At 34.5% G+C, this 57,671-nt stretch carries 62 protein-coding genes (2 of these 62 only partly in view); 5 read left to right on the top strand and 57 right to left on the bottom strand.

The genetic code is table 11. The features are described from left to right. The 47 genes from M0M57_RS10095 to rpsL all read right to left on the bottom strand — a co-directional run. Positions 1–325 carry the 5' portion of a hypothetical protein gene (locus tag M0M57_RS10095; protein ID WP_248432915.1) on the bottom strand. 449 nt of this gene lie to the left of the window's left edge, so 325 of the gene's 774 nt are visible here — the first part of the coding sequence; its start codon is at positions 323–325; its stop codon lies off the left edge, out of view. 186 nt (positions 326–511) lie between these two features. Beyond that, positions 512–3,142 carry a T9SS type A sorting domain-containing protein gene (locus M0M57_RS10090; RefSeq protein ID WP_248432914.1) on the bottom strand — a complete coding sequence of 877 codons (2,631 nt, stop codon included), beginning with the start codon at positions 3,140–3,142 and terminating at the stop codon, positions 512–514. Between the two features lie 14 nt (positions 3,143–3,156). Continuing rightward, complete coding sequence (locus M0M57_RS10085) at positions 3,157–5,847, bottom strand: DUF7619 domain-containing protein (protein WP_248432913.1); 2,691 nt, start codon at positions 5,845–5,847, stop codon at positions 3,157–3,159. 111 nt (positions 5,848–5,958) lie between these two features. Then, complete coding sequence (locus M0M57_RS10080) at positions 5,959–6,720, bottom strand: LytR/AlgR family response regulator transcription factor (protein ID WP_248432912.1); 762 nt, start codon at positions 6,718–6,720, stop codon at positions 5,959–5,961. A 57-nt stretch (positions 6,721–6,777) separates the two neighbouring features. Continuing rightward, positions 6,778–8,745: a tetratricopeptide repeat-containing sensor histidine kinase gene (locus M0M57_RS10075; RefSeq protein ID WP_248432911.1), complete on the bottom strand. Its 1,968-nt coding sequence runs from the start codon at positions 8,743–8,745 to the stop codon at positions 6,778–6,780. Positions 8,746–8,992: 247 nt separating this feature from the next. Next, entirely contained in the window at positions 8,993–9,346 is a 354-nt protein-coding gene (locus M0M57_RS10070) for a hypothetical protein (protein ID WP_248432910.1), read from the bottom strand. Positions 9,347–9,619: 273 nt separating this feature from the next. Further along, positions 9,620–12,868, bottom strand: coding sequence for a T9SS sorting signal type C domain-containing protein (locus tag M0M57_RS10065; protein ID WP_248432909.1), 3,249 nt, complete (start codon positions 12,866–12,868; stop codon positions 9,620–9,622). Between the two features lie 218 nt (positions 12,869–13,086). Further along, complete coding sequence (locus tag M0M57_RS10060; RefSeq protein ID WP_248432908.1) at positions 13,087–17,370, bottom strand: beta strand repeat-containing protein; 4,284 nt, start codon at positions 17,368–17,370, stop codon at positions 13,087–13,089. A gap of 193 nt (positions 17,371–17,563) precedes the next feature. Continuing rightward, the gene (locus M0M57_RS10055) at positions 17,564–20,281 is read right to left on the bottom strand and encodes a T9SS sorting signal type C domain-containing protein (RefSeq protein WP_248432907.1); all 2,718 of its coding nucleotides are present in this window, start codon (positions 20,279–20,281) and stop codon (positions 17,564–17,566) included. A gap of 283 nt (positions 20,282–20,564) precedes the next feature. Beyond that, positions 20,565–21,857 (bottom strand): phosphopyruvate hydratase, encoded by a 1,293-nt coding sequence (gene eno / locus M0M57_RS10050; RefSeq protein ID WP_248432906.1) that lies wholly within the window; start codon positions 21,855–21,857, stop codon positions 20,565–20,567. Between the two features lie 223 nt (positions 21,858–22,080). Beyond that, entirely contained in the window at positions 22,081–23,298 is a 1,218-nt protein-coding gene (locus M0M57_RS10045) for an ABC transporter permease (protein ID WP_248432905.1), read from the bottom strand. A gap of 2 nt (positions 23,299–23,300) precedes the next feature. Next, a complete protein-coding gene (locus tag M0M57_RS10040; protein WP_248432904.1) occupies positions 23,301–24,257 on the bottom strand; it encodes an HlyD family secretion protein in 957 nt (318 codons plus the stop codon). 2 nt (positions 24,258–24,259) lie between these two features. Then, positions 24,260–25,636, bottom strand: a complete 1,377-nt coding sequence (locus tag M0M57_RS10035) for a TolC family protein (protein WP_248432903.1) — start codon at positions 25,634–25,636, stop codon at positions 24,260–24,262. Beyond that, positions 25,633–26,088, bottom strand: coding sequence for a MarR family winged helix-turn-helix transcriptional regulator (locus M0M57_RS10030; RefSeq protein WP_248432902.1), 456 nt, complete (start codon positions 26,086–26,088; stop codon positions 25,633–25,635). Before M0M57_RS10030 ends, M0M57_RS10035 begins: the two co-directional genes overlap by 4 nt. Positions 26,089–26,238: 150 nt before the next feature. Next, on the bottom strand, positions 26,239–27,345 hold the full coding sequence (gene carA, locus M0M57_RS10025) for a glutamine-hydrolyzing carbamoyl-phosphate synthase small subunit (RefSeq protein ID WP_248432901.1): 1,107 nt from the start codon (positions 27,343–27,345) through the stop codon (positions 26,239–26,241). Between the two features lie 419 nt (positions 27,346–27,764). Further along, entirely contained in the window at positions 27,765–28,271 is a 507-nt protein-coding gene (rplQ, locus tag M0M57_RS10020; protein ID WP_248432900.1) for a 50S ribosomal protein L17, read from the bottom strand. Positions 28,272–28,333: 62 nt separating this feature from the next. Further along, a complete protein-coding gene (locus M0M57_RS10015) occupies positions 28,334–29,326 on the bottom strand; it encodes a DNA-directed RNA polymerase subunit alpha (RefSeq protein WP_248432899.1) in 993 nt (330 codons plus the stop codon). Positions 29,327–29,347: 21 nt separating this feature from the next. Continuing rightward, positions 29,348–29,953 carry a 30S ribosomal protein S4 gene (gene rpsD / locus M0M57_RS10010; RefSeq protein WP_248432898.1) on the bottom strand — a complete coding sequence of 202 codons (606 nt, stop codon included), beginning with the start codon at positions 29,951–29,953 and terminating at the stop codon, positions 29,348–29,350. Between the two features lie 116 nt (positions 29,954–30,069). After that, the gene (gene rpsK, locus M0M57_RS10005; RefSeq protein ID WP_112086712.1) at positions 30,070–30,453 is read right to left on the bottom strand and encodes a 30S ribosomal protein S11; all 384 of its coding nucleotides are present in this window, start codon (positions 30,451–30,453) and stop codon (positions 30,070–30,072) included. 8 nt (positions 30,454–30,461) lie between these two features. After that, positions 30,462–30,836: a 30S ribosomal protein S13 gene (gene rpsM, locus M0M57_RS10000; RefSeq protein WP_248432897.1), complete on the bottom strand. Its 375-nt coding sequence runs from the start codon at positions 30,834–30,836 to the stop codon at positions 30,462–30,464. 2 nt (positions 30,837–30,838) lie between these two features. Continuing rightward, the gene (ykgO, locus tag M0M57_RS09995) at positions 30,839–30,955 is read right to left on the bottom strand and encodes a type B 50S ribosomal protein L36 (RefSeq protein ID WP_084139925.1); all 117 of its coding nucleotides are present in this window, start codon (positions 30,953–30,955) and stop codon (positions 30,839–30,841) included. A 12-nt stretch (positions 30,956–30,967) separates the two neighbouring features. Further along, entirely contained in the window at positions 30,968–31,183 is a 216-nt protein-coding gene (gene infA / locus M0M57_RS09990; protein WP_112086714.1) for a translation initiation factor IF-1, read from the bottom strand. 5 nt (positions 31,184–31,188) lie between these two features. Beyond that, the gene (gene secY, locus M0M57_RS09985) at positions 31,189–32,535 is read right to left on the bottom strand and encodes a preprotein translocase subunit SecY (protein WP_248432896.1); all 1,347 of its coding nucleotides are present in this window, start codon (positions 32,533–32,535) and stop codon (positions 31,189–31,191) included. A 12-nt stretch (positions 32,536–32,547) separates the two neighbouring features. Then, entirely contained in the window at positions 32,548–33,000 is a 453-nt protein-coding gene (gene rplO / locus M0M57_RS09980) for a 50S ribosomal protein L15 (protein ID WP_112086716.1), read from the bottom strand. An 11-nt stretch (positions 33,001–33,011) separates the two neighbouring features. Next, positions 33,012–33,194 (bottom strand): 50S ribosomal protein L30, encoded by a 183-nt coding sequence (gene rpmD, locus M0M57_RS09975; RefSeq protein WP_112086717.1) that lies wholly within the window; start codon positions 33,192–33,194, stop codon positions 33,012–33,014. A gap of 14 nt (positions 33,195–33,208) precedes the next feature. After that, positions 33,209–33,733, bottom strand: coding sequence for a 30S ribosomal protein S5 (gene rpsE / locus M0M57_RS09970; RefSeq protein WP_112086718.1), 525 nt, complete (start codon positions 33,731–33,733; stop codon positions 33,209–33,211). Positions 33,734–33,739: 6 nt separating this feature from the next. After that, the gene (gene rplR, locus M0M57_RS09965; protein ID WP_248432895.1) at positions 33,740–34,093 is read right to left on the bottom strand and encodes a 50S ribosomal protein L18; all 354 of its coding nucleotides are present in this window, start codon (positions 34,091–34,093) and stop codon (positions 33,740–33,742) included. A gap of 12 nt (positions 34,094–34,105) precedes the next feature. After that, positions 34,106–34,648 (bottom strand): 50S ribosomal protein L6, encoded by a 543-nt coding sequence (gene rplF / locus M0M57_RS09960; protein WP_248432894.1) that lies wholly within the window; start codon positions 34,646–34,648, stop codon positions 34,106–34,108. 16 nt (positions 34,649–34,664) lie between these two features. After that, positions 34,665–35,063 carry a 30S ribosomal protein S8 gene (gene rpsH, locus M0M57_RS09955; protein ID WP_112086721.1) on the bottom strand — a complete coding sequence of 133 codons (399 nt, stop codon included), beginning with the start codon at positions 35,061–35,063 and terminating at the stop codon, positions 34,665–34,667. A 139-nt stretch (positions 35,064–35,202) separates the two neighbouring features. Next, positions 35,203–35,472 (bottom strand): 30S ribosomal protein S14, encoded by a 270-nt coding sequence (gene rpsN, locus M0M57_RS09950; RefSeq protein WP_248432893.1) that lies wholly within the window; start codon positions 35,470–35,472, stop codon positions 35,203–35,205. A gap of 3 nt (positions 35,473–35,475) precedes the next feature. After that, entirely contained in the window at positions 35,476–36,027 is a 552-nt protein-coding gene (rplE, locus tag M0M57_RS09945) for a 50S ribosomal protein L5 (RefSeq protein ID WP_112086723.1), read from the bottom strand. Between the two features lie 2 nt (positions 36,028–36,029). Then, entirely contained in the window at positions 36,030–36,344 is a 315-nt protein-coding gene (gene rplX / locus M0M57_RS09940) for a 50S ribosomal protein L24 (RefSeq protein WP_112086796.1), read from the bottom strand. Positions 36,345–36,355: 11 nt separating this feature from the next. Next, complete coding sequence (rplN, locus tag M0M57_RS09935; protein WP_007803649.1) at positions 36,356–36,724, bottom strand: 50S ribosomal protein L14; 369 nt, start codon at positions 36,722–36,724, stop codon at positions 36,356–36,358. 2 nt (positions 36,725–36,726) lie between these two features. Further along, a complete protein-coding gene (rpsQ, locus tag M0M57_RS09930) occupies positions 36,727–36,987 on the bottom strand; it encodes a 30S ribosomal protein S17 (RefSeq protein ID WP_112086724.1) in 261 nt (86 codons plus the stop codon). Between the two features lie 17 nt (positions 36,988–37,004). After that, positions 37,005–37,196 (bottom strand): 50S ribosomal protein L29, encoded by a 192-nt coding sequence (gene rpmC, locus M0M57_RS09925; RefSeq protein ID WP_248432892.1) that lies wholly within the window; start codon positions 37,194–37,196, stop codon positions 37,005–37,007. A 13-nt stretch (positions 37,197–37,209) separates the two neighbouring features. Next, on the bottom strand, positions 37,210–37,629 hold the full coding sequence (rplP, locus tag M0M57_RS09920; protein ID WP_112086726.1) for a 50S ribosomal protein L16: 420 nt from the start codon (positions 37,627–37,629) through the stop codon (positions 37,210–37,212). 19 nt (positions 37,630–37,648) lie between these two features. Further along, positions 37,649–38,398, bottom strand: coding sequence for a 30S ribosomal protein S3 (gene rpsC, locus M0M57_RS09915; RefSeq protein ID WP_112086727.1), 750 nt, complete (start codon positions 38,396–38,398; stop codon positions 37,649–37,651). Positions 38,399–38,406: 8 nt separating this feature from the next. Continuing rightward, positions 38,407–38,817: a 50S ribosomal protein L22 gene (gene rplV / locus M0M57_RS09910; protein ID WP_112086728.1), complete on the bottom strand. Its 411-nt coding sequence runs from the start codon at positions 38,815–38,817 to the stop codon at positions 38,407–38,409. A gap of 6 nt (positions 38,818–38,823) precedes the next feature. Next, on the bottom strand, positions 38,824–39,102 hold the full coding sequence (rpsS, locus tag M0M57_RS09905; RefSeq protein ID WP_129463117.1) for a 30S ribosomal protein S19: 279 nt from the start codon (positions 39,100–39,102) through the stop codon (positions 38,824–38,826). Between the two features lie 10 nt (positions 39,103–39,112). Next, positions 39,113–39,937, bottom strand: coding sequence for a 50S ribosomal protein L2 (gene rplB / locus M0M57_RS09900; protein ID WP_248432891.1), 825 nt, complete (start codon positions 39,935–39,937; stop codon positions 39,113–39,115). Positions 39,938–39,943: 6 nt separating this feature from the next. Further along, positions 39,944–40,234: a 50S ribosomal protein L23 gene (gene rplW, locus M0M57_RS09895; RefSeq protein WP_248432890.1), complete on the bottom strand. Its 291-nt coding sequence runs from the start codon at positions 40,232–40,234 to the stop codon at positions 39,944–39,946. 6 nt (positions 40,235–40,240) lie between these two features. Beyond that, positions 40,241–40,870: a 50S ribosomal protein L4 gene (gene rplD, locus M0M57_RS09890; protein WP_112086732.1), complete on the bottom strand. Its 630-nt coding sequence runs from the start codon at positions 40,868–40,870 to the stop codon at positions 40,241–40,243. Next, positions 40,870–41,487 carry a 50S ribosomal protein L3 gene (gene rplC / locus M0M57_RS09885; RefSeq protein ID WP_248432889.1) on the bottom strand — a complete coding sequence of 206 codons (618 nt, stop codon included), beginning with the start codon at positions 41,485–41,487 and terminating at the stop codon, positions 40,870–40,872. Before rplC ends, rplD begins: the two co-directional genes overlap by 1 nt. Positions 41,488–41,600: 113 nt before the next feature. After that, on the bottom strand, positions 41,601–41,906 hold the full coding sequence (gene rpsJ / locus M0M57_RS09880) for a 30S ribosomal protein S10 (RefSeq protein ID WP_026710316.1): 306 nt from the start codon (positions 41,904–41,906) through the stop codon (positions 41,601–41,603). An 11-nt stretch (positions 41,907–41,917) separates the two neighbouring features. Beyond that, positions 41,918–44,074 carry an elongation factor G gene (fusA, locus tag M0M57_RS09875; RefSeq protein ID WP_248432888.1) on the bottom strand — a complete coding sequence of 719 codons (2,157 nt, stop codon included), beginning with the start codon at positions 44,072–44,074 and terminating at the stop codon, positions 41,918–41,920. Between the two features lie 10 nt (positions 44,075–44,084). After that, positions 44,085–44,561, bottom strand: coding sequence for a 30S ribosomal protein S7 (rpsG, locus tag M0M57_RS09870; RefSeq protein ID WP_112086735.1), 477 nt, complete (start codon positions 44,559–44,561; stop codon positions 44,085–44,087). A gap of 23 nt (positions 44,562–44,584) precedes the next feature. Then, positions 44,585–44,989 (bottom strand): 30S ribosomal protein S12, encoded by a 405-nt coding sequence (rpsL, locus tag M0M57_RS09865; RefSeq protein ID WP_248432887.1) that lies wholly within the window; start codon positions 44,987–44,989, stop codon positions 44,585–44,587. A gap of 104 nt (positions 44,990–45,093) precedes the next feature. Between rpsL and M0M57_RS09860 the strand changes: the two genes are divergently transcribed. From M0M57_RS09860 to rlmB, 3 genes are all read left to right on the top strand, one after another. After that, the gene (locus M0M57_RS09860) at positions 45,094–45,243 is read left to right on the top strand and encodes a hypothetical protein (RefSeq protein WP_248432886.1); all 150 of its coding nucleotides are present in this window, start codon (positions 45,094–45,096) and stop codon (positions 45,241–45,243) included. Positions 45,244–45,486: 243 nt separating this feature from the next. Then, positions 45,487–47,160, top strand: a complete 1,674-nt coding sequence (locus M0M57_RS09855) for a BamA/TamA family outer membrane protein (RefSeq protein WP_248432885.1) — start codon at positions 45,487–45,489, stop codon at positions 47,158–47,160. Between the two features lie 29 nt (positions 47,161–47,189). After that, entirely contained in the window at positions 47,190–47,924 is a 735-nt protein-coding gene (rlmB, locus tag M0M57_RS09850) for a 23S rRNA (guanosine(2251)-2'-O)-methyltransferase RlmB (protein WP_248432884.1), read from the top strand. 69 nt (positions 47,925–47,993) lie between these two features. Here rlmB and M0M57_RS09845 read toward each other — a convergent pair whose 3' ends face one another. Then, positions 47,994–48,749 carry a rhomboid family intramembrane serine protease gene (locus tag M0M57_RS09845; RefSeq protein WP_248432883.1) on the bottom strand — a complete coding sequence of 252 codons (756 nt, stop codon included), beginning with the start codon at positions 48,747–48,749 and terminating at the stop codon, positions 47,994–47,996. Between the two features lie 74 nt (positions 48,750–48,823). Between M0M57_RS09845 and M0M57_RS09840 the strand changes: the two genes are divergently transcribed. After that, on the top strand, positions 48,824–50,101 hold the full coding sequence (locus M0M57_RS09840) for a replication-associated recombination protein A (protein ID WP_248432882.1): 1,278 nt from the start codon (positions 48,824–48,826) through the stop codon (positions 50,099–50,101). Here M0M57_RS09840 and M0M57_RS09835 read toward each other — a convergent pair. The 7 genes from M0M57_RS09835 to radC form a co-directional block, all read right to left on the bottom strand. Further along, complete coding sequence (locus tag M0M57_RS09835; protein ID WP_248432881.1) at positions 50,098–50,856, bottom strand: hypothetical protein; 759 nt, start codon at positions 50,854–50,856, stop codon at positions 50,098–50,100. The genes M0M57_RS09840 and M0M57_RS09835 overlap by 4 nt on opposite strands. Before the next feature lie 17 nt (positions 50,857–50,873). Continuing rightward, entirely contained in the window at positions 50,874–51,566 is a 693-nt protein-coding gene (locus tag M0M57_RS09830) for a YjjG family noncanonical pyrimidine nucleotidase (protein WP_248432880.1), read from the bottom strand. Positions 51,567–51,689: 123 nt separating this feature from the next. Beyond that, the gene (locus M0M57_RS09825) at positions 51,690–52,262 is read right to left on the bottom strand and encodes a hypothetical protein (RefSeq protein ID WP_248432879.1); all 573 of its coding nucleotides are present in this window, start codon (positions 52,260–52,262) and stop codon (positions 51,690–51,692) included. Next, on the bottom strand, positions 52,255–53,640 hold the full coding sequence (locus M0M57_RS09820) for an ABC transporter permease (RefSeq protein WP_248432878.1): 1,386 nt from the start codon (positions 53,638–53,640) through the stop codon (positions 52,255–52,257). Before M0M57_RS09820 ends, M0M57_RS09825 begins: the two co-directional genes overlap by 8 nt. Then, positions 53,641–54,270, bottom strand: coding sequence for an ABC transporter ATP-binding protein (locus M0M57_RS09815; RefSeq protein WP_248432877.1), 630 nt, complete (start codon positions 54,268–54,270; stop codon positions 53,641–53,643). Positions 54,271–54,388: 118 nt separating this feature from the next. Beyond that, entirely contained in the window at positions 54,389–55,216 is an 828-nt protein-coding gene (locus tag M0M57_RS09810) for a carboxypeptidase-like regulatory domain-containing protein (RefSeq protein WP_248432876.1), read from the bottom strand. Between the two features lie 29 nt (positions 55,217–55,245). Then, positions 55,246–55,941 carry a RadC family protein gene (radC, locus tag M0M57_RS09805; protein WP_248432875.1) on the bottom strand — a complete coding sequence of 232 codons (696 nt, stop codon included), beginning with the start codon at positions 55,939–55,941 and terminating at the stop codon, positions 55,246–55,248. Between the two features lie 98 nt (positions 55,942–56,039). Here radC and M0M57_RS09800 point away from each other — a divergent pair, with 98 nt between their 5' ends. Beyond that, positions 56,040–56,630 carry a DUF1287 domain-containing protein gene (locus tag M0M57_RS09800; protein ID WP_248432874.1) on the top strand — a complete coding sequence of 197 codons (591 nt, stop codon included), beginning with the start codon at positions 56,040–56,042 and terminating at the stop codon, positions 56,628–56,630. A gap of 305 nt (positions 56,631–56,935) precedes the next feature. On the opposite strand, the gene M0M57_RS09795 is transcribed toward M0M57_RS09800, so the two are convergent. Continuing rightward, positions 56,936–57,247 carry a GIY-YIG nuclease family protein gene (locus tag M0M57_RS09795; RefSeq protein WP_248432873.1) on the bottom strand — a complete coding sequence of 104 codons (312 nt, stop codon included), beginning with the start codon at positions 57,245–57,247 and terminating at the stop codon, positions 56,936–56,938. A 238-nt stretch (positions 57,248–57,485) separates the two neighbouring features. Next, positions 57,486–57,671, bottom strand: partial view of a UDP-N-acetylmuramate--L-alanine ligase gene (locus tag M0M57_RS09790; protein WP_248432872.1) — the 3' portion only. The gene runs 1,170 nt beyond the window's last position; the window shows 186 of its 1,356 coding nt (coding positions 1,171–1,356); the start codon falls outside the window, past its right edge; the stop codon is at positions 57,486–57,488.

The following is a 57,671-nucleotide window of genomic DNA, read 5'->3' as shown; positions in this document are numbered from 1 at the left end:
ACTTATGTTCAACTAATCTACCTTGTGAGTCATAAGAAAACAAATCTTGCTCTTCAACATCTCCTTCAAAAACATATTCAATTTTGGTGATTAAGTCTCCATTGTAATAATATTTTTCAATTGTTCCATCATCATATACTCCTTGAAGCAATTTATTACCATTATAGGTATAAGTGATTTCTTCATTAAAACTATCTTCACCCTGATAAATGACTTTTTTAACTAAAATATCCGAAGTTGGATTTGGCGTAGAATCATCATCGCTTGAACATGATGTAAAACCTACAAGTAAAATTGTGCTTAAAAAAAAGATTGTTTTTTTCATTTTTGTATTTATTTGGTTATTGAATTTGTATTCTGTTTCCAGAATTGAGTTAGTGTTGCAATGTAAGAATTTTTATCGAATTTTCAACTAATTAGTGTTGGCTTTTTAATTAAAAACACAATTTTTGAAAAAAAAACTCACGCATCAAAACACGTGAGTTTTCTAACTAAAACTAATTTAAACCACTTATTCTTTAATCAGTTTTTCTACTTTACTTCCTTTTTCGGTATTTATTTTTATAAAATACATTCCGTTTGCTCTTGATGATAAATTCAATTCTGAAGTAATATTGTTTACTACTTGTGTTTGCAATAATCTTCCTTGAATATCATACAATTCAATGGTTTTGATGCTTGAATTATCTTTGATAGTAATATTAACGATATCTTTTACAGGATTTGGATAGATAGAAATTAAATTATCTAAAATTGGATTAACAACACTCAAGGCTTGGAATAACGTTTCTGCTTCGTTGGTTTGGATTGGGAAATTGTAATCGAAATAGATATTGGCTTTTTTTCCCACAATATCACCCACTTCTAAAACTTCGTTTGAACGCATTTTAAATAAAATATTACCATGACCGCCTGAATCAAGTTGAATATCTTGGAAAATGAATTCAATTTTATTTCCGGCCATTCGAATGTTTGCATTATGTGATGTAGATAACATTTGTAGCGAGTTAATATCAAATTGAGCAGGATCGATTTCTGTTTTTACCACCACATTTTCAGCGGGTGCATTTCCGGTATTTTCAAAACGGATTAAATAATGCAGAAATTCACCTATTTGATCCGGTGAAACCACATCGCCTTGCAAACAAGTTATATCGTTTGGGTCGTATGAACCTACCACGGTTTGATTTAAAACAAATTCGTTATCATCCCAATTTTCATCAATATTAACGTCTATAAAAGCATTAAAATTCAAGACATCTCCAATGTTTACAGCAGGATTTTCGGTTGGGGAGTTCACATTAAAAACAACTTCTATACTTCCACTTTCAAAAGGTTTAATATCTGAGATTATCCAAGTGAAATGGCCTGGATAAGTTAAATCACTCTCCGACTCTAGAGAAGTAGAAACAACACTTAGAACGGTTTCATCATAATTAAAATTTACATAACCAACTTCTGTTTGATTTCCTTTGTTTCTATAAACCAGCTTATAAACGGCATCAAACCCCGGGCGTGCCGGTGTAATCGATGCGATAACCACTTCTAAATCAGAATAAACACCATTTGCGGTAATACAGAAATCTAATATTGTCGTTGAATTATTAATTTCCTCAATAACAGTAATTCCCGGATTCGGAGAAACTGAAAAGTAAGAAGGGTTTTCTAAAACCGGAATTAAAGTATATTCTCCTTGTGTAGCAGTATAAATATTATACACACCATTACTATTAGTAAAAACAGAAGAATTGGTAGTATCATTATCTAAATCTACAGCAAACCTAGAATAAGGAATAGAAAAATCGGATTCATCACAACCGTTGTTGTTGGTGTCGTAATGAACGGTGCCGTTGATGGTGTTGTAGTCTCCTCCTGGAGTGAAAGAGCAGTAAGAATTAACATTAACACTTGGAAAATTTGATTGAAAATAATTAGTAAAAATTTGAAAATCCCATTCATTTACGCAAACATATTCTAATTCAGGAAGATTAGAATAACTAAAAACTAAATCTGTATTATCAAAACCATTTTTTAGATTAATATACTTTAAAACAGTGTTGCTATTTAAAACCAAATTTTCTTGATAAAAAAAATCTAAGTCGATGTTATTAAATTTCACCTGAGACAAGTCCAACAATTCAACTTCTATACCTGCTATATATAAATGATAAAAATGACAATTTTCAAATACAATTTCTGATATAGGACTATCAAAAATATTAATTGGACTATCATTTGGTGCATTGATGTTAAAAAAATTTACATTAGAAAGTGAAGAATTATTAACAATCTGTATCTCACCTCCCAAAGCAAAATTTAAATTATTTAAAGTAAGATTGAGTAGAGAAAAATTATTAGATACATCTACATACTGCATCTCCAGTTCATTAGAACTTATAGTTACATCTGTTAATAAAGGATTATCTCTTACAAATACATCTGAAAGATAACTTGCTGAAATATCAATTGAAATTAATAAAGGATTATTCAGTATAAGTATATCAGCTATTGCATTTGAATCTATGCTTATACTTTCAAGTAATGTATTAGAAATAGTAATTGTGTATCTGCCATTTGCAGAATTGTCTAAATTTTGTATAATCAGAGTTTCTATGGGATTATCACTTAGATTTATTTCAATAGGTGCGTTATTTATACTATTTGATTGATGAAATAAATCTAAATTAAAAGATGAAATTAAATTGTTTTTTAAATCTAAATTAAGTAGTGAACTTTGATTATTTGTTAGCAAAAATGAAATGTTTCCTTGACTTGTAAATTGATTATTATTTAATTGTACCCTTCTCAACTGCATAGAACCCTCAAAAATTACATTTGATAAATTATTATTATTTGCGTTTATCTCTCTTAAATTTTGAAAATTATTTATCCCCTCTATACTAGAAATATTGGAATTACTCACATTTAAATAACTAACTAATAGTGCCTCACTTTCTTGAATTTCACCATCATCATTGATATCTATCTTGATATTTTGTGGCGGAAAAGCTGAGTTTTGTGCAATTGAATTAGATGGACTAGCCTCCAACAACTTCGCTTTAAAATTCGCATCCGGAATGTCCACAATCTGAGCATTGCTTGCAAATGATGACAACAACAAAAGAAAGAGAATCTTCTTCATAACAATTTTTTATTTTATTTCTTAACTAATTTTTCTAATTTACTTCCTAAATCTGTATTTATTTTTATAAAATACATTCCGTTTGCTCTATCTGCTAAATTTAATTCAGAAGTTACATTATTCACAATTTGCGTTTGCAATAACCTTCCTTGAATATCATACAATTCAATGGTTTTGATGGTTGAATTATCTTTGATACTGATGTTGACAATATCTTTAGTCGGATTTGGATAAATTGAAATGATGTTGTCTAAAACAGGATTTACAACACTCAATGCTTCAAATAAAGTTTCGGCTTCGTTGGTTATAATCGGATAGTTGTAATCAAAATAAATATCCGCTTTGCTTTTTACAAAATCACCGGTTGTTAACGAGTTTTTAGAATTCATAACCAATAAGATATTTCCATGTCCTCCTGAATCTAAATAAATATTACTAAAAATAAACTCGGCTTTATTTCCTCTTACTTGTGCTCGCATATCGTGTGAACTATTTAATACTTTCAAACTGGAAACATCATATTTTGTAGGATCAATATCCATGACAACCACTACATTTTCGGCATAAAAGTTTCCGGTGTTTTCAAAACGGATGATATAATGCAATTCTTCTCCGATATAATCAGGACTCACCACATCGCCTTCGATACAGGTAATGTCATTTGGGTCATAAGCACCAACTACTACTTGATTAAATATAAAAGTATTATCAACCACATTTTCATCTCCTGCTTGAGGAGTAATTATCGAAGTAAAAGTTAACACATCATCTATATTTACCGGATTTTCAATATCGGTAGGAGTATTAATTAACATCGTTACAATAATACTTCTACTTTCAAAAGGTAACAAATTTTCGTAACTCCAATTTAAGGTTCCTTCAATTTGAGTATCGGGATTAACCGTTGCAGAAACATAGGTCATTAAGTGTTGGTTGTAGAAAAAGCTTAAACCATAATCTTGTGACAATACTGTGTTACCTTTATTTCTATAAACAATTTCATAGGTTGCGTTAAACCCCGGACGAGCTGGCAAAAGCGGAGCAATAACTACTTCTAAATCAGGATTAATTCCATTTGGCGAAATACAGAAATCTAACGTTTCTACATTATTATTATTGTCCGGAAAAATAACAGCGTTAATGGGTGGCGTTAAAGTAAAGAAGCTTGGGTTTTCTATAACAGGTAAAATGATTTGTGTTCCCGCTTGTGTGAAAAAAGTATATTCTCCATTTTGGTCTGTAAATGTTGCTCCTTCTACTATTCCGTCATAAATTGTTACTTTAGTGTAAATTGTTCTTTCATCTTCATCACAATTCCATAGGACAGAACCTTTAATAGTATTATAATCTCCTCCGGGAGTAAAAGTACAATAGGAACTTGCGTGAAAATCACCATTACCTTCACCTAAATCATACACATTATTGAGATCATTATCATTTACACATACAAATAGTAAATTGGGGTTGTTTGAGAAACTGATTCCGTTAGTGGTAAAATCATTACCGTTTTTAACGTTCACATAAGTTAACTGTTCACTATCAAAACAAGAAAAACTAGTTAAAGAGGATAAATAGGAAACATCAATTTCTTCCATTTCAGATATAATAATCACTAACGATTTAAGGTTTTGAAGATTTTCAATGTTGGTCGGCAATTGTGTTAGTTCATAAGCAGAAAGACTCTCTAAATTAACTTGATTACCAACATCAATAGTTGCCAATTCTTGATTTCCGTATAATAAATGTTCCAAATTTGTTTGAGAAGTTAACGTTAATGTGGTTAACGGATTATAGTGGCACGACAAATATTTAAGATTATTCAATCCTGTTAAATCAATACTGGTTAACTGATTATCATTAATCTGTAGTTTTTCTAAGTTAGCCAACGCAGCCACATTCAAAGAAGGTATTTCGTTGTCATGAGCTACAAGTTCAATTAAATTAGGAGAAGAACTTACATTTAAAGAAGTAAGTCCGTTCTGAGAACAAGTAAGATATTCCAAATCTACCAATGCTGTTAAGTCGATGGTATTGATAGTATTAGCACTAAAATCTAAATTTATCAGATTGACTAAAGTGCTTACATTTAGAGATGAAAGTGAGTTTGATTTACAATGTAAAACATTTAAATTAACCTGATTGGTTACATCTAAATTGGATAACAAATTGGCATTACAACGTAAAACCTCCAAATTGGTCAATGCGTTTACATTAAGTGTACCCAAAGGATTGTGACTGCTATCCAAAAGGATTAAGCTATCGTTAAAATTTAAAGACGTAATCGAATTATTATTACATCGCAGTTGACTCAAAGTGGCTATACTACTGACATCCAAAGCAGTAAACTGGTTGTACTCACACGTTAATCCAGTTAAATTTGGCAAAGATGTTACTCCTGCTAAGGAAGTAAGCTGATTAAAACCGCAATTCAAAGTAAGAAGACTTGTAAAATACTCAATTCCTGTTAAATCCGCTATGTTTGCTTGTATAATTCGTAGATTATAAACTTGCAAAGCCTCACTTAACTGAATTTCACCGTCTCCATTTGTATCGATAGTAATCGTAAAATTATTCATATCGGTTGCAATACTGTTGGAAGGAGAAGCGTTAAGCAACATTCCTTTAAAATTTGAGTCGGGTATATTTATAATTTGAGCATTAGCCCAATTCGTTATAAATAATAGTATGAGTAGGATTTTTTTCATGTTGATTTTGGTTATATTGTAAATCGTTTTCTATTTATTTTGTAAATATAAAATGGATAATTCTTTTAATTTATAGTAATTGAGTATTCATGTGTTTCAAATTAGAATTCGCTACATCGTCTTCAATAATTCCTGTAATCGTTCTTTTTTTCGTTGTGAAATCGGCAAATTACTATTATCTGCCATCACCACATAACCACCGTCTTTTTTGATATATGATTTCAAATAAGCCAAATTGATTAAATGCGATTGATGGATGCGTTCAAAACCATGTTCGGTCAACAACTCTTCATATTCTTTCAACGTTTTGGAAATCAAAATCGGCTTGCTGTTTTTGATGTAAAACTTGGTGTAATTATCTTCGCTTTCGCATCTGATAATATCGCTAACTTCAAACAAATGAATTCCGTCTGAAGTAGAAAGAGCAATTCGTTTGAAATTATCTACTTTTCTTCGTATGTTCTCCAACAACAAATCGATGTGAGCATAATTATCACTTTGTGATAAAACTTGATTAATCTTCCCAATCACTTTTTGCAATTCTTCCGGATCTACGGGTTTTAACAAAAAATCCAATGCACTAAATCGAAACGCCTTAATAGCATATTGTTCATGAGCGGTGATAAAAACCACTTGCGAAGTGATTTTTCCGTTAAGTTCCGCCAATTGTTCCAACACATCAAAACCGGTTCCGTCTGTTAATTGAATATCTAAAAACAAAACTTGAGGTTTCAATCGGTGGATGGTTTCCACACCGGATTGCACACTGTCTGCTTCTCCAATAATGGAAATATCAGGAGCATACCGAGAAAGCATTTGTCGCATTCCGGCTCTCAGGTTGGCATCGTCGTCTATTAATATGGCTGTTGTCATTTTTTTGTTGCGGGTTTCGGGTTGCGAGTTTTTGTTGGGGTCGCAAACCGTTTATTGTTATTTTATATATTGGATTGGTAAATTCAGTACGACTTTTGTGCCTTGAATTTCTCCTAAATCATTTCTTATTTCTTTAATTTCCACTTTGGCTTTTTGAGCGGTAGAGGCTTCCATCATTTCTAATCTTTTTTTGGTAATATCCAATGCCATCGATTTGTGAATGGCCACTAAATTTTCTTTGATTTCTTTGGATTTGTCAAACCCAATTCCATCATCTAAAATGGTGCAAACCAGATTATCTTTTTCAATCGAAAAATCAACTGAAATAGTTCCGTTTTCTTTTTTAGGAATTAAGCCATGGATAATTGCATTTTCCACAAAGGGTTGTAATAATAAAGGTGGCAACGCCATATCATCTTCTATTTCCAGACTTTTGGTTATTTTGAATTCAAAAACATTATTGAAACGAAGTTGTTCGAGTTCTAAATAATTTTGTAAACTTTCAATTTCTTTGTCAATCGGAATTAGCGATTCTTTAGAATATTCTAACGTTAATCGCATCAATTTTGAAAATTTTGATAAGTATTTGATGGCCGAATCTGTTCCGTTTTGCACAATAAAACTCGAAATTGATCCCAAACAATTAAACACGAAATGCGGATTCATTTGCAAATGCAACGCTTTCTGCTCGTATTCTGCGAGTTCTTTTTGAAGGGTTAAATTTTTCTTTAACTGAATTCGGTTGTAAATCAAAAAAGCAATTCCCAACAAAAGCAACACAAACAAGGCAATAAAAATAGTTTGTAAGGTTTGTCTTTTCGATTTTTCGGCTAAAAGCAATGTTTTCTTTTCCTCTTCTTTTTTCTTGATGGCTTCTTTCTTTTCAAATTCATAATTCATTTCAGCTTGCACGCTTTTTCTAATATTTTCATGATTTATCAAGCTGTCTTGTGCTGTTTTGTATAATTTGAAATGTTTGAATGCTTCGGAAGGTTGATTGAGTTTTTCATAAATGGAACTCAATAATTTTTCTGCCAAAGCAGTGCCTTCTAAAACATTAAGTTGTTTGGATAACTCGGCTGCTTTTTGAGCATATTTTAAAGCTTCACTCCCATTGTTTTGCTCATAAAAATACTCACCCATGAACAAATAGGTGTCGGATTTTCCGAATTTATCATCAATTAAATCGAATGATTGCAAGGCTAAATTCCAACTTTCTAACGCTTTTTCTGAAGTTGAATTCTTCTTGTGAAGTAATCCGAAGTTATTATGCAATTCCCCCAAACCACGCGGATTAGGGAATTTTTCAAAATAGTATTTTGCTTTCGTATAATAGTCTTCTGCTTCTTTGAAGTTGTTTTGTTTTAAATGAAGATTTCCGATGTTGGTAATTGTGATACCAACCGTTCTGTCACCAATTTTCTCTTGAATTTTTTGAGCTTTACTAAAATAATCCAAGGCTTTGAAATCTTCGTTTTGGGCTCGGTAAACAATTCCAATATTATTATAAACGCGTGCTAATTTATCTTCTTCTTTTGTTTCTTCATAAATGGAAACCGCTTTTAGGTGATGTTGAAGTGCTTTTGCATAATTGCTTTGTTCAGAAAAAACAATTCCCATGCTTCCATACACTCTGGCTAATCCGTTTTTAAGCTTCAGATTGTCTTTTGAATTAACAGCCAATTCGTTTTCATACACCAATTTGGCTTGCGAGAAAAAGTCTAATGCTTCGGGATAATTTCCTGTAATTATTTTAGCAATTCCCAAATTAAGCAAGGCTGTTCCTTCTTCGGTTTGATAGTTGATTTTTTTTGCTAAGGCTAATGCTTTTGTAGCATACTCATTCATCAAAACAGGATTACTACTTTTATAATAATCGGCAATTTCATTGAGAAGTTGCACTTTTTCAATGTCGTTTTTTGTTTGATTGAGCACATTCTTTAAACTGTCTGCCGTTTTATTTTGTGCAAAAACAACGATAAAACTACAGCAATACAAAAAGAATAAAAGGTATAACTTCTTCATAAACATCATTTGAAAAACAAATATAAGTCATCCTTTTAGAAGTTAATCGGTAAATGAGTATTTGTGGGTTTTGAATGAGAATCTGATGATAACTGTAAATTAAACAAGGATATCTAAAGGAAACAACTGAACTTTGCTTTGCAAAAAACAGAAATTACCAAAACCTATATAAAATCAAAAACCCCTCTAAAAGAAGGGTTATGAAGGGTTTTAGTAACTGATTGTTTAGTTTCTTTTTGACGTAAAACTAAACCGTTGCGTTTACATAACTGTTTGCTTTTTTCATAATCGAACGAATCAAAAGTGTTTTGTTAGACATTCCTGATTTTAAATATTGTTCTTTTTTTGAAACTAAAGCAGAACGGTTGATGGTAGTTGATTCTTCTTTTGTAACAGAAACTTTCGTTTCTTGTTTTGCACCGGAAAACCAATTTGATATTTCAATTGAACTCATTTCAACAGTACTTTCTTGAATCATCTCTTGTGCTTGTTCTTCTGAAACTATTTCGTTAGTCACTGTAGTTTGAGCAGAAACTTCAGTAATAGCAGAAAAAATAACTAAGATTAAAGTGATTAAGAATTTAGTGTTGATTGCTTTCATATACATTTTAAAAATCGTTTTGTTTTTATTTCTGATGTAAAAGTATCCCGATTGTATGCCGCTACCCTATTTTTTCGATAACGTGTTGATAAACTCGATAAAAGGATAACGAAATGAAAGTGAATGGTTAAAATATGCATTTCGTCGATAATTGCTTACATAACGCCACTTTCCATAGGTCGTTGAAATGTGTCGTTTGACTGACTTATAGATTTTGAGCATAAAAAAAACCTTCGATTGCTCGAAGGTTTTGCATTTTATAATTATTATTTTTTAGTGAGCTACTTTTTTAGAAGTAGTTTGTCCATCTGTAGAAGTAATCTGAACAATTAGCACTTGGTTTTCAACTTGAGTTAAAGGAATAGAAACCGTTGAGGCATTTACATCGTTTTGCTCAGCCAATAATCTTCCTCTCAAATCAAATACTTTTACATTAGTTAAAGTAGTTAAACCTGAATTAATTTGGATTGTTTTATCTTTTGAAAAAACAACAACCGAATGTTGAAGAACTGGGTTTTCTACCGACAATGTACTTTGGTAAATAATTTCAAAACGATTTGCAAAAGTTCCGGCATCTGAAACAAAACTATAACTTTCATTTTTCAAGTTATGTTCAATTGAAAGTAAATTATCTTTTAAGAAAATTTGTTGCTCCTCATTTAAAAACAAACCATCTACTGTATTGATTGCAATTTCATAACTTCCAGCATTATTTGTTTTAAAACTCAATGGCACCACATCTGCTGAAACAAATTCGGCACGATGCTGAACAGAAAGTTCTGTTTGGGCAACAATCGAATTCAAAGCTAATGAACTATCATTAATATATTCTCCATCTAAATTTGAATCAATTTCATTTGTAGCGTCTGCTCTATAACCAATTGCCATGTTGCCCACAATTGAATTATTGTTTTTTAAGTGTAACCAGATTCTGGATGTTTCAGCAATTTGTTCATTTCGATAAAAAACACCACTAGTCAACTCTCTTTGTAAATTATTGAATTGTAAATTTCCTGCATTATTGGCTTTTACAAAAAATCCTTGTCCAGGTTGGATATTGTCAAATGAATGAGGACCATCACTAAAAGCTCCACCGCTAAAAGTTACATAAGCACTTCCGAGAGTGTTATTCGTTTTTCTCCAGAAATAAAGATCTCCGCTTATCAAACTACTATTATCATCTAAAAATTTTTCAATACTAATAGGTGAAGGATACGGATTTCCAACTGCATTGTAACCGCCACCAGCAGTTGACAAAGCAATCGATAAATCACCACTGTTGGGTTTTCCAACAAAGCTTCCTTGCCAAGCGGTTGGCGAAGTTGGATGGTTATCCGGCATTCTAATTAAATAGCCTTTCCCTGTACTGAAGTTATTAGCACCGGGAGCAATTGTAGAATAACTGTCTGAAGATGAATTATACGTGTAAAAACGATTGGTAACGGTTAGTGGAGAAAAGCTCAATAAATTTTGATTTTCAACCGGCGAAGACCAAAGAACATAATCTAAACGCATTAAATCTTGTGTTAGTTTTTCAACTGTAATAGCACCGTTGTTTAAATTGGTTGTTCCGCTTTGCATAAGATAAGCATCGTTTTCTAATGTGAAAGCACTTCCTGTATTTACTGTTAATCCTCCTGAAAGTGTAACAGTATCTCCTGTGGAAATAACAACTTCTGCATTGTTTGTTACAGTTATTGAACAAGCATTAATATCTGTGGAAGACGTAAAATCACCTTCAAACAAGGCTGCTTTAGTACTTGTTGGTTCGCCATTACTCCATGCGGCTCCATTCCAAATAGTAGATGCAACAGTTACAACTACCTCATCGGTAACTGTACAACCATTTCTTGTTACAGCTAAAGTGTATGTGGTTGTAACAGTTGGATTAACAGTAGGATCTTGAATAGAAGATGTAAATCCTGGAGGAACAGATGTCCAAGAATAAGTTGCTGGCAATGGAGCTGTTCCTGTAATCGTTATATCATCAATGAACCAAAAATCGATATTGTATATATTTCCATCAAACAAAAATCTATAATAAAATGATGTATTATCCACAGAGGATAAATTTACAGTAACAGTGTTTGCGGCAACATTAGCTGTGGCGTTTAAATTCCATTGGGTCGTCCAAGTTGTACCATCCGTTGAAGTCTGTAAAAACAAAGGGACTGTTCCGGAAAACCAATCTACATTATGTTTAAATGTCATAGACAAATCTGTGTAATCTGTTGCATCCAACAAAGGCGATTGTGCCCATGCAAAAATAGGTGTAGGGTTACTCCCGGAAAAATATTGCATTTGTAACTCAGCGGCACTACCTCCTGCATTAGATGTGTTAGATATTCCCCATCTATCCAAGTCGTTTGTGGTCATCGTAGTAAAACCAACTTCATTGTTAATAGAAGACAGCGTTTGCGTACCAGTAACAATAGCCACATTCCCGTCTAAAACAACAGAGGATGAAGCACATATTGCAACATCACTACCTGCAGAAACTCCGGTTGGAGATAGCAATAAACCAGTAACCGAAATGTTTCTTGTCGTTGCTCCCGTACTAGCAATGGTAATATTACCGGAAGTTGGGTTGGTAGCCAAAGATTTCATTCGTGCATAAATGGTGGTTGTGGCAACGTTCCCTCCTGATTGAGTTAAGGTTCTTGTATCAAAAAAGTTAACATTATCGGTTGAAACTTCAAATCCGGTCGGGGCTGTAATTACAATATTTGCAGTTAATGAAACACCTGATACCAGAAAAGTTTGACTGTTGGAAACTGTCAAATTACATGCACTAAAGGTTGATAAACTTGCAGCAGATGACGTAATAACCGGAACCGATGGCGGATCAAATCTAAAAACTTGATTGCTTGCTGGTTTGGCGTTAATAGTAGTAGTAAATGTTGTTGAACTAGCACTTGGAGATGATCCGGAACCATTTAATGTTAAATAAGTGTCGTTAGCATCATAAATTCCTATTGTGGCACTAGGGTTATTAACTGGATCAGAACTTTGTTGGTATCGATATTCTATTCTATTAGAGGTTTCATATAACCAAACTTGAAATTTGATTGCATCAGCACCGGAATCATAATTCCACTCATTTCCTCTAAATTCAATTTTCATGATTCGGCTTGGAGAAGTGCCTTCTAATCGGTATCTAACTCGAGTTGTGCTTTGCAAATCATCCCATAGAGGCATTAATATAGGTTTGCTTGTGCCCGCATTTGCTATTGTATTATCAAAAAAAGCATCAGTTGAAGAAACATTGAACGTAATAAAACCATTACTACTCACTTTAAACTGCGTGTAATTTGTTCCTGCAAAATTAAAGGTAAATCCAATACTTACCGCATTAGACAAATCATCATCTGAAGAATTGTTTAATCCTGTAATATTATTGGGGCTTGATAAATTGGAATAAGTTGCAGTTGTTGCGGTAAAAGTGTAAGATGAAGCACTTTGAGCAAGAACTCCGTTTCCAGACACTACAAAAAGTAATGCAAGAAGTAAAAATTTGTTCATAAAGATTTTTTAGTTGAATTAAGCGACCGAAAGTAGTTTCGATAACTCAAATAAAAAAAAAATATCGTCAAACAGACAAAACAACCGACAAATGTTAAAAAAATCAAAAATAAAAAAGAATTTATGTTAAATTAACTAAGGAAAACACTACAATAGTAAAAAGTGGAAAACAAAAAAACCTCCGAAATTCGGAGGTTTAAATGAGAAAGTAGGTTGTACTACTTTATTATTTTCTTTGTTGTACTAATTCCATTATCAGCAAATACTTTTACCAATAAAACGCCATTGCTAATTTGTTCTAGTGACGCAGAATAAGAAGTTGAATTAATATCTTTAACATCCAAAACAAGTCTGCCTTGCACATCAAACACTTGAATTCCTTTGATGATAGAAGAACCGCTTTGAACATTCAAATTATTATCTTTTGCAAAAACAATGGTTTGATTGGCAAATTCAGGAATTGTTACTCCTAATGTTGATTGATAAACCACTTCAAAACGATCGGCAAAAACACCTGAATCAGAAGTAAATTGATAGGCAGAGTTTCTTAAATCGTGTTCGATATTCAAAAGATTATCTTTCAAAAAGATAGTTTGAGCTTCATTTGTAAACAAACCGTCAACGTCATTAATAGCAATAGTATACGAGCCGGCTGCGTTTGTTTTAAAACGCAAAGGCACTACATCAATAGCTTCAAAAGATGCACGGTGCTGAACAGCTAATTCAGTATTGGCTACAAATGAATTTAAGGCAACTGCATTATCATTAATATAAGCAGCATCAGAAGCATCTATATCATTACTTGCTGTGGCGTTATAACCAATGGCCATTTGACCTACCACAGCATTGTTGGTAGATACATTTAACCAAATTCTTGAATTTCCTTCCGATTGAGTTGCGTTTGCATTTCTGTAGAAATCACCATTATCGGCTTGACGTTGTGTGTTGGTAAAAGTTAAATCAGCTCCACTTACAGCGGCTACAATAAAACCTTGACCAGGCTGAATGTTATTATATTCATGCGGTCCATCACTAAATGTTCCACCCGAATAAGTAATATAAGCACTTCCGGTAGCTCCATTTGTTTTTCTCCAGAAATATAAATTTCCACCAATCACACCGGTATTTTCTGAAAGTAACGTACTAATACTGATTGGTGACGGATAAGGATTTCCTACTAAATTGAAACCTTGACCAGCGGCAGATAAACCAACTGTTACATCGCCGCTATTTGGCAAACCAATAAATTGACCTGACCATGACGTTGCTGAAGTAGGGTGATTATCTGGTGTACGAATAAGGTATCCTTGACCTACTGCAAAATTATTCGTGTTTGCAATGGTAGCATACACATCTGTAGCAGTGTTATATGTATAAAAACGATTAGTCATTGTGAAAGGTGAAAACCCTCCTAAATTTTGAGCAGCAACCGGAGAAGACCACATGGTATAATCAAGACGCATTAAATCTTGCGAATTTCTCAACACGGTAATATTACCCGAATTGGTATTGGTTGTTCCTTCTTGAATTAAACTACCATCACTATTAATAACTACTGCAGCAGCAGTTAATTCATTGTTTAATTCATTAGCTACAGTTACACTTGTACCGGCACCGATTGTTAATGAACCTCCTGTAGAAACAGTTAAGTTTTTTGCTGTAAAACCGGCGTTTGCTGTTGTGTTATAAGGACCTACAAGTATTGCATCGATTGTTTCATCCGGACCGGCGATGTTTGACCATGCTGTACCGCTCCAGGTAACAACTGATGGTTTAGTTTCTACTTCAATTTCATTTGAGTTAACCGTTTCTACTGAACCATTTATAGCACGAACCACATAATAATAAGTAGTTTGTGAATCCAATCCTGTTACGGGAAGTGTTGTATTTGATGTTGTGAAAGGTGAACCTGACACCGGAGTAATAACTTCAGAGCCAACTACCACATTTATATCATCAATAAAGAATCTAGCATTACTTGCTTGAAATGCTCTAAATGTAAGTTGTGTTAATACAGTAGCACCTGTAATAGTGACATTATAATTTGAAAAAGCTCCTTTTACCATCTCTACAGAAGAAACACTTAAAGTTCCACCACCTGTTATTTCTAACAACAAAGTAGTTTGTTCTGAACCACCATCCCAAGCTCCTGCTCTAAAAGTAACAACAGCATCTCCCGCTTCTCCAAATACAGGAGTTGTTATTGATCCCTGTGTACTTCCTGCTCCCATTTTAGCACAATTATCTCCTTTATAACCTGCAATATCTGTCCAATTAGATATATCAAATGTGATTGATGCAATTGAGCCATTCCATCCACCGGAATTTCCTCCTGTGCCATTAGCGGTTGAATAATCTGCCCAAGTAAATGTTTGATCAATTACCTCTACAGACCCACCAACTTTAGTATAAACGTCCACTTCATAACTACTTGCACCCGCAACTGCATCCCAATTGGCATTAAATTGCGTTTGTGTAATATCAGTAGCATCATTTGCTATAGGTGTTCCCAAACCTTCAATTGTTAAAACACCATTATCATCATTCCAATTGCCATTTGTTCCTCCATAAACATAGGTAGAACTTCCTGTTTTTAGAAATCGTGAAGCATAATAATAAGTTCCTGGAGTTAACCCAGTTGCGATATTAGCTACATATTCATCATTGTTTCCAACTTGCACATTAAATGCTGCTGAAACCCAAGTCCAATCATTTCCATTAGGGTTAGAATCCGATGAACTATATCCAATCCATGCTGAAATTCCTGCTCCTTGTCCGGCAGCTTCTGTAACACCAAGCTCATAAACTTGAGCATATACATCAAAGTTCGTTGTTCCTTCTGTTATCGTTCCTGACGTTGGAGATTGAATATTAGCAAAATCAACTACATCGGCATTAATATTTAAGGTAACATTATCATTATTCCAAACACCTCCTGAACCTGCATAAACATAAGGTCCGGTTCCAATTTGAAAACGACCCGCATAATAATAAGTTCCAATTGCTAAACCACTTAAGGTAGCTACATATTCATCATCATTGCCAATTTCTACATTAAAAGTGGCAGGCACCCATGTCCATCCAGCATTAGAAGGATCATCATTCGTTGAACTATATCCAACCCAACCAAAAAGGTTACTTTGCTCACCTGACAAAGTGGTTAATCCTGGTTCGTAAGCTTTAATATAAACCGTTAAACTTCCACCTTCTAAAACGTTTTGTGTAGTAGTTGGAGATTGTATAACTGCATAATCAACAGTTTGAGCAGCTAATGTTGTTTCTGAAGCCGGAGAACCAAAACCCGTTTCAACAGCAGCACCGTTTCTGGCTTTAGCACTAAAAGTGTAGCTTGTAGAAAAATTTAAACCGGTTACAGTAGTTGTAGCCCACACCGAAGCAGTTTGCCAAACAGCAGTTGCTCCAAGAGAACCATTTGCTTGCACATATTGTCCGCCTGTTTCTTGAATAGCATATTCGGTTACAGAAGGATTTGAATTTTCAGTAGTAGCATTTACGGTTACATCCAAAGTAGTTTGCATTGGATTTGATACAGCCAAAACACCAGGTGTTGCCGCTAATGTATAAAAAGTTAAATCATTACCATTGTAAGCTGTTAAACTTTCTGTTCCAACAGCTCTGTAATGATATTGTGTATTTAAAGCTAATGAACCAATGGTAGCCGAAATTGAAGTGGCTGTTGTTCCTGTTGCTGTTGAAGGTGTTGCCGTAGCCGAAAATCCATAAGCAACTGTAGTTCCATATTCAAAACTGGCATCGGTGGTTGTACCGTTTGCGTTGATTGAACCATTTAAATCGGCACCTGTTGTGCTAATTTCTGTGGCTGCTGTGGTGGTTACGGTTGGACCGGATGGAGTAGTAAATGAAGTTACAGATAAATTTACATCATCAATTCGCCAATTTGCTGTATTAACTCCTGGTGACCCAGTTCCTCCGGAGCCATAAATTCTTAATGTTACAGAACTATCGGAGACACCAATTAAATTAGTTCCAGTAAAAGTAACATTTGTTAATGCCCAAGCACTGTTTGCCGAAACCGAAGCACTACCAATTGCTGTTGTATATCCATCAATACTAGAATAAAAAGTTAGAACTGTAGGTCCAGTTCCAGTACCCCTAGACCCAAGTGAAATTGAATTTAGTTGAATTTTATAATTTGTTGATGGCGTAACAACTAAAGAGAAATAAGTACTAGAACTAGTTGATAAAGCTCCTATTTTACAGGCTGCTCCAAAATTAGAAGTTCCAGATGCTCCAGCATAACCTGAGGAAGCGGTGGCTGTTGTTATTAAAGTAGTCGTTCCATTATTATTACCTTGAGTTGAATTAAAGGATGCAGATGTAATGTTTGGATTTATACCTGAATTAGAAGTGGTTGAAGAACCATTCCAAACATAAACTGTTTGTGCATTTGCACAAAAGCCAATACACACAAAGGTAATAAACAAAACTCTTGATAAAGTCTTAAGTAAAGATAAATTCATATAAAAAATTTTAGTTTTTGGACACTTCAAGAATGTGGCATCTTTGAAGCGAGGGCAAATATAACGTTAAAATGTTACACTTAATCGATTAACTAAAATTTTGCGTTACGAAATGATTATTTATTTGTATGTAAAAAATCATAAAAACAAAAACCTCCTGAATTTACAGAAGGTTTTAGTCTTTAAGTTATTTTTAGTAAATTACTTTTTTTGTTAAATTAATTCCTTTTTGCGTAATTACTTGTAGTAAAAGTACTTGTGTTTGCGTTGTCCCTAAAGGAATAACTACATTGGTAGAAGAATTGTTTTGAGAAGAAGCAATTAATCTTCCGCTTAAATCGAATACATTAACTGTTGCAATTTCTTCTTGTGCAGAACGTACGGTTAAACCATTATTTTCTTTTAAAACGATAAAACTATTTGCATTAACCAACGCTTCATCTACAGACAAAGCTTCTTGATACACTAACTCAAAACGTTCAGAGAATGTGCCTGCTTCACTCACAAACTCATACGGTGCAGTAGTGATGTTATGCCAAATTCCTAATGCATTATCTTTGATAAAGATTTCAGAATTATCAGTAAAAACTCCATCTTTTTGATTCAACACAATAGAGAAAGTTCCGGCGGTGGTGGTTTTAAAACCTAAACTAACTACATCTGTATTTTCAAATGGTAACGCTCTTGCTTGAATAACAAATGGCTCTTGGTTTAAGATAGTAAAAAATGCATTCGGACTATCATTGAGATAACGACCATCTAAAGTGGCATCAAAATCGTTGGTTGCTTCCGAACGGTAATTCACTAACACTTGGCTGTAAAATCCATTAGCACCGGTTACTGTTAATCGAATACGGTTGTTTTCAATTTCGGAAGAATTTCTTAAAAATTGGTTATTATTATCGGCAATTCGCATCGTATTATCAAAATTAATTGAAGTGGAAGTTGACTTCACAATAAATCCTTGACCCACTTGAATTACGCCATTAGGAACTAATCCTAACGGGTCACCCTCACTTGCTTCGGGACCTGTTTCTCCGGCTAACGTGAAAGTTGCATACGAAGAGGTTGTGGCATTATTGGTTTTTCTCCAAAAATAAATAGCTTCAGTCAAACTATTTGTATTAATAAAATCTTCTGCATCAATCGTTGATGGATATGGATTTCCCACTGCATTATACGTGTCATTTGCAACAGTTACAGTTACATCGCCATTGTTTGGAACACCATTAAATTCTCCATTCCAAACAGTTGGAGTAGCCGGATGATCATCGGGCATACGAATTAAATAACCTGTTCCAACTTCAAAATCATTGGTTGAAGGAGCGATAGTATTATATTGATTTGTTGAAGGATTATAAACATAAAATCGATTCGTAAAAGTGTTTGGCGAAAAATCCAACAAATTTTGATTTGCTACCGGAGACGACCATAACGTATAATCTAATCGCATTATCGAAGCAGAATTTCTTTTTACAGAAATCGCTCCCGAATTAGTATTTATAGTTCCTTCTTGAATTAAATTGGCGTTGTTTTCTATAGTTACATTATCATTCGCAATTAAATCTTCTACAACGGTTAGATTTTGTCCTGAATTTACAGTTAATTGACAACCGCTGCTCACTGTCAAATCTTTTGTAATAGTTGTATCGTTTGCTAATGTTTTTAATCCACTTCCTGAAAGTACTAAATTGGCATAAGAATGAGTTGTTATGTTTTGATTGCCCAATGCATTGTAATCAATAATTGAATTTGCTCCTAAAGTTAGATTCAAATTGTTACTACGAATTGTAAAATCATTGGTTCCAAATAAACCATTTGAACGCGTTGTTCTTAAAGTTCCATTCACGGTAAAACTTCCTGTTCCGCTATTAGAACTCATTTGCACCGTGTTAGCAATTAAAATTGCACTGTTGTTTATAGTAAAATTTCTAAAATCAATAAAATTTCCGGAAGAAAACAATTCTACTGCCCCTGACACAACTAAACTCATTGTATTTCCGCTAAACTCACCAAACATTGTTCCTCCACTATTTCTGATAGAACCATTGCTTCCACTCATAGTTATTGTTCTATTACCTCCAGTTGCCCGAAAACGTGAAAAAGGAGAAGCAATATCTAAACGGTTTCCAATCTCAACGTTTCGCTCTATTAGTAAATCTTCTGTGCCAGATGGAGCATTGATTGTCATATCCCAAACCGTTGCAGGTTGACTTGCACTAAACGTGTAAGCAGCTCTTGTTTCAAACGAAATTTGATTTGCACCAAACGGATTTGTTGTTCCTGAATTTGTTGTATTAACAATTGAATAATAACCATGAAATCTCGGACTAGCTACTGTACCACTTGGGTTAAGAGCAGCATCAGGCACTTGATGATAGATAAAAGCCGTTCCTGAACCTGGACGACTATTACAATAGCCAAGCCAATTTAATGCTGAAGGTCTTCCTGAACCAGTTAACGCAGACCAAGGAATTCTACATTCTTTGTTTCCACCGGCGTTAGTTCTTTCTGAAACTCCCACAGCAACCGCTGTATTCCAACCACCGGATCCATTAGCGGTTTGATATTGTAAATAGGAATCTTCCCAATAGATATTAAAATCTGCTCTAAAAGGAAGTATAGGTGTAATTCCCCAATGCGTTATTCCTGCTAAATTTCCGTTAGAATTATTACCGCCGGAAACTGGAACAATTGGATTAACATCTAAATAAATAACAACAGGTTCATTTCCGGTAGTTGATTTGCGGAGATACAAATAGGTATCATCCCAGCCCATAGCCCAACCATTAGTGCCGATTCCGTAGCCTGAATCAATTGTACCATCTATAGAAGGCGGTGAAGAAAAAAACTGTCCATAAGATAAAATAGAAGACAAGGTAATTACTAACGAGTAAAGTTTTAATCGCATGTTAAGTAGTTTTTGGTTAATTTGTTTGTGTGGTATTAAATTTGGAAATAAACTTTTATAAAAATATAAAAAAATAATTCATTAACAAAAAATTAACGTCAACTACAACGTTTTCGTGTTAACAAATCATCATTTTGTAACTATTTTTATTATAAATAAATAATAAGTTTAATAAATTAACTTTTAGACTAAAAACAATAACTATCAGCTTACTTAGCTCAAAGAGTAAAAAAAAACGTCCGAAAATTATTTCGGACGTTAGAATATCAAAACTTAAAAAGCTTTATTTTTGTTTGAAAGCGTTCTTTCCGGGAAAATAAGCCACTTCACCTAATTCTTCTTCGATGCGAAGTAATTGATTGTATTTTGCCATACGATCTGAACGCGAAGCAGATCCGGTTTTAATTTGACCACAGTTTAAAGCCACGGCTAAATCAGCAATCGTGTTATCTTCTGTTTCTCCCGAACGGTGTGACATTACAGATGTATAACCTGCATTGTGAGCCATATTTACCGCTGCTATTGTTTCAGTTAATGTTCCAATTTGGTTTACTTTTACTAAAATTGAATTGGCAATTCCTTTTTGAATTCCGGTGGATAAACGTTGTACATTGGTTACAAATAAATCGTCACCTACTAATTGTACTTTATCTCCAATTAAATCAGTTAAATATTTCCATCCGTCCCAATCGTTTTCGTCCATTCCGTCTTCGATGGAGATGATTGGGTATTTTGAAGCTAATTCAGCTAAATATTCTGCTTGTTCTGCAGAAGTTCTGATTTTTCCTGTTTCACCTTCAAATTTTTTGTAATCGTAATTTCCGTTTACATAAAATTCGGCTGCAGCACAATCTAATGCAATCATAATATCTTCACCAAATGTATAACCTGCATTTTCAACAGCCAATTTGATAGAATCTAACGCATCCTCTGTTCCGCCCGGTAAGTTAGGTGCAAAACCACCTTCGTCGCCTACTGCTGTTGACAAATGACGGTCGTGTAATACTTTTTTAAGGTTATGAAAAATCTCCGTTCCCATTTGCATTGCGTGAGTGAAACTGGTAGCTTTTACAGGCATTATCATGAATTCCTGAAATGCAATCGGAGCATCAGAATGTGAACCACCGTTGATGATGTTCATCATTGGAACCGGCAACGTGTTAGCAGAAACACCACCCACATAGCGATATAAAGGCATTCCTAATTCGTTAGCAGCAGCTTTTGCTACTGCTAATGAAACGCCTAAAATTGCATTAGCTCCTAAATTTGATTTATTTGGTGTACCATCCAATTCAATCATCGTTTTGTCGATTTGATTTTGTTCAAAAACGGACATTCCAACAATTTCTTCTGCGATGGTTGTATTTACGTTATCTACCGCTTTCAATACACCTTTTCCCATGTATGATTTTCCACCGTCACGTAGCTCTACTGCTTCGTGTTCTCCGGTTGAAGCTCCTGATGGAACGGCTGCTCTTCCTAAAATTCCGTTTTCTGTAATGACATCCACTTCTACAGTTGGATTTCCACGCGAATCTAAAATTTGTCTTGCGTGAACTTTAATTATAATGCTCATATATTTTATTGTGTTGTTAATTTTACTGATACAAATGTAGTTAATTTGAATTTAAAAAAAAAGAAGTTAGAAAACTAGAGATGTCTAACAGTGAGTTAAATTATTTGCAACCTCATTCTTTCGTTGTATCTTAAGATTAACTAAAGTTAAATTAGTACATCCAGTATCCAATAATGAACATTTTTAAAAAAGTTATACACTATTTGGGTATTTTTTTATAAAATTATAAACTATTTCTTACCTCTTCATCGTCAGCCTCTTGAGTCGCTATTTCGCAATTAACAATCAACTCTTTAAGCACATTTTTCTTTTTAATATGTAACGCAATAAAACTTAATACAAAACCAATTACTGCGATTATTATCATGTTTAATATGTATGGATAAGTTAAATCGAAACTACCATTTTCAATTATTAAAATTCTAAATGCAGGCAAAAAATGAGTTAACGGAATAACCTGTGCAATTGCTTGGATAAATGTTGGCATTTGACTTAATGGCCATGTAAAGCCCGAAATCATAAAACTTGGTGTTGCTACTACCATTAAAACTTCAGTTGCTTTTAATTGGTTTGGTATTAAAATACTAACTAAAATACCTACAAAACTAACCGACATAACAAAAATACCTGCTACAAAAGTTAACGCACCTAAATTCTCGAAAAACGGAATTCTAAACCAAAACGTAAACATCCAATACATTAACCAAACAGCAAAACTCATGATTAAATATGGCAAAACTTTTACCATTATTAATGAAAATGTTGAATTTGTTTGCAGTACTAAACTTTTAAAACTACCCGATTCAAACTCTGAAGCAAATGATAAAGCTAAACCTAAAAGTAAAACTTGTTGTAAAACTGTAGCTAAAACACCGGGCCATAAAAAATACATATAGTTTGTAGCTCGATTATTTTTTTTTATAAAAGTAGTTTTAAAAGGTTCGTACTGGCTCATTAATAAATTTTCGGGTGTACCCTGTTTACGTAAGGTTTCTAATTGCACTCCTGCTTTTAAAGTTCCTAGAACAAGCTGCAAAGCTCCAGATGCATAGTTAGCTGTCAATACATTAGAGGCATTAACAATTGTTGTAACTTCGGGATATTGCTTTGTTAACACATCTTTCTCAAAACCATTTGGAATAATCACTACGCAAGCTGCTGTTTTTTCAATCATCAATCTATCTATATTGTCCGTATTAAATTGTACAGTTGCAATATTCAGTACTTCGTTATCTTGTATCATATCAATTGTTTTAGCACTCATTGATGATCGATCTTGATCAACCACAATAATTGGTAAATCGGTAACTTTGCCTTTACTATAAACATAGCCAATTAAAATACCATAAAGCAACGGAGCTCCGAAAAATAATAATCTTAAAATTTTATTGTTCCAAAAAAGTTTAAACTCACGTTTTAATAAATTTAAAAAAACTTTCATAGCTATTTTTTTATAGTTACCATACTTTTTGATAATATCTCGTTAGCATCGGCAATATTTGCAGGACGAACAATCATTTCGTATAAGGGATCTTGAACATCATAATCAGGATAAGCAGTTGCAATATTTGCATAAACGCCAATTTGTTTGATGTTTTGAATCTTTCCTTTAATTTCTTTATTTAGGTAAGGTGCGTTTACAGAAATTTCATTTCCTATTTGATAGTTTTTAAGCTGACTTTCGGCAATAGTAAATCTAAAAAACGTTGTTTCTTTTAATGTACCTTTAAACAAAGTGTAACCTGGCAGTGCTAATTCGCCTAACTTTAACGTAATTAAATCAACTTGCATATCTTGTGGTGCAATAATATATCTTTCGTTTTCGGCAATTTCAACCTCTTGTAATGCTCCTAAAGCACGATCTTGCTGACCTAAAGCCATTATTTGTTGCTCAATTCGTACCCCGTTTTTAACATCTGCAATTTCTGCATCAACAGCTGTTAATTGTGCTTTTGCTCCTTGATATTTAGCAAAAACTTCATCGTACTGTTGTTGAGGAATTAGAGAATCTTTCACCATTACTTCTAACCTTTGTAACGATTTTTTTGCAAATTGATATTGCTCTGTCAATGCTGATTTTTTTGCATTTAATTGTTGTAGCTGATTTTTAGTTGCACCATGAACCGACATATCATATTGTGCTTCAGCTGATTTTACGGCTCCTTGAGCCTGTGCTCTTTTAGCCTCGACTTCTGGAATATTCAAGATTGCCAAGGTATCTCCTTTTTTAACATAATCACCTTCTTGTACTAAAATTTTTTCAATTCTTCCGGCTATTTTTCCAACAACTGCAATTTCTTCTCTATCTACTTTACCTTGTATAATATTTGTCATTTCTGCTTTATTACTACAAGCTGTAATACTCAATAAAACCCCTGTTAATAAAAATATTTTTTTCATAATTATTTTGAAATTATATATGTTGATAATGACCCTGCTGATTGAAACGTTTCAATTGCAATTTGTCTTTGTTTTATGATTGTTTCGATTTTGTTTAGTGCTTCTTTATAGACATCATTTTCTGCCGAAATACGTTCGGTTACCCCAATTAAACCAGCTTTATATTGTTTTTCGGCTAAACTATTATTGTTTTTAGCTATAACTTCACGCTGTTTTGCTATATCAATTTGTAGTAAAGCTGTTTCGTAGTCAAGCTTGTTTTTTTGCAATTGTAACGCTGTTTTTTCTTTAGCATCATTTAGATTATTTTGCATTTGTTTATCACTGATGGTTGCTTCTTCTATTTTATGTATACGCTCAAACCCCGAAAACAACTCCCATTTCATGGCTACACCAACCATCCACGTAGGATTTAACGTTAAATGATTTACTTTTAAATCAATGTGTTTTTGAGTAATGGGTGTATTTGTACTAAATTCGGTATTAAATAATGAAGTATAACTGTAACCCCCAAATGCACCTAATGTAGGTAATAACGAACCTTTTTCTTTTTTAATTACAAATTCAGTTGCTTGATGATAAGCTTCTAAAGCTTTTATTTCTTTTCGATTTTCGTTAGATAAATCTTCTAATATAACTATTGATGACACATTATGTTTAGCACTTACTATTTCATCAATTGATAATCCAGTAGCTTGATTTATTTTTAATGTTAGTAATTGTTTTTTATGCTCTACCTCAATACGTTTAGTTTCTAATTCAAGTATAGCAAGTTTAATTTTATCACGATCATACGGAATTGCTAAACCAAGTGAAATAGCTTTTTCTACTCTTTCAGATTCTTTTTTTAATCGTTTTTCACTTTCATCTATAAGTTTTTCAGCAGCATTTAATAACTGTAACTGATCATAACTTAAAATAATATCTTTAATAACTTCATCGGACTTAACATCAATCATCAATGCATTTCCTTTATTTTTGTATGCTAAAGCTTTTGCACCATTATAAATTTGACCACCACTAAAGAGTACAGCTTTAGCCACTACACCTCCATTAAAAGCCTGCCCTTTTGTACTAAAATCAGTTGAGCCTTGAAACAAATTAAATCCAGCAATTGGCAAACTTATAGTTGGTATATCTAAATTACCATTACTGTTTATATATCCATATAATGCATTAGCTTCAACTTTTGGAATGTATTTACTTAAAATGCTTTTACGTTCTATATCCAATTTCTTAACATCTAATCTTTGGTTTTCTAACTCCACATCTTTGTGTAACGCTAAATTTACAGCCTTGTAAACATCATCACTTAAATAAATTTGCGATGATGCAGAAACGGAAAGTAATCCCAAACAAACCATTAACCATTTTTTCATTTTACAAAAACTTTAATATTATCATAAACAATTTGAAATGCAACACGTACGGCAACAATTTGGTCGTTCGTTAAATCTTTAGTCGCTTTATTTATAGTATCGTCCACAACTTCCATAACTTCTTTCTCAATATTTTTACCTTTTTCGGTCAAGAAAATCAAATTAAGTCGGCGATCGTTTTCGTCATTCTTTCTTAAAACATATCCTTCTTTAACCAAATTATCAATTAATCTGGTTACGCTCGGTTTATCTCTATTTGTATCATCGGCAATTACTTGCTGTGCACATCCATCATTTTTCCATAAAACCGCTAAAACCGACCATTGCTCACGAGTTAAACTCAACCCTTTTTTCTTAAATTGTTGTGATAAGAATTTATTTAACAATAAAGATAGCCTACCCGATAACAAATTGTACTTATTTTCACTTGTAACCAATTCTAAATTTTTCATAATTACACTATAGTTGTTTAAACAACTACAAAGTTACAAAAACAATAGTTAACTAAACAACTATTTTTAGATAAAAATAAATATAACCAAAATAGTGTCTAAAATTTTGGGATCAGTCAAGTAGTCAAGAGTTTTTTTGTATGAAAATCACTATTTATTGTTTACCATATGTGCTACAAATTGGTCAAATAAATAGCTTGAATCATGAGGCCCTGGACTAGCCTCTGGATGGTATTGCACTGAGAAACAATTCTTCGATTTCATTCGCATTCCGGCTACGGTTCCGTCGTTCAGGTGTTCGTGAGTGATTTCTAAATCGGGATGTTTTTCAAGTTCTTCGCGAACAACTGCGAATCCGTGGTTTTGAGAAGTAATTTCTCCTTTTCCGGTGATTAGATTTTTTACGGGATGATTGATTCCGCGATGTCCGTTGAACATTTTATAGGTTGAAATGCCGTTGGCCAAACCAATGATTTGATGACCAAGACAGATTCCGAATAAAGGTTTATTTTCGGCTATGATTTGTTTTGCCACTTCGATTACGCCGGTCAATGGTTCCGGATCGCCGGGACCGTTGGACAAAAAGTAACCATCAGGATTGAAACTTTGTAAATCGGCATACGATGCGTTGTATGGAAATACTTTGATGTAACAATCTCTTTTGGCTAAATTGCGAAGGATGTTGGTTTTAATACCTAAATCTAACGCAGAAATTTTATAAGTTGCCTTTTCGTCTCCGAAGAAATAAGGTTCTTTAGTTGAAACGGTGGATGCCAATTCCAAGCCTTTCATATCGGGAACGTTGGCTAATTGTGTTTTTAAATCTTCGATGAAAGTTCCGTCGGTGCAGATTACAGCATTTTGTGCTCCGTGGTCACGGATGTAGCTTACCAAAGCTCTTGTGTCAACATCAGAAATGGCGATTAGGTTTTGTTTTTCGAAATAGTCGTATAAACTTCCGGCAGCATCGGGTCGGGAATAGTTGAAGCTGAAATTCTTGCAAACTAATCCGGAGATTTTGATAGAATCGGATTCTACTTCTTGGTCGTTTACGCCATAATTTCCAATGTGTGCATTGGTGGCCACCATAATTTGACCGAAATAAGACGGATCGGTAAAGATTTCCTGATAGCCTGTCATTCCGGTGTTGAAGCAGACTTCGCCGAAGGTTTTTCCGCTTATTCCGATTGATTTTCCGTGAAAAATGGTGCCATCTGCTAGTAAAAGAATGGCGGGTTGTCGTGTGGTGTAGTTCATTGTTGTGTGTTGTTTTGCAAATTTAGTTTAATTTCTGAATTTGGGAAAGTTTTTTTTCCTCCCCCCGACCCCCTCCGAAGGAGGGGGAGACGAGATGGATAATTGTGTCTTTAAATTTTTTTTAGTATTTGAACTTTTTATGGTTTTTATCCTCCCCCCGACCCCTCCGAGAGAGGGGGAGACGAGATGGATAATTGGTGGTCTATAATTTTTATTGCTCAGTTTTTATGGTTTACTTTTTAGCCCCGATTGTAGTGGAAATCTTTTTGTTGGCGAGCTTTGCTCGTGAACAAAAAATTGGAACGGAAAGCGGGAAAATGGTTTCCTGAAAAAGCCCAAGCCAATCGCTTCTGAAAAAATCAAAAAAAAAGGACAAACTCGAAAGTTTATCCTTTATTTTTATTGAATGAATGGTTTCATTATTCAGCAGCTTCGGTTGTTGGAGTTGAATCAGCAGCTGGAGCTTCCGGTGCTTTTGCTTCTGGAGCAGCGGCTTCGGTTTTCTTAGCTTTTCCACCACGACGGCTTTTTGCTTTTTTCTCTTCTTTTTTACCTCCGTTGTATAGTTCGTTGAAATCTACTAGTTCGATCATCGCCATATCAGCGTTATCTCCCAAACGATTTCCTAACTTGATGATACGTGTGTAACCACCTGGACGGTCGCCCACTTTTGCTGCTACTTCTCTAAAAAGTTCGGTAACACCATATTTGTTTCTCAAGTAAGCAAATACGATACGTCTGTTGTGCGTAGTATCTTCTTTTGATTTTGTGATCAATGGCTCAACGAATTGTTTCAAAGCTTTTGCTTTAGCAACTGTTGTATTGATTCTTTTGTGCTCAATTAATGAACAAGCCATGTTAGCCAACATTAATCTTCTGTGACCTTGTTGTCTGCTTAAATGGTTGAATTTTTTTCCGTGTCTCATGACGTGTTTTTTAAAACTTCATCTTGCATCTATCCGCTTTGGAGAGCAAAATATGAAGTAATTTATTCTTTATCTAGTTTATATTTTGACAAATCCATTCCGAAATGTAAGTTTTTAATTGCTACAAGCTCATCAAGCTCGGTCAATGATTTCTTACCGAAGTTACGGAATTTCATCAAGTCGTTTTTATTGAATGATACTAAGTCACCTAATGTATCAACTTCTGCCGCTTTCAAACAATTTAGTGCTCTTACAGAAAGATCCATATCAACAAGCTTAGTTTTAAGCAATTGTCTCATGTGCAATGATTCCTCATCGTATGATTCTGTTTGTGCAATTTCGTCAGCTTCAAGTGTAATTCTTTCGTCTGAGAACAACATAAAGTGGTGAATTAAAACTTTAGCGGCTTCTGTTAAAGCATCTTTTGGATTGATTGAACCATCGGTTTTGATTTCGAAAACCAATTTTTCATAATCTGTTTTTTGCTCAACACGGAAGTTTTCGATTGCATATTTTACATTCTTGATAGGTGTAAAAATAGAATCAGTGAAAATTGTTCCGATTGCTGCGTTTTGTTTTTTGTTTTCTTCTGCAGGAACGTATCCTCTACCTTTTTCGATAGTTAACTCCATATTGATGTTAACTTTAGAATCTAGGTTACAGATTACTAGTTCAGGGTTTAACACTTGAAAACCTGAAATAAATTTTTGAAAATCACCAGCAGTAATTTGTTCTTTTCCGGAAAGAGAGATGGTAACGGTTTCATTGTCAACATCTTCGATTTGACGTTTGAAACGAACTTGTTTTAAGTTCAAAATAATTTCGGTTACATCTTCTACTACACCGGAGATGGTAGAAAACTCGTGATCTACACCTTCAATACGAACAGATGTAATAGCATATCCTTCAAGAGCGGAAAGCAAAACTCTTCTAAGTGCGTTACCAACGGTCAATCCGTAACCAGGTTCTAAAGGTCTGAATTCAAACTTACCTTCAAAATCGGTTGAATCGATCATGATAACTTTATCGGGCTTCTGAAAATTAAATATTGCCATAATTACGACTTCTGTCAATTATTATTTGTTGTATAACTCAACGATTAGTTGTTCTTTGATGTTTTCCGGGATTTGTAAACGTTGTGGAACAGTTACAAATGTACCTTCTTTGGTATCATTGTTCCAAGTAATCCACTCGTAAACTTTGCTAGCATTAGCTAACGAATTGTTGATAGCTTCTACTGATTTAGATTTTTCACGAACAGCAACTTTATCGCCTGGTTTTAGGTGGTATGAAGGAACGTTCACGATTTCACCGTTTACAGTGATGTGTCTGTGTCCAACGATTTGACGAGCTGCTCTTCTTGATGGAGCTACACCCATTCTGTAAACCACGTTGTCTAAACGAGCTTCGCAAAGTTGTAAAAGGATTTCACCTGTTACACCTTTAGATGCTGCTGCTTTTTCAAATAAGTTTCTGAATTGTTTTTCAAGAATTCCGTAAGTGTACTTCGCTTTTTGCTTTTCCATTAACTGAACTGCATATTCAGATTTTTTACCTCTTCTCTTAGCTAAACCATGTTGCCCTGGAGGGTAATTTCTTTTTTCGAAGGCTTTGTCTTCTCCGAATATAGCTTCGCCAAATTTACGAGCTATTTTAGTTTTTGGACCAGTATATCTTGCCATTTTAAATTGTTTTAAGGTAGTGATTATGAATTCAGGTCAAATCCTTCGATAATCGATCTCTACCTTGTGTTATACTTAATAAAAATTATAAAGAACTGAAATAAATCAGTTAATCATTAAACTCTTCTTCTTTTTGGAGGTCTACATCCGTTGTGTGGCATTGGAGTTACGTCGATAATTTCTGTAACTTCGATTCCACCGTTATGGATAGAACGGATAGCAGACTCACGTCCGTTTCCTGGTCCTTTCACATACACTTTCACTTTCTTTAAACCTGCCTCAAGTGCTACTTTTGAACAATCTTCTGCAGCCATTTGAGCGGCATAAGGAGTGTTCTTTTTAGATCCTCTAAAACCCATTTTACCGGCAGAAGACCAAGAAATTACTTCACCTTTTTTGTTGGTAAGTGAAATAATAATGTTGTTAAAAGTTGCATTAATATGAGCTTCACCCGTTGATTCAACGATAACTTTACGTTTTTTTGCTGTTGCTTTAGCCATATTACTTATTATTTAGTTGCTTTTTTCTTGTTAGCAACAGTTTTTCGTTTACCTTTTCTTGTTCTGGAATTGTTTTTAGTTCTTTGTCCTCTTAATGGAAGACCAGATCTGTGACGGATTCCTCTATAACATCCAATGTCCATAAGACGTTTGATGTGTAGTGATACTTCTGAACGCAATTCACCTTCAATTTTGAAATAAGAAACGGCTTCACGGATTCCTCCGATTTCGTCATCATTCCAATCTTGAACTTTCTTGTCTTGACTAACTTGAGCTTTTTCTAAAATCTCAATAGCTCTGCTTCTTCCGATACCGAAAATATAGGTTAAAGCAATAACTCCTCTTTTGTTTTTAGGTATATCTACCCCTGCGATTCTTGCCATAATTATCCTTGTCTTTGTTTAAATCTAGGATTCTTTTTGTTAATAACGTACAATCTGCCTTTTCTGCGAACGATTACGCATTCGGCACTTCTTTTCTTTACTGATGCTCTTACTTTCATTGTGAAATAGCTTTAATATCTATAAGTAATTCTTGCTTTTGTCAGGTCGTAAGGGCTCATTTCCAATTTCACTTTATCACCAGGTAATAATTTGATGTAATGCATACGCATTTTACCGGAAATATGAGCAATCACTACGTGACCATTTTCTAATTCTACACGGAACATTGCATTTGATAATGCTTCAATGATTGATCCGTCTTGTTCTATTGCTGATTGTTTTGCCATAAAAATTAAGCTACTGCTTTTCTATTTTTACCTGATTTCATTAAACCATCATAATGTCTATTCAACAAGTATGAATTCACTTGTTGCATAGTATCAATTGCAACTCCAACCATAATTAATAAGGATGTACCTCCAAAAAACATTCCCCAGTTCTGTTGAACTCCCATTAGGTTAACAACTACTGCAGGAAATACTGCAATAAGAGCTAAGAAAATAGAACCCGGTAATGTGATTAAAGACATCACTTTGTCTAAAAAGTCAGATGTTTCCAATCCTGGTCTGATACCCGGTATAAAACCACCACTTCTTTTTAAATCATCAGCCATTTTGTTTGTAGGTACTGTGATTGCTGTATAAAAGTATGTAAATACAATAATTAATAAAGCAAAAACAATGTTGTACCATAAACCGAACATATCACTGAAAGCTCCTGTAACGGATTGAGCTGTTTCAGAATCAGATAAACCGGCTACTGCTGCTGGGATGAACATGATAGCTTGTGCAAAAATGATTGGCATAACTCCTGAAGCATTAAGCTTTAACGGAATAAACTGTCTGTTTGCACCCATCATATCTTGTTCAAAATCACCACCTGCAGTTCTTCTGGCGTATTGTACTGGTATCTTTCTAACTGCCATAACCAATAGGACGCTGGCAACGATGATCAATAACCAAAGTATAATTTCGAAAACTAAAAGTACAGGACCACCTTGATCTTTAGTTACAGTTGAAACGAATTCTTGTATGAATGCTTCCGGTAAACGGGCAATAATACCAACCATAATTAATAAAGAGATTCCATTTCCAATACCTTTATCAGTAATTTTTTCTCCTAACCACATGGCAAAAATTGTACCTGTAACAAGGATAAGAACTGCTGAGAATAAGAACGAGAAGGAATTAAATCCTAATAAAAATGCATCACCAGGTAAAGTTCTGTATAGGTTATAGATATAACCCGGACCTTGTACCAACGTGATTGCAATTGTTAACCAACGTGTAATTTGATTAATTTTCTTTCTTCCACTCTCACCGTCCTTTTGCAGTTTTTGTAAATATGGAACTGCAATTCCCATTAATTGCACCACAATAGATGCAGAAATGTAAGGCATAATTCCCAAAGCAAAAACGGATGCTTGAGAGAATGCCCCACCGGTAAACATATTAAGAATTGATCCAATTCCTTGATCTGTTTGAGCAGACAAACCTTCTAATTTAGTGGCGTCTATACCGGGTAAAGTAACCTGTGCTCCAAAACGGTAAACTAAAAGTAACCCAAGAGTGATAAGAATTCTATTCTTAAGTTCTTCGATCTTCCATACGTTTGCGAGTGTTTCAAAAAATTTCTTCATACAGTCAGTAAATTATAATGTTACAGCTTCTCCACCTGCAGCTTCGATAGCGGCTTTGGCAGTTGCTGTAAATTTGTGAGCGGTTACTTTTAATTTCGCTTTTAATTCACCTCGACCTAATACTTTTACCAATTCGTTTTTAGTAGCCAAACGGTTTTCGATGATTACAGAGAAATCTACTGTATCAGTTACTGTACCATTATCCACTAAAGCTTGTAAAGTATCAAGGTTAATTCCTTGATAATCTACTCTATTGATATTTTTAAATCCGAACTTAGGCACACGTCTTTGAAGTGGCATTTGACCACCTTCAAAACCAATCTTTTTAGAATAACCAGAACGAGATTTTGCTCCTTTGTGACCACGTGACGCAGTACCACCTTTTCCAGAACCTTCTCCTCTACCTAATCTTTTATTTTGATTGTGTGTTGAACCTTCAGCTGGTTGTAAGTTACTTAAATTCATTTTGAATAGTGTTATTTAGTTTCTTCTACAGAAACTAAGTGTTTAACTTTATTTACCATACCAAGGATAGCAGATGAATTTTCATGCTCTACTACTTGTCCTAATCTTTTAAGACCCAAAGAAACCAATGTTCTCTTTTGAGTTAGAGGACAGTTGATTTGACTTTTTACTTGTTTTACTAAAATCTTTGACATAATTTCCTTGTATATTAACCTTTAAATACTTTCTCTAAAGAAATTCCTCTTTGCTTAGACACTGTGTAAGCACTTCTCATTTGAAGTAAAGCATCAAAAGTTGCTTTTACTACGTTGTGAGGGTTTGAAGATCCTTGAGATTTTGATAATACATCGTGAATTCCTACTGATTCAAGTACCGAACGAACAGCACCACCAGCAATAACTCCTGTACCGTGAGATGCAGGCATTAAGAATACACGAGCTCCACCAAATTTTCCTTTTTGTTCGTGAGGAACTGATTGTCCACTTAGAGGAATTTTTACTAAATTTTTCTTAGCATCTTCCACAGCCTTAGCGATTGCTTCTGATACGTCTTTAGATTTTCCTAATCCGTGTCCAACTACTCCGTTTTCATCACCTACCACAACAATAGCAGAAAAACCAAATGCTCTACCACCTTTTGTTACTTTGGTAACACGATTTACACTTACCAAACGATCTTTTAATTCAAGACCACTAGGTTTTACTAACTCTACATTTTTGTATTTGTTATACATAATTTCTTAGAATTTAAGTCCGGCAGCTCTCGCTCCTTCTGCTAATGATTTAATACGACCGTGGTATAAGTATCCTCCTCTGTCGAAAGTTACTGTATCTATACCAGCTTTCAATGCTTTTTCAGCAACTAGTTTTCCTACTGCGTTAGCTACTTCAACGTTTGTTCCTTTTGAATCTACTCCTTTATCTCTAGAGGAAGCGGCCAAAATAGTTACTCCGTTTAAGTCGTCTACTAATTGTGCGTAGATTTCTTTGTTGCTTCTGAATACAGAAAGTCTTGGTTTAGTAGCAGTTCCGCTTACAATCTTTCTAATTCTGAACTTAATTCTCTGTCTTCTATCAGATTTTGTTAATGACATAATCTTACTTTTTTAAGCTGATTTACCTGCTTTTCTTCTTAATACTTCACCTACGAATTTAACTCCTTTTCCTTTGTAAGGTTCTGGACGACGGAAACCTCTAATTTTAGCGGCAACCTGACCTAAAAGTTGTTTATCGTGAGAGGTTAGTTTAACGATTGGGTTCTTACCTTTTTCTGAAACTGTTTCCAATTTTACTTCTGGAGCAATTTCTAAAATGATATTGTGAGAAAATCCTAATGCAAGATCTAATTTTTGACCTTGATTAGAAGCTCTGTACCCTACCCCTACTAACTCTAATTCTTTTGTAAAACCGTTTGATACACCGTTAATCATGTTACTGATTAATGATCTGTATAAACCATGTTTAGCTCTATGATCTTTGTGGTCAGATGATCTTTCCACCAATACTTGACCGTCTTCAACTTTTACAGTTACGTCCGAAAACTCCTGTGTTAGTTGACCTAATTTTCCTTTTACTGTAATTACACCTTCGTTAACTTCTAACGTAACGCCTGATGGAATTTCAACTGGATTTTTACCTATTCTTGACATCGTTCAGTCTTGTTTATTAGTATACGTAACAAATTACTTCTCCACCAACATTCAATTGTTTCGCTTGTTTTCCGGTCATAAGACCTTTTGAAGTTGAAACAATAGCAATTCCTAATCCGTTAAGGATTCTAGGTAGGTTAGAAGAACCTGCGTACTTACGTAAACCTGGTTTACTAATTCTTTGGATATCTCTAATTACCGGCTCTTTAGTAACTTTGTCGTACTTAAGTGCGATTTTGATTGTTCCTTGAACAGAACTGTCATCAAACTTGTAACTTAGGATATAACCTTGATCGAATAAAATCTTTGTGATTTCTTTTTTAAGGTTAGAAGCAGGAATTTCAACCACTTTGTGATTAGCCATTACTGCGTTTCTAACTCTTGTTAGATAATCTGCAATAGGATCTGTATACATATTTATAAAATTTTGGCAACGGTTTTCAGAGGAACTATTCCGCTGAACCTGAAACCATTAAACTCATTTTTAAAGAAGATAATTGTACGTTACCTGCTAAAAGCTGGCAAATGTACAATTATCTGCTGAAATAAACTAACTACCAGCTAGCTTTCTTTACTCCTGGAATTAATCCTTGGTTAGCCATTTCACGAAATGTTACACGTGAAAGACCGAATTGTCTCATATACCCTCTTGGTCTTCCTGTTAATTTACAACGATTGTGTAAACGAACCGGAGAAGCATTTCTCGGTAATTTTTGTAAGCCTTCATAATCACCAGCTTCTAATAAAGCTTTTCTTTTTTCAGCATACTTGTCTACCGCTTTTTGTCTTTTTACCTCGCGGGCTTTCATTGATTCTTTAGCCATATCTTAATTCTTTTTAAAAGGTAATCCTAATTCTGCTAATAATGATTTTGCTTCTTTGTCGGTTTTAGCCGTTGTTACAAAAGTAATATCCATTCCTGAAATTTTGTTTACTTTGTCAATATCAATTTCCGGGAAAATGATTTGCTCTAAAACACCAAGATTGTAATTACCTCTTCCGTCAAAACCAGTTGCTTTGATTCCACCAAAATCTCTTACACGAGGTAATGAAGATGTAATCAATCTATCTAAGAATTCATACATTCTTTCACCACGTAAAGTTACTTTAGCTCCAATTGGCATACCTTTTCTTAATTTAAAGGCAGCAACGTCTTTCTTAGAAATAGTAGCTAAAGCTTTTTGACCTGTGATTTTTGTCAACTCGTCTACTGCATAATCAACCAATTTCTTGTCTGATACAGCAGCTCCGACACCACGGCTTAAAACGATTTTTTCAAGTTTTGGAACTTGCATTACGTTTTTGTAACCGAACTCTTCTTTCAAAGCAGGAATAACTCTGCTTCTATATTCTTCTTTTAGTCTAGGGATATAAGCCATTACTATAATACTTGATTAGATTTTTTTGAAAATCTTACTTTCTTATCTCCTTCTACTTTATATCCAACTTTTGTTGCTTTTTTTGACTTTGGATCAATTAAAGACAAGTTTGATATTTGAATAGGAGCTTCTTTCTTTACGATTCCACCTTGAGGGTTTTTTGCACTTGGTTTAGTGTGAACTGAAACCATGTTTGTACCTTCAACAATCGCTTTATTTGCATCTACAAAAACACGTAAAACTTTACCTTCAGTACCCTTATGGTCACCTGCGATAACTTTTACAATGTCTCCTGATTTAATTTTTAATTTTGTCATCATCAATCGAATTAAAGCACTTCAGGTGCTAATGATACAATTTTCATGAATTGTTTTTCACGAAGTTCTCTTGCAACCGGACCAAAAACACGAGTACCTCTCATTTCACCTGCCGCGTTTAACAATACACATGCGTTATCGTCAAAACGGATATAAGATCCATCAGCTCTTCTCACTTCTTTTTTGGTTCGTACAACAACTGCAGTAGATACAGCACCTTTTTTTACGTTTCCGTTTGGTGTTGCGTCTTTTATTGACACTACAATTTTATCTCCAACAGAGGCATAACGACGTTTCGTTCCTCCTAAAACACGGATAGTCAAAACTTCTTTTGCTCCAGTGTTATCTGCTACTTTTAATCTAGATTCCTGTTGTACCATAATTACTTCGCTCTTTCAATGATTTCAACTAATCTCCAACATTTTAACTTACTTAAAGGACGCGTTTCGCTAATTCTTACAGTGTCTCCAATGTTACAGTCGTTTGTTTCGTCGTGTGCAACGTATTTCTTTGTTTTTAACACGAACTTACCGTATAATGGGTGTTTTACTTTTCTTGTTTCAGAAACAACGATAGATTTCTCCATTTTGTTGCTAGTAACTACACCAATTCTCTCTTTTCTTAAATTTCTTTTTTCTTCCATCTTTCAGCAGAATACAATTATTGTAACTCTCTTTTACTTAGCTCAGTAACTAATCTCGCAATTGTTCTTCTCATCGCTCTAATTTGAAGCGGATTTTGAATTGGAGATATAGTATGAGTCGTTTTTAGGTCGGCATACGTTTTTCTTGACTGACTAAGTTGTTCTTGTAACTCAGCTACAGATAGACTTATAATTTCTGATTGTTTCATAATGTATATAAGATTATGCTTCGAAATCTCTAGCAACTACAAACTTAGTTTTTACAGGAAGCTTTTGGGCTGCTAAGCGTAACGCTTCTTTTGCAACTGCCAAAGGTACTCCTCCTACTTCAAACATAATTCTTCCGGGTTTAACAACGGCAGCCCAATATTCAACTGCACCTTTACCTTTACCCATACGTACTTCAAGAGGCTTCTTAGTGATTGGTTTATCCGGGAAAATTTTGATCCATAATTGTCCCTCTCTTTTCATAAAACGAGTAGCTGCAATACGAGCTGCTTCGATTTGACGTGAAGTTAAGAACGAAGAATCCATTGATTTTATTCCGAACATCCCATTTGAAAGCTCGTGACCTCTTTGAGAATCACCTTTCATTCTACCTTTTTGTACCTTACGGTATTTTGTTCTTTTAGGCTGTAACATTTTTCTTTAATTTAAAAAATTACTTTCTTTTACGTGGGTTTGATTTTCCGTTTGGTTTTCCTCCTCTTGGAGCATCACCACCTTTGTTACCACCACCACCGGCTTGTTTTTTGTCCATGCCTACTAATGGAGAAAGATCTCTCTTTCCGTAAACTTCACCTTTCATGATCCATACTTTGATACCCATTCTACCATACGTAGTGTGAGCTTCAGCCAAAGCATAATCAATGTCGGCTCTGAAAGTTGATAGAGGAATTCTACCTTCTTTGAAACCTTCTGAACGAGCCATTTCAGCACCATTCAAACGACCGGAAATCAAAACTTTAATACCTTCTGCATTCATACGCATTGCTGCTGCGATAGCCATTTTAATAGCTCTTCTGTATGAAATACGGCTTTCGATTTGACGAGCGATACTTGTTGCAACTAAATAAGCATCTAACTCAGGTCTTTTAATTTCAAAGATGTTAATTTGAACCTCTTTGTCAGTAATTTTCTTAAGTTCTTCTTTCAACTTGTCTACCTCTTGTCCACCTTTTCCGATAATAATACCAGGTCTGGCTGTAGTGATAGTAACGGTTACAAGTTTTAAAGTTCTCTCGATGATTACTTTTGATACACTAGCTTTTGATAAACGAGCATGGATGTACTTTCTGATTTTATAATCTTCGGCAATTTTATCACCGTAATCATTTCCACCATACCAGTTTGAATCCCATCCTCTGATGATCCCAAGTCTGTTTCCTATTGGATTTGTCTTTTGTCCCATCTTATTTATTAATTGCTTTGTGTGTTATTACTAGCTCCAAGCACGATTGTAACGTGATTTGAACGTTTTCTGATTCTGTGTGCACGACCTTGAGGAGCCGGACGAAGTCTTTTTAACATCATTCCACCGTCAACTCTGATCTCTTTTATAAATAAAGCTGCTTCTTCAATACTAGCTTCTGCGTTTTTAGCTTGCCAGTTGGCGATAGCTGATAACAACAATTTCTCTAGTTTTCTTGAAGCTTCTTTTTGACTAAATCGTAATAAATTTAGTGCTCTTTCCACTTTCTGACCTCTTACCAAGTCTGCAACCAAGCGCATTTTTCTAGGTGAAGTAGGGCAGTTATTCAATTTCGCGAAAGCTATAGACTTATTAGCCTCTTTTCTCGCATCTGCTGTTTCTCTTTTACGAACTCCCATTGCTTCTTATTTTTTACCTTTATTTTTAGCACCGGCATGACCTCTAAATGATCTTGTTGGTGAAAATTCTCCTAACTTGTGTCCTACCATGTTTTCAGTTACATAAACTGGAACAAACTGACGACCATTGTGTACTGCGATAGTTTGTCCTACGAAGTCCGGTGTAATCATTGAAGCTCTTGACCAAGTTTTGATCACTGCTTTGTTTGATTTCTCGATATTCTCTAGAACTTTTTTATCTAATTTGTAATGTACAAATGGTCCTTTTTTTAATGAACGTGCCATGTCTATCTAATTATTTCTTTCTGCGTTCAACAATATACTTATTACTTGGGCTCACTTTAGAACGGGTTCTGTATCCTTTTGCAGGAATACCGTTTCTAGAGCGTGGGTGACCTCCAGAAGAACGTCCTTCACCTCCACCCATTGGGTGATCGACAGGGTTCATTGCAACTGGTCTTGTTCTTGGTCTTCTTCCTAACCATCTTGATCTACCGGCTTTACCGGAAACAATCAACTGATGATCTGAGTTAGACACTGCACCAATAGTAGCCATACAAGTCAACAAGATTAATCTTGTTTCGCCAGAAGGCATTTTGATAGTGGCATATTTTCCATCTCTTGCCATTAATTGAGCAAATGTTCCGGCCGAACGAGCAATGATAGCTCCTTGACCCGGACGTAACTCAATACAAGAAATTACAGTTCCTAATGGAATTTTACTTAAAGGAAGTGCATTTCCGATTTCCGGAGATGCTTCTTCACCTGAAGTTACTGTTTGACCAACATTTAAACCGTTTTGTGCAATCACATAGGTTTTAGCACCATCTGCATAAGCTAACAAAGCGATAAATGCTGTTCTGTTTGGATCATACTCAATTGATTTAACTGTAGCAGGAATTCCTACTTTAGTTCTTTTGAAATCAATGATACGATACTTTTGTTTGTGACCACCGCCTGTGTAACGCATGGTCATTTTTCCTTGACTATTTCTACCTCCTGAGTTATTTTTCGGTGCCAATAATGACTTTTCCGGCTTATCAGTCGTGATGGCGTCAAAACCATTCACAACTCTAAAACGCTGACCCGGGGTAATAGGTTTTAATTTTCTAACTGACATTTCTTATTAGATATTGTTGTAAAAATCAATTGTTTCTCCTTCTTGTACTTGTACGATTGCTTTCTTGAAAGAATTCGTTTTAGCACTAATCATTCCACTTTTAGTATATTTTACAGAACGGTCTGGTCTAACATTCATAGTGTTGATAGCAATAATTTTCACTCCATAAGCTGCTTCCACAGCATTTCTGATTTGAATTTTGTTTGCTTTCTTGTCCACTACAAAACCATAACGATTGTTTAATTCACTTTGCTTCGTGATTTTTTCAGTTATGATAGGTTTAATTATGATACTCATGGCCTATTATTTACTTAAATTTTCTTCAATTCCTTCTAAAGAACTCTCTAAAAGCACTAATTTATTTGCGTTTAAAATCGCATAAGTACTTAATTCTGAGCTAGTTACCACATTAGAAGCCTTTAAATTGCGTGACGACAAATATACATTTTTATTTGTATCACCCAACACAATTAAAGATTTTTTATTTTCTAACCCTAAGGCTTTCAGAACTGTAATAAAATTCTTAGTGCTTGGTGTTTCAAAATTAAAATCTTCAACTACTACTAATTCTGAATCTTTTACTTTTTGAGAGAAGGCCGATTTACGAGCTAATCTTTTTAAAGTTTTGTTCAATTTGAAAGAATAGCTTCTTGGTCTTGGACCGAAAACTCTACCTCCACCTTTGAACAATGGATTCTTAATACTACCGGCACGAGCTGTACCCGTTCCTTTTTGTTTCTTAATTTTTCGAGTACTTCCTGTTACTTCTGCTCTCTCTTTTGCTTTGTGAGTACCTTGTCTTTGGTTGGCAAGATATTGCTTTACATCAAGATAGATAGCATGTTTATTAGGCTCGATAGCGAAAACAGCGTCAGAAAGTTGAACTTTTCTGCCTGTTTCTTTTCCGTTGATATCTAAAACTTTTACTTCCATTACTTCTGAATGATTACATAAGAGTTTTTGTGTCCAGGAACGCATCCTTTAACTAATAACAAATTTTTGTCTGCTACTACTTTTAAAACTCTAAGGTTTTGAATTGTTACATTGTCTCCTCCCATTCTTCCTGCCATACGCATTCCTTTGAATACTCTAGATGGATAAGAAGAAGCTCCTACAGAACCTGGTGCTCTTAATCGGTTATGTTGTCCGTGAGTAGCTTGTCCAACACCACCAAAACCGTGACGTTTTACAACTCCTTGGAAACCTTTACCTTTAGATACTCCTTGTACATCAACGAATTCTCCTTCGCTGAATTGATCTACAGTGACTAAATCACCTAATTTATACTCTGTTTCAAAATCTTGGAATTCAACGACTTTTTTCTTAGCAGAAGTTCCCGCTTTTTTAAAGTGACCTACGGCCGCTTTAGTTGCGTGTTTTTCTGTTTTGTCATCGAAACCAAGCTGAAACGCTTCATACCCGTCAACCGCTTTGGTTCTGACTTGGGTAACGACACATGGACCTGCTTCAATCACGGTGCAAGGAATATTTTTCCCGTTCTCGTCGAAAATGCTAGTCATGCCGATTTTTTTTCCAATTAACCCAGACATATTAAACTATTTATAAATGATTAAAAAAATTCTTTTTTGTTTTGTATTAAGACAAGAGTATTAAGCATTAAGAGGATATCTTAACACTTAATACTTTCATCTTTGTACATTTATCACACTTTGATTTCAACTTCTACACCACTTGGTAACTCTAATTTCATTAGAGCATCAATAGTTTTAGAAGAAGAAGAATAGATATCTAACAATCTTTTGTATGAACTCACTTCAAACTGCTCTCTCGCTTTTTTGTTAACGTGTGGAGAACGTAATACTGTGAATATTTTTTTGTGCGTAGGTAATGGAATTGGTCCAGTTACCACAGCTCCGGTACTTTTTACCGTTTTTACGATTTTTTCTGCTGATTTATCCACCAACATGTGATCGTAAGATTTTAATTTTATTCTGATTTTTTGACTCATTTTCGTTAGAATTAAGCGTTACCTTTTGCTTTTTTGATAACTTCTTCAGAGATGTTTGAAGGAGTTTGTTCGTAATGTGAAAATTCCATTGTTGAAGTTGCTCTACCAGAAGACAATGTTCTTAAAGTAGTTACATAACCAAACATTTCAGATAAAGGCACATTTGCTTTGATAGTTTTAGCTCCATTTCTGTCGCCCATATCATTCACTTGACCTCTTCTTCTGTTCAAATCTCCTACGATATCACCCATGTTTTCTTCCGGAGTAATTACTTCGATTTTCATGATTGGCTCAAGAATTACAGCTCCGGCAGCCTTAGCAACCTCTTTGTAACCCATTTTTGCAGCCAATTCGAAAGATAATGCATCCGAATCCACAGGGTGGAAAGATCCGTCTAAAAGTGTAACTTTTAAACTATCTACAGTATAACCTGCAAGAGGTCCTGCTTTCATAGCTTCTCTGAAACCTTTTTCAACTGAAGGGATATATTCTTTAGGAACGTTACCTCCTTTTACTTCATTCACAAACTGAAGACCTACAAATGGTTTTCCGTCAACTTCGTCAGCTGGCCCAAGTTTGAATACGATATCACCAAATTTACCACGTCCACCCGATTGCTTTTTGTAAGTTTCTCTGTGTTGTGCTGATTTTGTGAAAGCTTCTTTATATTCTACTTGTGGCTCACCTTGGTTAACTTCAACTTTGAATTCTCTTTTCATACGATCTACAAGAATGTCTAAGTGTAACTCTCCCATTCCTGAAATGATAGTTTGTCCGGAAGCTTCATCTGTTCTAACCGTAAATGTTGGATCTTCTTCAGCCAATTTAGCTAAAGCCATACCCATTTTATCAACGTCAGCTTTTGTTTTAGGCTCAATCGCGATACCAATTACCGGATCAGGGAATTTCATTGACTCAAGAATGATTGGGTGTTTTTCATCACACAATGTATCTCCTGTTTTGATATCCTTAAATCCTACTGCTGCACCAATGTCACCTGCTTCGATATATTCGATTGGGTTTTGTTTGTTGGCGTGCATTTGATAGATACGTGAAATTCGCTCTTTGTTGTCTGAACGAGTATTTAATACGTAAGAACCTGCATCTAAACGACCTGAATAGGCACGGAAGAAAGCTAAACGACCAACATAAGGGTCAGTAGCAATTTTAAATGCCAAAGCAGCGAATGGCTCTTTAACATCCGGTTTACGTAAAATTTTTCTTTGATCTTCTTCCAATAAATCTTTATCGTCAGGGTTAATCCCAACAATACCTTCTTTATCCATTGGAGATGGTAAATATTTACAAACAGCATCTAACATAAACTGAACTCCTTTGTTTTTGAAAGAAGATCCGGCAATCATAGGAATGATAGCCATGTCGATTGTTGCTGCACGTAATGCATTGTTAATTTCGTCTTCAGTAATAGAGTTTTCGTCCTCCATATACTTGTCTAACAAGTTTTCATCATAATCCGCAACCGCTTCAATAAGAATGGAACGGTATTGTTTTACTTCGTCAACCATATCAGCTGGAATATCAACGATATCAAAAGTTGCTCCTTGTGTTTCGTCATGCCAAACAATAGCTTGGTTTTTAACTAAATCCACAACTCCTTTAAAATCGATTTCATCTCCGATTGGCAATGTGATTGCAACCGCATTTGATTTCAACATATCTCTAACTTGTTGACAAACCCCTAAGAAGTTAGACCCTTGACGGTCCATTTTGTTAACAAATCCCATTCTTGGTACTCGGTATTGATCAGCAAGTCTCCAGTTTGTTTCAGATTGTGGCTCAACACCATCCACTGCACTAAACAAGAATACTAAGCCGTCAAGTACACGAAGTGAACGATTTACCTCAACGGTAAAATCCACGTGTCCGGGAGTATCAATAATATTAAAGTGATACGGTTTTGATTCCGCTGTTGGTTTTCCTTGATTGGTTGGAAAATTCCATTCACAAGTAGTTGCAGCAGAAGTAATGGTAATACCTCTTTCTTGCTCTTGTGCCATCCAGTCCATTGTTGCAGCACCATCGTGTACTTCACCAATTTTGTGTGATTTTCCGGTATAAAATAGAATACGCTCTGTTGTTGTAGTTTTACCTGCATCAATGTGAGCTGCAATTCCGATATTTCTTGTGTATTTTAAATCTCTAGCCATTTCTTATGAATTAAAATCTAAAGTGAGAGAACGCTTTGTTAGCTTCTGCCATTTTGTGCGTGTCCATTCTTTTCTTAACTGCTGCTCCTTCTTCTTTAGCTGCTGCCAAAATTTCTGAAGCTAATTTAGCTGCCATTGATTTTTCGTTTCTTCTTCTTGCATAAAGAATCATCCATTTGATAGCGTAGGAAATCTTTCTATCCGGACGAATTTGCATTGGAATTTGGAAGGTAGCTCCACCCACTCTACGTGAACGAACTTCTACGTGTGGCATAACGTTTGTTAAACCATCTTTCCATACTTCTAAAGCAGATTTTTCAGCATCTTGCTTTTTTGTTTCTACTATTTCTAAAGCATCATAGAATACTTTGAAAGCGGTAGATTTCTTACCATCCCACATTAAGTTGTTTACAAAACGTGTTACCAATTGATCATTGAATTTTGGATCTGGTAAAAGAGGTCTTTTTTTGGCCTGTCTTTTTCTCATGTCTTTTCTTTAAAAGTTTCTAATTACTTTTTCTTTGCGGGTGCAGCTGCTTGACCTGGTTTAGGACGTTTTGCTCCATATTTTGAACGACGTTGCGTACGACCTGCTACTCCAGCAGTATCTAACGCACCACGTACGATATGGTATCTAACACCTGGTAAATCTTTTACCCTTCCGCCTCTAACTAATACTATCGAGTGCTCTTGTAGATTGTGCCCTTCTCCAGGAATGTATGCATTTACCTCGTTTCCGTTTGTTAAACGAACCCTTGCAACTTTTCTCATCGCTGAGTTTGGTTTTTTTGGAGTCGTTGTATAAACACGAGTACACACACCTCTTCTTTGAGGACAAGAATCTAAAGCAGCCGATTTACTCTTCTTAGTTATTTGGGCTCTCCCTGTTCTTACTAATTGTTGAATTGTTGGCATAATTAATACTAAAAATTTCTATGTTTTTAAAATTACCCTATTTTAAGGGGTTGCAAATGTAGTACTTTTTTTTGTTAAAACAAATCATAATTTATTTATTTTGTTTGAGTTGGATTTTTTTGATGGAAGATGGAAGATGGAAGATGGAAGATGGGAGATGGGAGATGGGAGTTGGGAGTTGGGAGATGGAAGATGGAAGATGGAAGATGGGAGATGGAAGTTGGAAGTTGGAAGTTGGGAGTTGGGAGTTTTGAAATTTTTTGAATTTGATATTTGATATTGAAATTGAAATTGATATTTGCCACACCCCTGCCCCTGATTGAAATGGAAAGCCTGGCTTGTTGGGGTTGTGTGAGGCTTGCTTTGCCAAAGCGACAGTAGGAGCTCTTGGCGGAGCTTAGCCGAACCAACCCCAACAAACGGACTTGGAATGGAAAGCAGGAAAAAGGCCCTTATACCATATCTCCTTTTTTTGCGTTACTTTTATCGAAATTAAAATGGTTTTGAAAAGGCTTTTATTTATCGTGTTGTTTGTATTGGTTTTCTGTTTTGGAAAGGCTCAAAATGTCTATTTAACCATCGAAGGTTCGACTACTGAAGAAACAAAAAAAATTGATTCGATTGGTTATGCCAAACAATTTGTGAATGCAAAAGGTGTGTTGGATGAAACGAAACTGTTAAGCAAAAAACTTTTTGAATTAGGTTATTTGGAAAGCGAAAACCTGAGTAATAAAAAAGCAAACGATTCTACTTTTCTTTTTAAATATAGGTTGGGAAAAAGAACTTCTCACCTACATATATATATAGGTAAAGAAATGTTGGCTTTTTTAAATGATGATTTTGAGGTGGATAATGGAGAATTAAAGCTTCCGATTGAAAATGTGGAACCTTTTATGTCCGGTATTTTAAAACGTTTGGAAGCGACCGGTTTTTCATTAGCTCAGTTGAAATTAGAAAATTTTAGAACGCAAGAAAATAGTCTGTATGCTGATTTAATGATAAAACCAAACAAACAAAGAGCTCTAAACGACATTGTTGTTGAAGGTTTTGAGAAGTTTCCGGAAAGTCATCGGATCAATTTAAAAAAAATGTATGCCAAACAAACGTTTAATCAATCGAATTTAGAAAAACTTTATAAAACCGTAGAAGGATTCAGATTTGTGCGGCAAACGAAATATCCTGAAATTTTGTTTACACAAGATTCTACCAAAGTGTATGTTTATTTAGAAAAAGCCAAAGCCAATCGATTTGATGGTTTTGTAGGTTTTAATAATGACGAGGGAGGAAAAATAAATTTTAATGGTTATGTTGATTTGCTTTTGCACAACCTTTTGAATTCCGGCGAACAGTTTTCGCTATTTTGGAAAAGCGACGGTAACGAACAAACTACGTTTAATGCCGGTTTGCAAATTCCGTATCTGTTTAAAAGTTCGTTGGGATTAAAAACGGAATTACAGATTTTTAAGCAAGACAGTACTTTTCAAAACACGCGTACTTCGATTGATTTGGGTTATCTTTTTACATATAATACGAGAGTTTATTTGGGTTATCAGTCCACCGAATCAAGTGATATTCAGAACACCAATTCGAGTTTTATTAGTGATTTTAAAAACTCGTTCGTAACCGGACAGTTTGAATATACCGATTTTAAAACCGATGATTTTTTGTTTCCGGAAAAAACTGCTTTGCATTTAAAAGTTGGTTTAGGAAGCAGGGATTCTAAAACCGATTCACAAAGTCAGTTGTTTGGTCAGTTAGAACTAAGGCATAACGTGTATTTGAACGCTAAAAACATTGTGCATCTGAAATCGCAAAGTTATTACCTCAAAAGCGATTCTTTTATTGTGAATGAATTGCATCGCTTTGGCGGAATTAATTCGATTCGGGGTTTTAATGAAAATAGTTTACAAGGAAATTTATTTTCGTCTATTCTAACGGAATACCGTTATGTTTTGTCTTCCGGAATGTATGTGCATTCGATTATTGATTATGGTTATTATCAGGATCAAACTACTGATTTTAGCGATTCGTTGCTTGGATTAGGTTTTGGTTTTGGACTTCTTACCAAAAATGGACTTTTTAATTTGGTTTATGCCAATGGTAGTGTGGGCAATCAGGAGATTAAACTCTCCAATTCGATTGTGCATATTAGTTTTAGGACAAATTTTTAGTTTATCAAAACTAATCATACCTTTGCCGCATGGAAAAAGACAATCAAATTTTTGGAATTAGAGCGATTATTGAAGCAATTCAGGCAGGAAAAGAAATCGACAAAGTATTTTTACAAAAAGATATTCAAGGCGACTTAATGCGTGAATTAATGAAAGTGATGAAATCACATAAAGTGAATTTCACTTACGTTCCTGTTGAAAAATTAAATCGTCTTACTTCAAAAAATCATCAAGGTGCCGTGGCAACTATTGCTCCTGTAAATTTTCACGATTTAGAAAGTTTAATTTCCAATGTGTTGGAAAGTGGTAAAACTCCTCTATTTCTTATATTAGATCAACTTTCGGACGCCAGAAATTTTGGTGCAATCATCCGAACGGCAGAATGTACAGGTGTGGATGGAATCATCATTGGCAAACAAGGTGCCGCTCCCGTGAACGGAGATACGGTAAAAACCAGTGCCGGTGCCGTTTTTAATGTGCCGATTTGTAAAGTGGAACATATTAAAGATGCCATTTTTTACCTTCAAGGCTCAGGAATCAAAACCATTGCAGCCACTGAAAAAACAGATGATGCTATTTATGATTTAGCACTTAATGAACCGTTAGCGATTATTATGGGAAGTGAAGACAGAGGCATTAATCCATCTGTTTTAAAAATTGTAGATGAAAAAGCTAAATTACCGATGTTTGGCACAATTGCTTCATTGAATGTTTCGGTTGCTTGCGGAGCTTTTTTATATGAAGTGGTGAGGCAGAGAAGATAATAAACTTGATAATCTCTTACACCTGACAGGTTTTAAAAACCTGTCAGGTGTAGAAAAATCTAAAACAAATCATTCCTTCTCTTTCTCCGATTTAAATTCATAAAACACATTTTCATCAATGTTGAAAAACGTGTACTCTACTTCTAATTCTTCCGGTTTTGGAGTATTTACGAAATTTCCATTTTCATCAAAATGTTTCATAAACGGATCATTTTCAGGATTAAAATCCGGTTTTTCCCAGTCGTAACGAATTGGTTTTTTATACTTTTCGGCTTTGTATAAAAGTGAAAATAAAAATCCGGTGATGAATCCGGCCAAATGACCTTCCCACGAAATGCCGTTTTCGACTTCCGGAAAAATATACCAAATCATTCCGCCATATAACATCACGATAACTAATGAAAGTGCGACTAACCGATAATGTTTGGTTTGAATTCCTTTGAAGAAAATAAAACTGACTAAAACATAAATCAATCCACTAGCACCAATATGGTAACTTTCTCTACCAATTAACCATGTTCCGAGTCCGGAAATTAAAATACCAAACACTAAAACTTGCAACGAAACTTCTCTGTAGAAATAACGCAAAACCGCAATTAAAAATAATAACGGAATCGAATTGTTATACAAATGTTTGATGTCGCCGTGTAAAAACGGACTCAAAATAACGCCTTTTAATCCGCTGACTGTTCTTGGTAAAATACCATAAATGCCCAAATCGATTTTGAATCGAACTTCTACCCAAAAAACAATCCACAAAGCCAATACAAAAAATAAGGGCCAAGCAACGACTGAAGTTGAAAAAATAAAGGAGTTTTGTTTCATATCAAAATTCATTATCAAAAACACATCCAAAACGAAAATAGTGCTTTTTTGTCAGAAATGAGTATTTTTACACCATGGAAGCACCACTTGCCGAACGCATCCGGCCACAACATTTATCGGAATACATTAGTCAGTTGCATTTGGTTGGCGAACAAGGTTCGTTGACGCATCAAATTGCCAAAGGAATCATTCCGAGTTTAATTTTATGGGGACCGCCCGGAACCGGAAAAACGACCTTAGCTCAAATTATGGCTCAGGAAAGTAAACGTCCGTTTTTTACGTTGAGTGCCATTAATTCGGGGGTTAAAGACATTCGCGAAGTCATTGAAAAAGCAAAAATGAGTGGTGGATTATTCACAGCCAAAAACCCGATTTTGTTTATTGATGAGATTCATCGTTTTAGCAAATCACAACAAGATTCGTTGTTAGCCGCAGTCGAAAAAGGATGGATTACATTAATTGGAGCCACGACTGAAAATCCAAGTTTTGAAGTCATCCCTGCTCTATTGTCAAGATGTCAGGTGTATGTGCTAAATGCATTTTCCAAAGATGATTTAGAACAGCTTTTGCACCGAGCGATTGAGCAAGACGAGATTTTAAAAACCAAACAAATTACCTTAACAGAAACCGAAGCTCTTTTGCGACTTTCCGGTGGTGACGGAAGAAAATTGCTGAATATTTTTGAGTTAATTGTTAATGCGACCGAAGAAGATTACATTGAAATCACGAATGAAAAAGTGATGCAATTGGTTCAAAAGAACACGGTTTTATATGACAAAACGGGCGAACAACATTATGATATTGTTTCGGCTTTCATCAAATCCATTCGCGGAAGCGACCCAAATGGTGCGGTGTATTGGTTAGCCAGAATGATTGAAGGTGGCGAAGACGTGAAATTCATTGCCCGAAGAATGCTCATTTTAGCCAGCGAAGACATTGGTAATGCCAATCCGACTGCGTTGATTATGGCGAATAATACCTTTCAAGCAGTAACAACTATTGGCTATCCTGAAAGTAGAATTTTACTAAGTCAATGTGCGATATATTTAGCGACTTCTGCCAAAAGCAATGCGAGTTATTTAGCTATTGGAAAAGCTCAACAAATCGTCAAACAAACCGGCGATTTGCCCGTTCCGTTACATCTGCGAAACGCTCCAACTAAATTGATGAAAGAATTAGGTTATGGAGACGAATATAAATATTCACATGATTTTGAAAATAATTTTGCTGAACAAGAATTTCTTCCAGATGAAATTCAAAATACTTCTTTTTATGAACCCGGAAATAATGCGAGAGAAAAAGAGTTGCGAAATTTTTTAAAGAATCGATGGAAGGATAAGTATGGGTATTAAAACTTAATCTCCAATTTCTCCGAAACCACTTTTTCATTTTCTTGGTACTCAAAAAACCAACTGCCGTCTTTTAAAGTAACGACACCATTTTGGTTTCCTTTCTGAGCTAAAAATAGTGATGGGCTGTCTGTTTTGAATAATTTATAAACAACTTTTGGTGTAGAATCAACTAATTGATAACCGTTTGCAGTTGGTTGGGCAAATAACAATTTAGAATAATCTGTTGTCTCTGAAACCGTTGTGGGCAAACTTACATTTGGTTTTTTTTCTACAACATTTTCTTTGGGCAAGGTTACTTGTACAACAGATTCTGTAGTAGTCACTTTTTTTCCATTGTATTTATAATTCAACTTGAATAAAGATTGAAATGCTTCGTCTAAAGCTATTGGATAGGCTGTTATAAATTCTTTTACTTTTGTTTTTCCTGTTTCACTTTGATGAACCACTTTTCCGTAACAATCTTTAAAAACAACATAAAGTCTTGTCCACAAAAGATTATTATCTTTAATAACTTCAGCTGAAAGAATATCACACCTATTATTCATTATTTCCTTTGGAATTTCAGAATTTTCATAAAAAGCAATGAAACCCATTTTTTCTAAATTAAACTTTGTTATCGTATTTAATCTGTATTGATTTTCTACATCAAAATCGATAAATTTAGTTGGAACTATAACATATTGATAATCGTTCAAACTTTGAGAAAACAATTGAACAGAACTCAATAATAAAACTATAAAAAGTAATTTTTTCATCTTAAAAATAAATAAGTTTAAAGATAATTCTTTAAGTCTAATAAATGGTTTACTTGCGGAAAATTATTTTCTACCGGAGCATTAAACTCGTTAAAAAAAATGGCATCAATTCCGCTGTTAATTGCTCCTTCAATGTCGGCTTCCCAGCTATCACCAATCATAATAGACTTATCTTTTTCGGCATTAGCCAATTGAATGGCATAATTAAAAATTATCGGATTTGGCTTTTTGACACCCGCACTTTCAGAGTTGGTAATGGTTTTGAAATATTTCAAAAGATTTGAATTTTTCATTTTTCCATCTTGAACAGACTGAAAACCATTGGTGATAATATGTAAATTATATTTTGGGTGCAAATACTCTAAAATTTCCATCGCTCCGTCATATAAATAATTGAACTGTGGCAAATAATGAATGTATTCTTGGGAAAGAAGGTGAATCAAATCATCTGCAACATCTTGATTCATCAAATCGAAAACTTCTTTTAAACGTTGATAACGAAGATCTTCTTGCGAAATTTTTTCTTCCCGATACAATTTCCAAAATTTAAGATTGGTAGGAATGTAATGTTCTAAAAAAATGGCTAAATCCAATTCTAATTGATGCTTTTTGAAAATGGTTTCAAAAGCTAAAGCTGAATTTTTTTCAAAATCCCACAAGGTATGATCTAAATCAAAAAAAATGTCGGATTTATGTTGGAAGGGTTTCATTGCAGGGTGATGAGTGGTGGTTAATCAATACTATCCTACTTCGTAGGAGATTGCTACGCCAGTTCGCTGACGCTCGTGTCCTATTTCGACTTCGTCATCTTTCGGAATGACAGAAGTGTCTGTTTATTTTCCGCCTTTCACAATTACGGCGTTTTCAATGTGATAAATCCAGTCGTTTACGTCATTATCGTTGTAACGAAAAGTTCCTTCCATTGTTACATATTGATCGGTTTTAAGTTTTGGAGTTGCTCCTTTAAACTTAATTCCCATAATGGTTTCGGGACCGGCTTGACCACAGAAAAAACAAGAAGCAAATACATTTTTACTCAATGCATACGACACATTATCAATCGGAATAATAAAACCGCTCATCACGATTTTCTTTTTGCTTTTTGCTTTTAAATCCGAATTGATGATTGGAAACATCACGCCGTCAGGATAATCTTTGTCCGGTTTTTTGATATATTTTATCACACCCAACAATTTCCAAGATAAGGTATCGGGTTTCACTTGTGTGAATAAATCATCTTCTGCTGAATCAACTTTTGTATCAAAGGAAGAAATAAATCCAGCTTTCTGAACCGGAATTTCATCAGAAGTTGCTTTGTTAGAAAAAGGATATTTTACTTCTAATGAAGCATCTAACACAATTATAATTCCGAATAGTAGAATAAAAACTATATAAATTTTACGCATTTGCTAATGTTTTTGAAATATTTAATCGATACGCTTTCACCGCAGGAATCACGGCTGCCAAAATCCCGACAAAGATAGTGACCAAAAATAAAATTCCTTCTTTTTCCCAAATTATTGTCATTGGATCAAACGCCATTTTGAATTGTTCGTCCGTGGTGCTCGAAATCATAACTAATGCTAATCTTCCAAAAAGCGTACCAAAGATAAAGCCTACAATGCAAAGTAATAAACTTTCAAACAATACTAAACCTAACATTTGGATTCGTGATGCACCGGAAACTCGTAACAACGCAAATTCATATTTTCGCTCTTTCAATCGGTTATACAAGGCGATGAAAATGCTTATTCCTGAAATCAACATAATTCCATAAGCCAAATATTGTAATGCTTGCAACCCAATTCCGAATAACGAAAATAATCGGTTAATCTCTATGGCAGGAAGTGCGGCTTGCATTTTGGTATTTTGAGCAATCATTCGCGGCCAAGAAATGATTCCCATTTTATTTTTAAATTTCACTAAAACAGCCGTAATTTCTTTGGCTTCATCGTGGTCGTGATCGTGCTCATGGTCATGTTCATCACCATCTTCATGCACGTGACCTTCTTCGCCGTGAGCAGGATTTGTAGAATCGTCGTGATCGTGATTGCAATTTTCATCGTGAACGTGTTCTTCATGGTCGTGTTCGTCGCCATCCACATGAATATGACCTTCTTCTCCGTGAGGTGGATTTTCATCTTCTGAATGTGCTTCTCCACCGTAATCGTGTCCGGAATGCATTTCCCAAACACTTTCTACCGTACATAAAATTAAATTATCAATTACCTTCCCGGTTGGTGAGGCAATTCCGACCACAACATACGCATATTCTTCGTGTACGTGACCTTCTTCAGCATCGCCGTGGGTTCCGAAAAATTTATCTCCGAGTTTGATGTTGAGTTTTTTGGCAATTTCGCTTCCGATAACGACTTCGAAATTCTTTTCAAAAACTTTGCCTTGAGAAATGGTTGCAGTATATTTTTTAATATAATCCGGTATTGTTCCCACAATTTTAAATCCACGGTAATTATCGCCAAAAGCCAATGGAATAGCAGTTTCTACAAACGGATGTTTCATCCAAACTTCGGCTTCTTTGTAATCAATATTTCCGGTTGGAGCATCAACGTGATAGACAGAAGAAAGTATCAATTGAAGCGGACTTCCTTGTGCTCCCAAAACCAAATCGACACCATCAATATTACTCGAAAATTGCTTTTCAAATTGCTCTTGTAATAAAATTAATAATGAAATTATCGCAACCGAAGCGGTTAATAAAACCAAACTTAAAACTGTATTCAACGGCTTAAACCAAAGGTTTTTCCAAGCTAATTTTGCTATCATTTAGTTTAAGTTTAATTGGTTAGAAAATTTATCTTTTAATCGTTGGTCGTGAGTCACAATTATCAACGCAGCTTTGTATTCTTTGGATAAATGAGCTAATAAATCGGCTACTTTTGCTGCATTTTCATCATCTAAACTTGAGGTTGGTTCATCGGCTAAAAGCAATTTTGGTTCGTTAATTAATGCTCTTGCAATTGAAACTCGCTGTTGTTGTCCAACACTTAAATTGGAAGGTAATTTATACATTTGATCTTCTAAATCTAACTCTTTCAACAATGATTTTGCTTTTTCTGTTGCTTTTTTACCAGTTGCCAACCATGACGCTAACACCACATTTTCAAGCACATTTAAAGAAGCTACAAAATGCGATTGTTGTAAAACTAAACCGATATTTCTTCCGCGAAAGCGATCTAATTCTTTTTCAGACAAAGTAGAAATGTTGGTGTTTTGAATCGAAATGGATCCCGATTTTGGTCGCAGCAACCCACCCAAAAGATGTAATAACGTGGTTTTCCCTTTTCCTGAATTTCCGGTAATCAATACTATTTCTGATTCATTACTTGTGATATTCGGAAAGGAAAAATGCGTAGTTTCGTTAAATGAGAAAGTTAAATTTTCTGTATAAATCATTCCATTTTAATTAGATTGGAAAGATACTGATAATTTAAAAAATGAGTTGTTAATCAATTCTAAAAATTAGCCTAAGAGTAAAGATTTCTTTTTTATCAAATAAAATTTTCTCACCTATTTATTGCTTAACTGTAACATACATTGCTATCGTTAAACCGCTCTTTGAATTCCAATTTCCTAGACTAGAAGATCGAGTTATGGATTCGCCAAATAACTGTCCGCTATATCGAAAAGGCTCCTCTTCATCTTTTTGTTTTGGTAAATATTCAATACTAATAAATAGTGGCTCATCAAATTTTAAATCAAAATTTTGCAAATCAAATTTATTCCATCCGTTTTCAACTTTTTTTACAACAATAATATTCTCTAAATTAATTTTCTCATTTGGCAAATCATTTTTGATGTTGTAAATATTTATTCGAAAACTGGCTGTGTCAACCCTAACATTAAATAAGTTTAAATTGACATCTAAAATATGTGAAGGTTTTTTGATTTTAATTTTTTTTGCCAACTCTTGAATATCATTATTCACATCATTATTTGCTCGAACATATCCTGCAACCATTGAGCTATATGATTTTGTTCCTAATTTGATTTCAGTTGCTTTCTTTGAAACCACAATAACTTCATCCAATTCACTTATTTTCTCTTTGAGAATAATCTCTTGGAATTTCGACTGAATTAATTCTTCAATTTTTATACTTTTCTCTTCAAATCCAATGGATGAAAAAGTTAATAATTCTTCTGTTTTTGAATTATCAATTGTGATTAAAAAATGACCTTTTTCGTTTGAAATAGTTCCAATATTTTTATTTTTTATTCCAATGTTCACATATTGCAAAGGTGTTTTGCTTTCAGTTTGCACAATCCCATTAATGGTAATTTGACAAAAAGCTAAGTTTAAAAACAATAAAAAAAAGTGACTAATAGTAGTTTTTTCATTCAAATAAATTAAAAATTTTAAAAATAAATTGCTTACAACTTATCATCATCTGCAAAACTATAATAGCCATTTTCGGCAATAATCACATGATCAACAACTCGCATATCAAGTTGTTTTGCTGCTAATTGTATTTTTTTTGTGATTTCGAAATCAGACTCACTCGCAAATAATTTTCCCGAGGGATGATTGTGAACAAGCACAAAAGCTAAGGCATTATGTTCTAGAGCGGTTTTTAGAATAATTCGAACATCAACAACGGTTCCTGTGATTCCGCCTTTGCTTAGTTGAGCTTTATGAATAATCGTGTTTGCATTATTCAAATATAAAACCCAAAACTCCTCATAAGGCAGCTCGCCAATAATGGGTTGCATAACCTCAAAAATCACTTTACTTGAATTGATTTTCATTAGTTCCGGTACTTCTTCTGCCCTTCGTCTCCTGCCTAATTCTGTGGCAGCAATGATAGAAATGGCTTTTGCTTCGCCAATTCCTTTAAACTCTGTAAGTTGTTTAAGTGATAATTTCCCTAAAGCATTTAGGTTGTTTTGAACATGAGCCAAAATTCGTTTACTCAAATCAACAGCACTTTCGTTTCTGCTTCCGGAACCGATAATGATGGCAAGAAGTTCCGCATCACTTAAAGCTGCTTTTCCTTTGAGCATGAGTTTTTCACGAGGTTTGTCGTCTTCTGCCCAATATTTTATTGAAAAAGGAGTGTTTGGTTCCATCTGTTTGGCGTTTATAATAATCTGATTTTAAAATTAATCAATTTATTTAACTATGCAATAATCTTCTTAAAAAAAGCGTTGAACCAAAAATACAAACGATGAAATTACAACTTCTCCCCTCTTTTCTATTACTTTGGATTTTCACGATTAATCCAACTTCTTTTTCGCAGAAATTATCTAATGCGGCTTTAGAATTAACGAAAGATAAAGTGACTTATGACCCATCATATGTTGGTATTAAATATCCAAACGGTGATGTGGCAAAAGACAAAGGAGTTTGCACCGATGTAATTATTCGAGCTTATCGGAAATTAGGCATTGACTTGCAAAAAGAATTACACGAAGATTTGAAAGCGAATTTCTCCAAATACCCAAACTTAAAAAAATGGGGATTAAAAAAACCGGATACTAATATTGATCATCGTAGAGTTCCAAATTTAGAAGTATTTTTTGAACGAAAAGGAGAAAAATTAACCATTACCAATAATGCTTCCGATTATAAAACAGGTGACTTAGTAACTTGGATGATTGGCGACAAACTTCCGCACATCGGTATTGTTACACACAAAAAATCAACCGATGGAAAACGCAATTTAATTGTGCACAATGTTGGAAGCGGACAGGTTTTGGAGGATTGTTTGTTTAGTTGGAAGATTGTGGGGCACTACACTTACAAGCCTAAAAATTAGAGTTAATCTTTCGTAATTTTGTCATTCCGCAGGAATCTCGATCATACTTCACCGCGGCAGTTTAAACGCAATCTTGTCATTCCGTAGGAATCTAAAAAGGCAACATTGTTTTACTTGAGATTCCTACGGAATGACAAACTAGACGTTGCTACACGCAATCTAAAAGTTTCTGAAAAATCTTTGGTTTAATTTTTAACACAGCTTACCCGCTATCTTGTCATTCCGTAGGAATCTAAAAAACTTAGCTTTACTTGATTGAGATTCCTACGGAATGACAAACGAAAGCTTGAACTTTACGAAATCAACTACTTAAAAAAATCATTCCAAAATTCCAAATCAGGATTCATTTCTTTAATCAAATTCAATTTTCTTTCTCTTGATAAGTTTTTAATTTCCTTTTCTCTTTCAATTGCTAATTGAATCCAACCGAACTTTTCATAAAAAATCAAAAAATGAGTATTGTAACGAGCAGTGAAACTATTTGGATTCAGTTTATCTTTATGTTGTTGTAAACGTAATTTCAAATTATTAGTTACACCGGTATATAGAACTGTTTTACTTTTATTTGTTAAAATGTAAACGTAAAAAGTATAAATTCCTTCTGTAAATTCAATCATAGTAAAAATCAATTTAAAAAGTAATCGATTTTGAGATTCCTACGGAATGACAAACTAGACGTTGAGCTTTACGCATACTAAAAGTTTCTGAAACATCTTTGATGTAATCTTTAGCAAAAATTACCCGCAATTTTGTCATTCCGTAGGAATCTCATACTTAGTTTTTCAACAATATTGTCATTTCGTAGGACACAAGCGATAGCGAACTGGCGAAGCAATCTCATCAAAAATGAATTATCTAATTAACCAACTGCTGCACCTCCTCAAAATCCAACCCACCATAATTCCCTGAACTCATCAATAACAGAGCAGAATTATCCAAATTAGTTGAAAATAAAAAATCTTTAAACTCGGTTGGATTTGTGTAAATAATCAAATCATTTCGTTTGAACGATTGTGCGATCTGGTCATACGTTACTTCTTC

Source organism: Flavobacterium azooxidireducens (assembly GCF_023195775.1).
Lineage (GTDB): Bacteria > Bacteroidota > Bacteroidia > Flavobacteriales > Flavobacteriaceae > Flavobacterium > Flavobacterium azooxidireducens.
Note: the sequence above shows the minus strand (reverse complement) of the source record. Positions and strands in the feature narration are given on the sequence as shown.

Excerpts from the sequence above, each read along its gene's own strand:
- rlmB (WP_248432884.1), top strand. The coding sequence starts at position 47,190 with ATGGAAAAAGACAATCAAATTTTTGGAATTAGAGCGATTATTGAAGCA.
- rpsE (WP_112086718.1), bottom strand. The coding sequence starts at position 33,733 with ATGTATAACAAATACAAAAATGTAGAGTTAGTAAAACCTAGTGGTCTT.
- M0M57_RS09840 (WP_248432882.1), top strand. The coding sequence starts at position 48,824 with ATGGAAGCACCACTTGCCGAACGCATCCGGCCACAACATTTATCGGAA.
- radC (WP_248432875.1), bottom strand. The coding sequence starts at position 55,941 with ATGGAACCAAACACTCCTTTTTCAATAAAATATTGGGCAGAAGACGAC.
- fusA (WP_248432888.1), bottom strand. The coding sequence starts at position 44,074 with ATGGCTAGAGATTTAAAATACACAAGAAATATCGGAATTGCAGCTCAC.
- M0M57_RS10065 (WP_248432909.1), bottom strand. The coding sequence starts at position 12,868 with ATGAACAAATTTTTACTTCTTGCATTACTTTTTGTAGTGTCTGGAAAC.
- ykgO (WP_084139925.1), bottom strand. The coding sequence starts at position 30,955 with ATGAAAGTAAGAGCATCAGTAAAGAAAAGAAGTGCCGAATGCGTAATC.
- M0M57_RS09855 (WP_248432885.1), top strand. The coding sequence starts at position 45,487 with ATGGTTTTGAAAAGGCTTTTATTTATCGTGTTGTTTGTATTGGTTTTC.
- rplC (WP_248432889.1), bottom strand. The coding sequence starts at position 41,487 with ATGTCTGGGTTAATTGGAAAAAAAATCGGCATGACTAGCATTTTCGAC.
- M0M57_RS09815 (WP_248432877.1), bottom strand. The coding sequence starts at position 54,270 with ATGATTTATACAGAAAATTTAACTTTCTCATTTAACGAAACTACGCAT.
- M0M57_RS09825 (WP_248432879.1), bottom strand. The coding sequence starts at position 52,262 with ATGCGTAAAATTTATATAGTTTTTATTCTACTATTCGGAATTATAATT.
- rpsJ (WP_026710316.1), bottom strand. The coding sequence starts at position 41,906 with ATGAGTCAAAAAATCAGAATAAAATTAAAATCTTACGATCACATGTTG.
- rpsQ (WP_112086724.1), bottom strand. The coding sequence starts at position 36,987 with ATGGAAGAAAAAAGAAATTTAAGAAAAGAGAGAATTGGTGTAGTTACT.
- rpsH (WP_112086721.1), bottom strand. The coding sequence starts at position 35,063 with ATGTATACAGATCCTATTGCAGATTATCTAACAAGAGTTAGAAACGCA.
- M0M57_RS10015 (WP_248432899.1), bottom strand. The coding sequence starts at position 29,326 with ATGGCAATATTTAATTTTCAGAAGCCCGATAAAGTTATCATGATCGAT.
- M0M57_RS10090 (WP_248432914.1), bottom strand. The coding sequence starts at position 3,142 with ATGAAGAAGATTCTCTTTCTTTTGTTGTTGTCATCATTTGCAAGCAAT.
- rpsL (WP_248432887.1), bottom strand. The coding sequence starts at position 44,989 with ATGCCAACAATTCAACAATTAGTAAGAACAGGGAGAGCCCAAATAACT.
- infA (WP_112086714.1), bottom strand. The coding sequence starts at position 31,183 with ATGGCAAAACAATCAGCAATAGAACAAGACGGATCAATCATTGAAGCA.
- eno (WP_248432906.1), bottom strand. The coding sequence starts at position 21,857 with ATGAGCATTATAATTAAAGTTCACGCAAGACAAATTTTAGATTCGCGT.
- M0M57_RS09845 (WP_248432883.1), bottom strand. The coding sequence starts at position 48,749 with ATGAAACAAAACTCCTTTATTTTTTCAACTTCAGTCGTTGCTTGGCCC.
- rplR (WP_248432895.1), bottom strand. The coding sequence starts at position 34,093 with ATGTCATTAACAAAATCTGATAGAAGACAGAGAATTAAGTTCAGAATT.
- rplW (WP_248432890.1), bottom strand. The coding sequence starts at position 40,234 with ATGAGTATCATAATTAAACCTATCATAACTGAAAAAATCACGAAGCAA.
- rplX (WP_112086796.1), bottom strand. The coding sequence starts at position 36,344 with ATGACAAAATTAAAAATTAAATCAGGAGACATTGTAAAAGTTATCGCA.
- M0M57_RS09820 (WP_248432878.1), bottom strand. The coding sequence starts at position 53,640 with ATGATAGCAAAATTAGCTTGGAAAAACCTTTGGTTTAAGCCGTTGAAT.
- M0M57_RS10030 (WP_248432902.1), bottom strand. The coding sequence starts at position 26,088 with ATGAAAAATTTAGAATTGGTTACAAGTGAAAATAAGTACAATTTGTTA.
- M0M57_RS10035 (WP_248432903.1), bottom strand. The coding sequence starts at position 25,636 with ATGAAAAAATGGTTAATGGTTTGTTTGGGATTACTTTCCGTTTCTGCA.
- rplV (WP_112086728.1), bottom strand. The coding sequence starts at position 38,817 with ATGGGAGTTCGTAAAAGAGAAACAGCAGATGCGAGAAAAGAGGCTAAT.
- rpsC (WP_112086727.1), bottom strand. The coding sequence starts at position 38,398 with ATGGGACAAAAGACAAATCCAATAGGAAACAGACTTGGGATCATCAGA.
- M0M57_RS10045 (WP_248432905.1), bottom strand. The coding sequence starts at position 23,298 with ATGAAAGTTTTTTTAAATTTATTAAAACGTGAGTTTAAACTTTTTTGG.
- secY (WP_248432896.1), bottom strand. The coding sequence starts at position 32,535 with ATGAAGAAATTTTTTGAAACACTCGCAAACGTATGGAAGATCGAAGAA.
- rplQ (WP_248432900.1), bottom strand. The coding sequence starts at position 28,271 with ATGAGACACGGAAAAAAATTCAACCATTTAAGCAGACAACAAGGTCAC.
- rplB (WP_248432891.1), bottom strand. The coding sequence starts at position 39,937 with ATGTCAGTTAGAAAATTAAAACCTATTACCCCGGGTCAGCGTTTTAGA.
- M0M57_RS10075 (WP_248432911.1), bottom strand. The coding sequence starts at position 8,745 with ATGAAGAAGTTATACCTTTTATTCTTTTTGTATTGCTGTAGTTTTATC.
- M0M57_RS10055 (WP_248432907.1), bottom strand. The coding sequence starts at position 20,281 with ATGCGATTAAAACTTTACTCGTTAGTAATTACCTTGTCTTCTATTTTA.
- M0M57_RS09800 (WP_248432874.1), top strand. The coding sequence starts at position 56,040 with ATGAAATTACAACTTCTCCCCTCTTTTCTATTACTTTGGATTTTCACG.
- rpmC (WP_248432892.1), bottom strand. The coding sequence starts at position 37,196 with ATGAAACAATCAGAAATTATAAGTCTATCTGTAGCTGAGTTACAAGAA.
- M0M57_RS10080 (WP_248432912.1), bottom strand. The coding sequence starts at position 6,720 with ATGACAACAGCCATATTAATAGACGACGATGCCAACCTGAGAGCCGGA.
- M0M57_RS09830 (WP_248432880.1), bottom strand. The coding sequence starts at position 51,566 with ATGAAACCCTTCCAACATAAATCCGACATTTTTTTTGATTTAGATCAT.
- rpsK (WP_112086712.1), bottom strand. The coding sequence starts at position 30,453 with ATGGCTAAAGCAACAGCAAAAAAACGTAAAGTTATCGTTGAATCAACG.
- carA (WP_248432901.1), bottom strand. The coding sequence starts at position 27,345 with ATGAACTACACCACACGACAACCCGCCATTCTTTTACTAGCAGATGGC.
- M0M57_RS10070 (WP_248432910.1), bottom strand. The coding sequence starts at position 9,346 with ATGAAAGCAATCAACACTAAATTCTTAATCACTTTAATCTTAGTTATT.
- rpsS (WP_129463117.1), bottom strand. The coding sequence starts at position 39,102 with ATGGCACGTTCATTAAAAAAAGGACCATTTGTACATTACAAATTAGAT.
- M0M57_RS09795 (WP_248432873.1), bottom strand. The coding sequence starts at position 57,247 with ATGATTGAATTTACAGAAGGAATTTATACTTTTTACGTTTACATTTTA.
- rplE (WP_112086723.1), bottom strand. The coding sequence starts at position 36,027 with ATGGCTTATATCCCTAGACTAAAAGAAGAATATAGAAGCAGAGTTATT.
- rpsG (WP_112086735.1), bottom strand. The coding sequence starts at position 44,561 with ATGAGAAAAAGACAGGCCAAAAAAAGACCTCTTTTACCAGATCCAAAA.
- M0M57_RS10040 (WP_248432904.1), bottom strand. The coding sequence starts at position 24,257 with ATGAAAAAAATATTTTTATTAACAGGGGTTTTATTGAGTATTACAGCT.
- rplO (WP_112086716.1), bottom strand. The coding sequence starts at position 33,000 with ATGAATTTAAGTAACTTACAACCAGCTGAAGGTTCAACACACAATCAA.
- rpmD (WP_112086717.1), bottom strand. The coding sequence starts at position 33,194 with ATGTCAAAGATTTTAGTAAAACAAGTAAAAAGTCAAATCAACTGTCCT.
- rplD (WP_112086732.1), bottom strand. The coding sequence starts at position 40,870 with ATGGAAGTAAAAGTTTTAGATATCAACGGAAAAGAAACAGGCAGAAAA.
- M0M57_RS09835 (WP_248432881.1), bottom strand. The coding sequence starts at position 50,856 with ATGAAAAAATTACTTTTTATAGTTTTATTATTGAGTTCTGTTCAATTG.
- rplN (WP_007803649.1), bottom strand. The coding sequence starts at position 36,724 with ATGGTACAACAGGAATCTAGATTAAAAGTAGCAGATAACACTGGAGCA.
- M0M57_RS10060 (WP_248432908.1), bottom strand. The coding sequence starts at position 17,370 with ATGAATTTATCTTTACTTAAGACTTTATCAAGAGTTTTGTTTATTACC.
- rpsM (WP_248432897.1), bottom strand. The coding sequence starts at position 30,836 with ATGGCAAGAATCGCAGGGGTAGATATACCTAAAAACAAAAGAGGAGTT.
- rpsD (WP_248432898.1), bottom strand. The coding sequence starts at position 29,953 with ATGGCAAGATATACTGGTCCAAAAACTAAAATAGCTCGTAAATTTGGC.
- rplF (WP_248432894.1), bottom strand. The coding sequence starts at position 34,648 with ATGTCAAGAATAGGTAAAAATCCAGTTGAAATTCCATCAGGCGTTACG.
- M0M57_RS10085 (WP_248432913.1), bottom strand. The coding sequence starts at position 5,847 with ATGAAAAAAATCCTACTCATACTATTATTTATAACGAATTGGGCTAAT.
- rpsN (WP_248432893.1), bottom strand. The coding sequence starts at position 35,472 with ATGGCTAAAGAATCAATGAAAGCCCGCGAGGTAAAAAGACAAAAAGCG.
- rplP (WP_112086726.1), bottom strand. The coding sequence starts at position 37,629 with ATGTTACAGCCTAAAAGAACAAAATACCGTAAGGTACAAAAAGGTAGA.